This window comes from Streptomyces sp. HM190 (assembly GCF_009857135.1).
Lineage (GTDB): Bacteria > Actinomycetota > Actinomycetes > Streptomycetales > Streptomycetaceae > Streptomyces > Streptomyces heilongjiangensis.
In genome coordinates this window covers 975,533-1,032,721 of sequence record NZ_CP047318.1, presented here as the reverse complement: position 1 = coordinate 1,032,721, position 57,189 = coordinate 975,533, and the positions used below count along the sequence as shown (strand labels likewise).

At 71.7% G+C, this 57,189-nt stretch carries 49 protein-coding genes and 5 pseudogenes (1 of these 54 running past the window's edge); 24 read left to right on the top strand and 30 right to left on the bottom strand.

Features of this window, described 5'->3' with window-relative positions; translation table 11 throughout:
- Positions 1-6 precede the first annotated feature (6 nt).
- The 6 genes from GSY65_RS03890 (at position 7) to GSY65_RS03860 (ending at position 7,157) form a co-directional block, all read left to right on the top strand.
- A complete protein-coding gene (locus tag GSY65_RS03890; RefSeq protein WP_236580180.1) occupies positions 7-2,388 on the top strand; it encodes a SpoIIE family protein phosphatase in 2,382 nt (793 codons plus the stop codon).
- A gap of 417 nt (positions 2,389-2,805) precedes the next feature.
- Positions 2,806-3,150, top strand: coding sequence for an STAS domain-containing protein (locus tag GSY65_RS03885; protein WP_236579695.1), 345 nt, complete (start codon positions 2,806-2,808; stop codon positions 3,148-3,150).
- A gap of 11 nt (positions 3,151-3,161) precedes the next feature.
- On the top strand, positions 3,162-4,091 hold the full coding sequence (locus GSY65_RS03880) for a sensor histidine kinase (RefSeq protein ID WP_159765960.1): 930 nt from the start codon (positions 3,162-3,164) through the stop codon (positions 4,089-4,091).
- A gap of 219 nt (positions 4,092-4,310) precedes the next feature.
- Entirely contained in the window at positions 4,311-5,291 is a 981-nt protein-coding gene (locus GSY65_RS03875; RefSeq protein ID WP_236579694.1) for a LacI family DNA-binding transcriptional regulator, read from the top strand.
- Between the two features lie 163 nt (positions 5,292-5,454).
- Positions 5,455-5,823, top strand: a complete 369-nt coding sequence (locus GSY65_RS03865; RefSeq protein ID WP_443043197.1) for a hypothetical protein — start codon at positions 5,455-5,457, stop codon at positions 5,821-5,823.
- 440 nt (positions 5,824-6,263) lie between these two features.
- The gene (locus tag GSY65_RS03860) at positions 6,264-7,157 is read left to right on the top strand and encodes a Vgb family protein (RefSeq protein ID WP_159765958.1); all 894 of its coding nucleotides are present in this window, start codon (positions 6,264-6,266) and stop codon (positions 7,155-7,157) included.
- Between the two features lie 108 nt (positions 7,158-7,265).
- Here GSY65_RS03860 and GSY65_RS03855 read toward each other — a convergent pair whose 3' ends face one another.
- Positions 7,266-7,628 carry an STAS domain-containing protein gene (locus GSY65_RS03855; protein ID WP_159765957.1) on the bottom strand — a complete coding sequence of 121 codons (363 nt, stop codon included), beginning with the start codon at positions 7,626-7,628 and terminating at the stop codon, positions 7,266-7,268.
- Between the two features lie 212 nt (positions 7,629-7,840).
- On the opposite strand from GSY65_RS03855, the gene GSY65_RS03850 reads away from it, so the two are divergent.
- The 6 genes from GSY65_RS03850 to GSY65_RS03825 all read left to right on the top strand — a co-directional run bounded on the left by GSY65_RS03850 (position 7,841) and on the right by GSY65_RS03825 (position 13,045).
- Positions 7,841-8,287, top strand: coding sequence for an ATP-binding protein (locus GSY65_RS03850; protein ID WP_159765956.1), 447 nt, complete (start codon positions 7,841-7,843; stop codon positions 8,285-8,287).
- Positions 8,288-8,416: 129 nt separating this feature from the next.
- Entirely contained in the window at positions 8,417-9,652 is a 1,236-nt protein-coding gene (locus GSY65_RS03845) for a PP2C family protein-serine/threonine phosphatase (RefSeq protein WP_159765955.1), read from the top strand.
- A 271-nt stretch (positions 9,653-9,923) separates the two neighbouring features.
- Positions 9,924-10,766: an RNA polymerase sigma factor SigF gene (locus tag GSY65_RS03840; protein WP_159765954.1), complete on the top strand. Its 843-nt coding sequence runs from the start codon at positions 9,924-9,926 to the stop codon at positions 10,764-10,766.
- Between the two features lie 505 nt (positions 10,767-11,271).
- Complete coding sequence (locus GSY65_RS03835; protein WP_159765953.1) at positions 11,272-11,646, top strand: hypothetical protein; 375 nt, start codon at positions 11,272-11,274, stop codon at positions 11,644-11,646.
- Between the two features lie 225 nt (positions 11,647-11,871).
- Positions 11,872-12,243 carry an ArsR/SmtB family transcription factor gene (locus GSY65_RS03830; protein WP_159765952.1) on the top strand — a complete coding sequence of 124 codons (372 nt, stop codon included), beginning with the start codon at positions 11,872-11,874 and terminating at the stop codon, positions 12,241-12,243.
- A 79-nt stretch (positions 12,244-12,322) separates the two neighbouring features.
- Positions 12,323-13,045, top strand: coding sequence for a hotdog fold domain-containing protein (locus GSY65_RS03825; RefSeq protein ID WP_159765951.1), 723 nt, complete (start codon positions 12,323-12,325; stop codon positions 13,043-13,045).
- 19 nt (positions 13,046-13,064) lie between these two features.
- Here the strand turns inward: GSY65_RS03825 and GSY65_RS03820 are convergent, their stop codons facing one another.
- Positions 13,065-13,775, bottom strand: a complete 711-nt coding sequence (locus GSY65_RS03820; RefSeq protein ID WP_159765950.1) for a hypothetical protein — start codon at positions 13,773-13,775, stop codon at positions 13,065-13,067.
- 279 nt (positions 13,776-14,054) lie between these two features.
- Here GSY65_RS03820 and GSY65_RS03815 point away from each other — a divergent pair, with 279 nt between their 5' ends.
- Positions 14,055-14,948 carry a hypothetical protein gene (locus GSY65_RS03815; protein ID WP_159765949.1) on the top strand — a complete coding sequence of 298 codons (894 nt, stop codon included), beginning with the start codon at positions 14,055-14,057 and terminating at the stop codon, positions 14,946-14,948.
- Between the two features lie 262 nt (positions 14,949-15,210).
- On the opposite strand, the gene GSY65_RS03810 is transcribed toward GSY65_RS03815, so the two are convergent.
- Positions 15,211-15,687, bottom strand: coding sequence for a hypothetical protein (locus tag GSY65_RS03810; RefSeq protein WP_159765948.1), 477 nt, complete (start codon positions 15,685-15,687; stop codon positions 15,211-15,213).
- Between the two features lie 273 nt (positions 15,688-15,960).
- On the opposite strand from GSY65_RS03810, the gene GSY65_RS03805 reads away from it, so the two are divergent.
- Positions 15,961-17,700: a VanW family protein gene (locus GSY65_RS03805; RefSeq protein ID WP_159765947.1), complete on the top strand. Its 1,740-nt coding sequence runs from the start codon at positions 15,961-15,963 to the stop codon at positions 17,698-17,700.
- 138 nt (positions 17,701-17,838) lie between these two features.
- Here the strand turns inward: GSY65_RS03805 and GSY65_RS03800 are convergent.
- Together GSY65_RS03800 and GSY65_RS03795 are read right to left on the bottom strand one after the other, a co-directional pair.
- A pseudogene (locus GSY65_RS03800) lies at positions 17,839-18,081 on the bottom strand (alpha/beta fold hydrolase); the annotation flags it as partial.
- Positions 18,082-18,144: 63 nt separating this feature from the next.
- A complete protein-coding gene (locus tag GSY65_RS03795; protein WP_159765946.1) occupies positions 18,145-18,846 on the bottom strand; it encodes an SDR family oxidoreductase in 702 nt (233 codons plus the stop codon).
- 168 nt (positions 18,847-19,014) lie between these two features.
- Between GSY65_RS03795 and GSY65_RS03790 the strand changes: the two genes are divergently transcribed.
- Positions 19,015-19,584 carry a TetR/AcrR family transcriptional regulator gene (locus GSY65_RS03790; RefSeq protein ID WP_159765945.1) on the top strand — a complete coding sequence of 190 codons (570 nt, stop codon included), beginning with the start codon at positions 19,015-19,017 and terminating at the stop codon, positions 19,582-19,584.
- A 78-nt stretch (positions 19,585-19,662) separates the two neighbouring features.
- Here GSY65_RS03790 and GSY65_RS03785 read toward each other — a convergent pair whose 3' ends face one another.
- The 10 genes from GSY65_RS03785 to GSY65_RS03740 all read right to left on the bottom strand — a co-directional run bounded on the left by GSY65_RS03785 (position 19,663) and on the right by GSY65_RS03740 (position 29,156).
- A complete protein-coding gene (locus tag GSY65_RS03785; RefSeq protein ID WP_159765944.1) occupies positions 19,663-20,496 on the bottom strand; it encodes a PIG-L family deacetylase in 834 nt (277 codons plus the stop codon).
- A 380-nt stretch (positions 20,497-20,876) separates the two neighbouring features.
- The gene (locus tag GSY65_RS03780) at positions 20,877-21,527 is read right to left on the bottom strand and encodes a CoA transferase subunit B (RefSeq protein WP_159765943.1); all 651 of its coding nucleotides are present in this window, start codon (positions 21,525-21,527) and stop codon (positions 20,877-20,879) included.
- Positions 21,527-22,282, bottom strand: coding sequence for a CoA transferase subunit A (locus GSY65_RS03775; RefSeq protein WP_159765942.1), 756 nt, complete (start codon positions 22,280-22,282; stop codon positions 21,527-21,529). The genes GSY65_RS03780 and GSY65_RS03775 overlap by 1 nt, the downstream gene beginning before the upstream one ends.
- 94 nt (positions 22,283-22,376) lie before the next feature.
- The gene (locus tag GSY65_RS03770) at positions 22,377-23,129 is read right to left on the bottom strand and encodes an SDR family oxidoreductase (protein WP_159765941.1); all 753 of its coding nucleotides are present in this window, start codon (positions 23,127-23,129) and stop codon (positions 22,377-22,379) included.
- The gene (locus GSY65_RS03765; protein WP_159765940.1) at positions 23,126-24,097 is read right to left on the bottom strand and encodes a fumarylacetoacetate hydrolase family protein; all 972 of its coding nucleotides are present in this window, start codon (positions 24,095-24,097) and stop codon (positions 23,126-23,128) included. Before GSY65_RS03765 ends, GSY65_RS03770 begins: the two co-directional genes overlap by 4 nt.
- 17 nt (positions 24,098-24,114) lie before the next feature.
- Complete coding sequence (locus GSY65_RS03760; RefSeq protein WP_159765939.1) at positions 24,115-25,047, bottom strand: VOC family protein; 933 nt, start codon at positions 25,045-25,047, stop codon at positions 24,115-24,117.
- 5 nt (positions 25,048-25,052) lie between these two features.
- Entirely contained in the window at positions 25,053-26,054 is a 1,002-nt protein-coding gene (locus GSY65_RS03755) for an amidohydrolase family protein (RefSeq protein ID WP_159765938.1), read from the bottom strand.
- Positions 26,051-27,181 (bottom strand): FAD-dependent oxidoreductase, encoded by a 1,131-nt coding sequence (locus GSY65_RS03750; protein ID WP_159765937.1) that lies wholly within the window; start codon positions 27,179-27,181, stop codon positions 26,051-26,053. The genes GSY65_RS03755 and GSY65_RS03750 overlap by 4 nt, the downstream gene beginning before the upstream one ends.
- 26 nt (positions 27,182-27,207) lie before the next feature.
- The gene (locus GSY65_RS03745) at positions 27,208-28,164 is read right to left on the bottom strand and encodes a cyclase family protein (protein ID WP_159765936.1); all 957 of its coding nucleotides are present in this window, start codon (positions 28,162-28,164) and stop codon (positions 27,208-27,210) included.
- A complete protein-coding gene (locus tag GSY65_RS03740) occupies positions 28,161-29,156 on the bottom strand; it encodes a fumarylacetoacetate hydrolase family protein (RefSeq protein ID WP_159765935.1) in 996 nt (331 codons plus the stop codon). The genes GSY65_RS03745 and GSY65_RS03740 overlap by 4 nt, the downstream gene beginning before the upstream one ends.
- 144 nt (positions 29,157-29,300) lie before the next feature.
- On the opposite strand from GSY65_RS03740, the gene GSY65_RS03735 reads away from it, so the two are divergent.
- The 3 genes from GSY65_RS03735 to GSY65_RS03725 all read left to right on the top strand — a co-directional run bounded on the left by GSY65_RS03735 (position 29,301) and on the right by GSY65_RS03725 (position 33,127).
- Positions 29,301-30,218, top strand: a complete 918-nt coding sequence (locus tag GSY65_RS03735; protein WP_159765934.1) for a LysR family transcriptional regulator — start codon at positions 29,301-29,303, stop codon at positions 30,216-30,218.
- Positions 30,219-30,305: 87 nt separating this feature from the next.
- Entirely contained in the window at positions 30,306-30,536 is a 231-nt protein-coding gene (locus tag GSY65_RS03730; protein ID WP_236579692.1) for a hypothetical protein, read from the top strand.
- 257 nt (positions 30,537-30,793) lie between these two features.
- Complete coding sequence (locus tag GSY65_RS03725; protein ID WP_159765933.1) at positions 30,794-33,127, top strand: heavy metal translocating P-type ATPase; 2,334 nt, start codon at positions 30,794-30,796, stop codon at positions 33,125-33,127.
- 242 nt (positions 33,128-33,369) lie between these two features.
- On the opposite strand, the gene GSY65_RS34260 is transcribed toward GSY65_RS03725, so the two are convergent.
- From GSY65_RS34260 to ftsH, 6 genes and pseudogenes are all read right to left on the bottom strand, one after another.
- Positions 33,370-38,865, bottom strand: a complete 5,496-nt coding sequence (locus GSY65_RS34260) for an Ig-like domain-containing protein (protein ID WP_159765932.1) — start codon at positions 38,863-38,865, stop codon at positions 33,370-33,372.
- Positions 38,866-39,415: 550 nt separating this feature from the next.
- Positions 39,416-39,574 carry a DUF7196 family protein gene (locus GSY65_RS33200; protein WP_201452448.1) on the bottom strand — a complete coding sequence of 53 codons (159 nt, stop codon included), beginning with the start codon at positions 39,572-39,574 and terminating at the stop codon, positions 39,416-39,418.
- Positions 39,575-39,764: 190 nt separating this feature from the next.
- Positions 39,765-40,052, bottom strand: coding sequence for a hypothetical protein (locus tag GSY65_RS03715; protein ID WP_159765931.1), 288 nt, complete (start codon positions 40,050-40,052; stop codon positions 39,765-39,767).
- A gap of 167 nt (positions 40,053-40,219) precedes the next feature.
- Positions 40,220-41,392: pseudogene (locus tag GSY65_RS03710) on the bottom strand (IS3 family transposase); the annotation flags it as partial.
- A 211-nt stretch (positions 41,393-41,603) separates the two neighbouring features.
- Positions 41,604-42,134, bottom strand: a complete 531-nt coding sequence (locus tag GSY65_RS03705) for a CBS domain-containing protein (protein WP_159765930.1) — start codon at positions 42,132-42,134, stop codon at positions 41,604-41,606.
- A gap of 92 nt (positions 42,135-42,226) precedes the next feature.
- Complete coding sequence (gene ftsH / locus GSY65_RS03700; RefSeq protein ID WP_159765929.1) at positions 42,227-44,128, bottom strand: ATP-dependent zinc metalloprotease FtsH; 1,902 nt, start codon at positions 44,126-44,128, stop codon at positions 42,227-42,229.
- 276 nt (positions 44,129-44,404) lie between these two features.
- Here ftsH and GSY65_RS03695 point away from each other — a divergent pair, with 276 nt between their 5' ends.
- Positions 44,405-45,205 (top strand): sigma 54 modulation/S30EA ribosomal C-terminal domain-containing protein, encoded by an 801-nt coding sequence (locus GSY65_RS03695; protein ID WP_159765928.1) that lies wholly within the window; start codon positions 44,405-44,407, stop codon positions 45,203-45,205.
- A gap of 27 nt (positions 45,206-45,232) precedes the next feature.
- On the opposite strand, the gene GSY65_RS34255 is transcribed toward GSY65_RS03695, so the two are convergent.
- The gene (locus GSY65_RS34255; protein WP_159775593.1) at positions 45,233-45,559 is read right to left on the bottom strand and encodes an MBL fold metallo-hydrolase RNA specificity domain-containing protein; all 327 of its coding nucleotides are present in this window, start codon (positions 45,557-45,559) and stop codon (positions 45,233-45,235) included.
- Positions 45,560-45,856: 297 nt separating this feature from the next.
- On the opposite strand from GSY65_RS34255, the gene GSY65_RS03685 reads away from it, so the two are divergent.
- On the top strand, positions 45,857-46,855 hold the full coding sequence (locus GSY65_RS03685; RefSeq protein WP_159765927.1) for an alpha/beta fold hydrolase: 999 nt from the start codon (positions 45,857-45,859) through the stop codon (positions 46,853-46,855).
- Positions 46,852-47,109, top strand: coding sequence for an ATP-binding protein (locus GSY65_RS03680; protein WP_268978181.1), 258 nt, complete (start codon positions 46,852-46,854; stop codon positions 47,107-47,109). The genes GSY65_RS03685 and GSY65_RS03680 overlap by 4 nt, the downstream gene beginning before the upstream one ends.
- A 261-nt stretch (positions 47,110-47,370) precedes the next feature.
- On the opposite strand, the gene GSY65_RS03675 is transcribed toward GSY65_RS03680, so the two are convergent.
- The 4 genes and pseudogenes from GSY65_RS03675 to GSY65_RS33565 form a co-directional block, all read right to left on the bottom strand.
- Positions 47,371-47,523: a hypothetical protein gene (locus tag GSY65_RS03675; protein WP_159765926.1), complete on the bottom strand. Its 153-nt coding sequence runs from the start codon at positions 47,521-47,523 to the stop codon at positions 47,371-47,373.
- Between the two features lie 32 nt (positions 47,524-47,555).
- Positions 47,556-47,903, bottom strand: coding sequence for a cyclophilin-like fold protein (locus GSY65_RS03670; protein ID WP_328707481.1), 348 nt, complete (start codon positions 47,901-47,903; stop codon positions 47,556-47,558).
- A 199-nt stretch (positions 47,904-48,102) separates the two neighbouring features.
- A pseudogene (locus tag GSY65_RS03665) lies at positions 48,103-48,769 on the bottom strand (SDR family NAD(P)-dependent oxidoreductase).
- A gap of 86 nt (positions 48,770-48,855) precedes the next feature.
- Positions 48,856-48,998: pseudogene (locus tag GSY65_RS33565) on the bottom strand (IMP dehydrogenase); the annotation flags it as partial.
- A 218-nt stretch (positions 48,999-49,216) separates the two neighbouring features.
- Between GSY65_RS33565 and GSY65_RS03660 the strand changes: the two are divergent.
- On the top strand, positions 49,217-50,086 hold the full coding sequence (locus GSY65_RS03660) for a helix-turn-helix domain-containing protein (protein ID WP_201452447.1): 870 nt from the start codon (positions 49,217-49,219) through the stop codon (positions 50,084-50,086).
- A 383-nt stretch (positions 50,087-50,469) separates the two neighbouring features.
- On the opposite strand, the gene GSY65_RS03655 is transcribed toward GSY65_RS03660, so the two are convergent.
- The gene (locus GSY65_RS03655; protein WP_159765924.1) at positions 50,470-51,357 is read right to left on the bottom strand and encodes a helix-turn-helix transcriptional regulator; all 888 of its coding nucleotides are present in this window, start codon (positions 51,355-51,357) and stop codon (positions 50,470-50,472) included.
- Between the two features lie 219 nt (positions 51,358-51,576).
- Between GSY65_RS03655 and GSY65_RS03650 the strand changes: the two genes are divergently transcribed.
- Both GSY65_RS03650 and GSY65_RS03645 read left to right on the top strand, forming a co-directional pair.
- Positions 51,577-52,593, top strand: coding sequence for a zinc-dependent alcohol dehydrogenase family protein (locus tag GSY65_RS03650; RefSeq protein WP_159765923.1), 1,017 nt, complete (start codon positions 51,577-51,579; stop codon positions 52,591-52,593).
- Positions 52,594-52,639: 46 nt separating this feature from the next.
- Positions 52,640-53,050: a (R)-mandelonitrile lyase gene (locus tag GSY65_RS03645; protein WP_159765922.1), complete on the top strand. Its 411-nt coding sequence runs from the start codon at positions 52,640-52,642 to the stop codon at positions 53,048-53,050.
- 190 nt (positions 53,051-53,240) lie between these two features.
- Here the strand turns inward: GSY65_RS03645 and GSY65_RS03640 are convergent.
- From GSY65_RS03640 to GSY65_RS03630, 3 genes and pseudogenes are all read right to left on the bottom strand, one after another.
- Positions 53,241-53,933, bottom strand: a pseudogene (locus GSY65_RS03640) (zinc-binding dehydrogenase); the annotation flags it as partial.
- A gap of 178 nt (positions 53,934-54,111) precedes the next feature.
- Positions 54,112-55,239, bottom strand: coding sequence for an XdhC family protein (locus GSY65_RS03635; protein ID WP_159765921.1), 1,128 nt, complete (start codon positions 55,237-55,239; stop codon positions 54,112-54,114).
- Between the two features lie 170 nt (positions 55,240-55,409).
- Positions 55,410-57,189 carry the 3' portion of a xanthine dehydrogenase family protein molybdopterin-binding subunit gene (locus tag GSY65_RS03630; protein ID WP_159765920.1) on the bottom strand. 449 nt of this gene lie beyond the right edge of the window, so the window shows 1,780 of its 2,229 coding nt (coding positions 450-2,229); the start codon falls outside the window, past its right edge; it ends in the stop codon at positions 55,410-55,412.

The window sequence follows — 57,189 nt, the reverse complement described above, 5'->3', positions numbered from 1 at the left end:
AGCGCGGTGGCCGTCACCGGCCCGGACGAAGACCACGCCGCAGGGGAGTCCTCCCCGGTGGGGCGGCTCGCCGCGACCGTGGAGCGACTGCGCCGCGAGGTGCAGGTCGCCCAGGCGGAGGCCGACGGCCGTGCCCTGGTCGAGCTGGCCAAGGGCATCCTCGTCGAGCGCCTCCGCTGCGGACCCGCGCAGGCGGCACGGCAACTGGCCGAGCTGACCGAACAGGCGGGCGTGACCCCGCTGGAGTTCGCCGTCGAGGTCATCAACCAGGCCTCGCGCGACCGGCTCTCGGAGGTGACGACCGCGTTCCTCGCGACCACGGCGCGCCGCGGCGACACCACCGACCCCGGGGACGACTCCGTCGCGGTACGGCTGCGGACCGCCGAGAGCGGCGCGCTGGCCGCGGACGACGCGCAGGCCGTGGCCGACTCCCTGCTCGAACACGCCCTGACACCGCTCGGCGCGGAGGCCGTCGCCATCTGGGCGCTGGACGCCGACGGTTCCCTCAGCCTGGCGGGCAGCGCCGGGTTCTCCGCGGCGGAGGCCGGCCGCTGGCGGTACGTGCCGCCGGGCGTGGCGACGGTGGCACGCCGCGGACTCGGCGAGCGGACGGGCCAGTGGATCGGCTGTCTGTCGGAGACGGGGCTGCCGTCCATCGGCCGGCACCAGCACCCCGACGGAGGCCGCGTCGCCCTCCCCGCGGGCACCGGGGGCCGTATCCACGGCGTGCTGGAGATCGTCTGGCCGACGCCGCTGGAGCCCCAGCCCCCGCAGATCGTCCGCCAGGTGGAGGCCCTGGCCGAGCTGTGCGCGCACACGCTGGAGACGTACGTCCCGCGCCGGCCCGACGCGGACACCCGCCCCGGTGTCCTGCCGGCCGTCGCCGAACTGATGGATCTGGCCGACGGCCTCCACGACCCCGCGCTGGTGCTCGTCCCGCACCTGGACGCCGACGGGGAACTGGTCGACTTCCGCATCCACCACGTCAACCGGCGCTTCCTCGACCCGGCGGGCCGCCCCCGCAGCGCGGTCAACGGCGCCCTGCTGCTGGAGGCCTACCCGATGGCCGCCGGCGACAGCGAACTCTTCGGCCAGGTCGAACGGGTCTACGCCACGGGCGAGCCGTTCCGCGCCCACCGCATGAGGCTGACCGCCCTCGTGGACGACGTTCCGCTGGCGGCGGTCGCCGACGTCAACATCAGCCGCCACGGGGGCAGCGTCCTGCTCATCTGGCGGATAGAGGACGAGACGGCGCGCCTGGCGAGCCTGCTCCAGCACGCCCAGCGCCTCGGCCGCATCGGCGGCTTCGAGGAGAACCTCCTCACCGGCGAGATCACCTGGAACGGGCAGCTCTACAGCCTCTACGGCAAGCCCGCCGTCGGCGGCCCGGTCCCGCTGGAGCAACTGCCCGCCCACGCCCATCCCGACGACGCCGTCGCCATCGGCAGGTTCCTGCGCACCCTGCTGCACCACCGCCGTCCCGCGTCCACGGCGTTCCGGCTCCAGCGGCCCGACGGCGTCACCCGGCACATCCGCGTGGTGGCCGAACCGGTCCTCGACTCCGACGGGCGGCTGTTCGTCGTCCGGGGCGCCTACCAGGACATCTCCGCCCAGCACTGGACGGAGGTCGCCCTCGCCGCGACCCGTGACCAGCTCGCCCACACCGAGCAGCAGGCGAGCGAACGCGACCGGCTGACCCTCCAGCTCCAGCACGCGATCATGCCGCCCGCGCAGGCCCCCCTGGAGGCCCCCGGACTGCGCGTGGCCGTGCGCTACCGGCCCGCGGAGACGCAGAACCTGGTCGGCGGCGACTGGTACGACGCGGTCGTGCTGCCGTCCCGGCTGGTGCTGCTGTGCGTGGGGGACGTCGCCGGACACGGCATCGAGGCGGCCACCAGCATGGTCGTCCTGCGCAACGCGCTGCGCGGCCTCGCCGTGACGGGCGCCGGACCGGCCCAACTGCTGTCCTGGCTGAACATGGTGGCCCACCACCTGAACGGTGCCGTCACCGCCACGGCGGTCTGCGGCCTGTACGACCCCGAGGTCCGTACCCTGCGCTGGGCGAGGGCCGGCCATCTGCCGCCCGTCCTCGTGCGTGACGGCGAGGCGGCACCGCTGCCCCTGGTCAAGGGCCTGCTGCTCGGCGCCGTGCCCGAGGCGGCGTACGAGGAGCACGAGGTCCAGCTGGCCGTCGACGACACCTTGTTGATGTATACGGACGGTCTGATCGAGCGCCGCGACCGTTCCGTGGAGGAGTCGCTGGCCCAGCTGCTGACGGCCGCGAGCACGGTCCCGCCCACACTGGACCAGCAGCTGGACCGCCTGCTCACCTACAGCAAGTCGGACACGGACGACGACACCTGCATCGTGGGCGTACGGGTGGACTAGTGCCGCGACGGGCAACGTTCGCCCCGTCGCGACGCCCGGCACGCGCTCTTGCCGCACCGGGCACAAGCCCGAGTACGTCCAGTACGAGGACGTGCGCCCGGCACGCCGCGAGCACGTACCGGACGCCGCTCCTCGACGGGCGAACGTTGCCTGCCGCGGCGCTGGACGTCGGGCCCCCGGCCACCCCGGTGGCCCGGTGGCGCGGACCCGGGGGTGCCCGGCGGGTCCGCGCCGTTTCCGTGCCGCGTGGTCAGGCGTAGGAGTGGATCGTCCCGCGCCGTGCGGGCCCGGCTCCCTCGCAGGGCCGCCGGACCGGTGGGTTATACGATGACGTGTCTTTCGGACTGTCGTTTCCGGGGCGCGGTGAGCGGCGCGACGGAGGAGCGTCGTCCCCGGTACGCGACGCAGGGAGGGAACGTGGATGTCGACGACGGCGAGGACGGGACGGCCTTCGCACCGCGGCCCGGGGGCGCCGCGCTGGAGATCCGTTCGTTGTCCGGCCGTCCCGGGATCCGTGCCGCTGGAGAGATCAACGTGATCACCCGTCCGTCCTGGGAACAGGCCCTGAGGAAGGTGGCGAGCAGCCATGGCGACGTCTCCCACGTGGAGCTGTCGGGGCTGATGTCCATCGACGTCGGCGGCGCGGCGGTGCTCGCCGTCACCGCGCAGCGGCTGACCACCGGCCGTATCGTCGTGCACCGTCCGCCGCCGGAGCTGACGCGCATCCTCGACCTGTTCTGGCCCGGCCTCGCGACGATCTAGGTGGCTGAGCGATGACCACCGCCGCCGACCGAGCATCCTTCGCGCACCCGGCGCTGTTCTACCGGGGTGCGGAGCAGTACCTGGCGGGCACCGTGCCGTTCCTCCGCGAGGGCCTGGCCGCCGGGGAGGCCGTCGCCGTCGCCGTGCCGGGTCCCCGCCTCGCCCTCGTCGAGGCCGGGCTGGGTGCCGACGCCGCCGGGGTCGAGTTCCTCGACATGACGCGGGTGGGCCGCAACCCCGGGCGCATCATCCCCGGCGTCCTGCGCGCCTTCGCCGACGCCCACCCGGGCCGCCGGGCGCGCATCGTCGGGGAGCCGATCTGGGCCGGCCGCTCGGCGGCGGAGTACCCGGCGTGCGTCCTGCACGAGGCCCTCATCAACACGGCGTTCCAGGACCGCGAGGTGACGATCCTCTGCCCGTACGACGCGGACGCCCTGGCCCCGGCGGTCCTCGGCGACGCCCGCGCCACGCATCCCGTCGTCATCGACTCCGGCGTCGCACGGCCCAGCACCGCCTACGACCCCGAGGAGGTCGTCGCCCGCTGCAACCAGCCCCTCGGCGGCCCGCCCGGAGCGGCGGCCCTGTCGTTCGACGCGGAGGCGCTGCCGTGGGCCCGCGCGTTCGCGGTGCGGGAGGCCCGGCGGCTCGGTCTGGGGGAGGCGCGGATGCACGACCTGACGCTGGCGGTCGCGGAGCTGACCACCAACTCCGTGGTCCACGGCGGTGGTTCGGGGACGCTGCGGATCTGGTCCGAGGGCGGACAGATCGTCTGCGAGGTACACGACCTCGGGCGGCTGACCGACCCGCTGGCCGGCCGCAGGCCCCCGGCACGCGACCAACCCGGCGGACGCGGACTGCTGCTGGTCCACCACGTCGCCGACCTCGTCCGCCTCCACACCGCGCCCGACGGCACCACCGTCCGCATCCACCTCGACCGCTGACCCGAGACCGCCGCGACCGCTGACCGCTGACCGCGGGCCGCGTCCGGCGGCCGACGGGCCGTCGGCCGCCGCGCGCCGGACGACGACCGGTCCCCGGCGCGAGGTGCCAGAATGGCGGGGCAGCAGGCCAGGGCAGGAGAGAGGGCGACCGTGCCGGACAACCGAGCGGGACAACCTTCGACGGAGGGCCACGGGGAGCGCGGCGAGGGACCCGCATCGGTGACGATCGCGTACATCGCCGAGTCCGCGGGCGTCTCCGTACCCACCGTGTCGAAGGTGCTCAACGGCCGGTCCGGGGTGTCGGACGAGACACGGGCCCGCGTGGAGCAGCTGATCCACCAGCACGGCTACCGCAAGCCGCCCAAGAACCGCAGCAATCTCGTGGAACTGGTGTTCCGCGAACTGGAGAGCATGTGGGCCGTGGAGATCATCCGCGGGGTCGAGCGGGTGGCCCGCAAGAACCGGATCGGCGTGCTGGTGTCGGAGTTCGGCCTGCACGACACCTCCGGCACGACCATCGAGGACACCGTCGGCCGGCGCCCCCGGTGCGTCCTGTCGGTGGCGCAGCTCTCCGAGGCGGAACGCGGGCAACTGAGGGCGCGGGGCATCCCGTTCGTCGTCTTCGACCCGATCGAGGAACTGCCCGACGACGTGCCCTTCGTGGGCGCCACGAACTGGCGGGGCGGCCAGGCGGCGACCCGGCACCTCATCGGCCTCGGGCACCGGCGCATCGCCATGATCAGCGGACCCGACCACGCCTTCTGCCTCGCCCGGCTGTCCGGCTACACCTCCGCCCTCGCGGAGGCCGGCCTGCCCACGGAACCCCGCCTGGTGGTCAGGACCCAGCTCACCCGTGAGCACGGGTACGAGGCCGCACGGGAGTTGCTGTCCCGGCCCGACCGGCCCACCGCCGTGTTCACCGCGAACGACATGCAGGCGGTCGGTGTCTACCAGGCCGCCCGCGAACTCGGGTTGCGTGTCCCGGACGACCTCAGCGTGGTGGGCTTCGACGACGTGCCGGCTGTCGCGTGGATGGATCCGCCCCTGACCACCGTCCACCAGCCCCTCGCCGAGATGGCGAGCGCCGCCACCGAACTGGCGCTCGCCCTCGGCCGCGGTGAGGAGCTGTCGCAGGTCGGACTGGAGATCGCGACCACCCTCACCCTCCGCGAGAGCACGGCCCCGCCCAAGGAGCAGTGAACCCTGCTGCCCCGCCCGGCGTGCGAGAACGCCTTGTTGAACCCCTGGAACGGAGTCCAGCCGGTCTGCCCGGCGTTGCCGCCGTCGCCGTACCGGGCCTCCGTGGTGGCCGACTGGTCACCGTGACCGGCGACCGGGCCCCGACACCCCGTACGGCCGGGTGATGCGGGCGATGTGGAAGGGACTGCGGGCCACCATCGGGACCGACGTCTCCTGGGTGCCGTCGTACCCGCACCTGCTGCGGGCGGCGGGGCTCGGGCACGTGGCCGCCGAGGTCCGCGTGCCGCCCCTGCTTCCGGGCGGCCCCGTCAGCCGCTTCTGGGCGGACACGTGGCAGCGGAGCAGAGCGGCGATGCCCGCCACCGGTCTCGTCGACGATGGGGACCTCGACGAGGCGGTCCGGTACCCGGACTCCGAGGAGTGCGCCGCCCGCTCCGCCGGCCTGCTGACCGCGTGGGGACGGAAACCCCCGAACTGGCCGGGGATGAGGGAAGCTCCGGCGTGGACGCGCCGTCCTCGGCGTCTGGTGTGAGGGCACCATGGCGGAGCCGGTGGAGCGTCCAGCCGTCCAGGTCCTCGATGCCCTGGGGTGAGGCGAGGGGTTGGCCGGAGGAAAGCAGTTGCGCTCGCTGTCTTCCCGCGTACAGGGTGCGGTGGTGACCCGGACAGAGATCGAACTGCCCGTCGTGGAGGGACTCCTGTCCGGCGTGGACCTCGGCGGTCAGGTCGACGCCACCGGTCCCGAGCAGTACCGGCGAGACACCGATGGCGTCGTCGCCGCGCCGGTCCGGGACCGCCCCGCGCCGGCGGGCCGCTCCACCGGCGGGCACGCGGTGACGGCCGCCACCGCCGGTGGACTTGTGGAACGGCCGCTCTCTGCGCCGTGGACGGCGTGGTGCTCGACCATGTGCGCGACCGAGCTGCGGCACTGGTCAGGAACGTTGATCGATCCCACCCCTACAAGGAGTTGTCGTGCGTTATTCCGATGCCCAGGCCATTACGGAGATCCCCGTCGCGGACAAGGGGGCCGGGCCCTACGGCATCGCGGCCGGACCTGACGGGGCCCTGTGGCTCACCCTCGCGCACAGTGGCCGCATCGCGCGTCTCACCCTCGACGGCGAACTCAGCGAATACGTCCTGGACTCGTCCGAGTGCTGCCCTACGGTCATCACCCCTGGGCCCGATGGAGCACTGTGGTTCACACGGTTCCAGGACCACCGGATCGGCCGGGTCACCGCCGACGGTGAAACGGAGTCCTTTCCCGTACCGACACCCGGCAGCGGACCCTTCGGTATCACCGCCGGTCCGGACGGCGCGATGTGGTTCACACAGATGAACACGGACCGTATCGGCCGTATCACCGGCACGGGAGAGATCACCGAGTTCGTGCTTCCCCATGCCGGTGCCCTTCCCTCGGCAATCACCGCAGGCCCTGACGGGGCCCTGTGGTTCACCCTCAACCAGGCGAACGCGGTCGGCCGCATCACCGTGCACGGAGACATCGTGATGCACCCACTCCCCACCGCCGGCGCAGCACCCGTGGGCATCACCAGCGACGGCACCGCCTTGTGGTTCGTCGAGATCGCGGCGGGCCAGATCGGCAGGATCTCGGTGGACGGCGGGATCGAGGAATTTCCGCTTCCCGACCGCACGGCCAAACCCCACGCCATTGTCGCGACCTCCGCCGGGGAATGCTGGTTCACCGAATGGGGAGCCAACCGCGTCGGCCACATCACCGATGGCGGCGAGATAGCCGAGTACAGCCTGCCGTCACCGTCCTCCGAGCCGCACGGGATCACCCTGGGGCCCGACGGCGCACTGTGGGTGGCCCTGGAAACGGGAGGAGTCGCGCGGGTGGAACCGTGAACCCGGGACGGTGAACTGCCCCACACGGGAGTTGCGCGCGCTCGGTGGTCATCTGCCCGCGCGGCCCGGCTCCCGTCCCCGTCCCCGGTCCCGTCGCCGGCCCGCGGCTCAGGCGGCGAGGGCCTCCTCGACGCTGGGGTGGCAGGAGATGACCTGGTCCAGGGCGACCAGACGCAGCAGCCGCCGCACCGGGTCCCGGGCGCCGGCGATGCGCAGCCAGCCCTGTGCGTCCCTCACCTGGTGGTGGGCGGCGACCAGGACGTTGACGCCGCTGGAGTCCATGAAGGTCACCTCGCCGAGATCGACCACGATCCGCGGGCCCGTGTCCTCGCCGGGCAGCAGGGCTGCGCTGAACCGTTCCCTGACCGTGTGGTCGATCTCACCGCGCAGGGTCACCACCCGGACCCCGTCGACGGAGGTGAGACCGATCGACAGCCGCTCCGGGCGGGCTGCTCCCTGGGTGTCTGTCACCGCTCGTGTCCTCGACTGCTCCGGCTGGTGGCCGCTCGGGTTCCGACAGGATGTACTCCGACACCCTGCCACGATGGTACGGCGAACAGGTGCTCAATGCCTGAGTCGATCGCAGGGAGCATGTGAGGCATGGTGCGGGGTACGCGCAGGCAGGTGAACGGGGGATCAAAGTGGACCCGGCGGAATCAGTTCCTTGTGGCGAGGGCGGTGTGATGCCCGAGGCCGCTCCGATCCAGGACACCGTCGCGCTGGACGGCGACGGGTCCTGCATCGCGCAGGCGCGGCACAGCGCCATCGACTTCCTCACCCGTGTCCAGGTCGAGCACGGTGTGCCGGTGTCCGCCCGCGCGATGGAACTGACCCAGCTGGTGGTCAGTGAACTCGTCACCAACGCACGCAAGTACGCCCCCGGCCCGGTGCTGATGGAGCTGCGGGTCACCGGCGCGATGGTCGAGGTCGCCGTGTGGGACAGCGATCCCGTGTTCCCGGTGGCGCGGGCCGCCGACCCGGGCCGGGTGGGACAGCACGGCCTGGAGATCGTCATGGCCGTCGCGCACGGCTTCGAGGCGCGACGCGAACCGGTCGGCAAGCGCATCACCGTCCGCATCGCCCTGCCCGACGATCCCGGCCCGGACGTCGCCGGCCGTCCCGCCCCGTAGACGAGGATCGGCGGAAGGGAACGCGACAACCGGTGACGCGTCGGGTGCGTGGACCGGGTGCCGTCTCCCACATCGGGTGATGTCACGGAAACTCGGGGAAAAAGTTGCGGCAACCGACAGGAGGTTGTCGTGGAGCGTGGAGACCTGGAACTGGGCGAGTTGCTGGCCGCGGCGGAGGCGGCCCCGCCCGGTGAGTCCGTCGACGTGGTGGCACGCGATCTGCAGAAGCGGTTCGGTGCGGAGCGTGTCTCCTTCCTGTTCGCCGACCTCATCGGTCAGCGGCTGGTGCGCCTCGCCGCGCCCGGCGGTGACACCACGGACCGCACCGAGCCGATCGCCCTGCACGGCAGCCTCTACGACGGCGTGCTCCGCGGCCAGCGCCAACACGTGGAGCCCCAGGGGCAGGACGGGCTGCGTGTCGTCACGCCGGTCAGCAACCGCGGCGACTGCATCGGCCTGCTGGAGGTGACCCTCCAGTCCGCCGACGACACCGCGCTGCGGCAGGTCCGCGACGCGGCCCACGCGCTCGCCTACATCATCGTCACGGACCGCCGCTTCACGGACCTGTACCACCTGGGCCGGCGCACCACCGAGACCAGCCTCGCCGCCGAGATCCAGCACCAACTGCTTCCCTCGGCGCCCTGCTGCGAGGCCGACCAGTTCACCCTCGCCGCCGGACTCGTCCCCGCCGACGACATCGGCGGCGACACCTACGACTACACCCTCGACCGCGACACCCTGCACGTCTCCATCACCGACGCCATGGGCCACGACACGGACTCCGCCCTGCTGGCCACCCTGCTGATCGGCGCGCTGAGGCGGGCGCGCCGCGGCGGCTGCGACACCGTCGAACAGGCCGAACAGGCCCACCGGGCACTGGTGCGCCACAACTGCGGCCTCGCCACCGGCCAGTTGCTCGGCGTCGACCTCGACACGGGCGTCTGCGGACTGGTCAACGCGGGCCACCCCTGGCCCCTGCGGCTGCGTGACGGCACCGTCGAGGAGGTCCCCCTCGCCGTCAACCTGCCGTTCGGTGTCGCCGCGCCCATCCCCTACCGCGCCCAGGAGCTGCGCCTGCGCCCGAAGGACCGCCTGATCCTGCTCACCGACGGCATGCAGGACCGCGGCGCCGCGGCCGTCGACCTGGTCGCGCTCCTGCACGAGACCCGCGCCCTGCATCCCAGAGAGGTCGTGCGCCGGCTGACCGGCGCGGTCCTCGACGCCTGCCGGGGCGACCTCGCGGACGACGCCACTGTCCTGGTGCTCGACTGGCACGGCAACCGCCGCCGCCCGCCGGCCGGGTCGACCGCTTCCCGCCCGGCCGCACGCATGGCCGGTGCGGACCGGGCAACGCGGCAGGCGTGACACGTCTCGGAATCGTCGGGCCGTACGAGTGGCTCGCGCCGGGACAGCCGCTCGCCGAGCCGCCCGCCTCGTGGGCGGCCGGGTGGCGGGCCGCGGACCCGGACCGGTTCACCGTCCGACCCGGAGCGCCCGCCGCCCGCGGACGGCCCGGTCCGAACCGCGTCGAAAAAAATCCTGAGGACGGGGGAATGCGGATCGTGGGCCGGGGTAGGCGCGTGCTTGCCGGACCAGAGCACCGGCGAGCACGAGGCGGATCGACTGGGAGGGGCGGATGATGGCGACGGCCGTACAGACCACTGGACGGACGGCGGGCGTTCCGGAGATCGCGGACCCTTCCAAGGTCGCGCCGAAGGACGCACGAGAGCTGTCGAAGCTCTTCTTCGACCAGCTGGAGGTGCTGGAGGAGGGCACCCCCGAGTACCAGTACGCCCGGAACACGCTGATCGAGATGAACATGTCCCTCGTCCGCTACGCGGCCGGACGCTTCCGCAGCCGCGGTCCGGAGGAGATGGAGGACATCGTCCAGGTCGGCATGATCGGACTGATCAAGGCGATCGACCGGTTCGAGCTGTCCCGCGAGGTGGAGTTCACCTCCTTCGCCGTCCCCTACATCGTCGGTGAGATCAAGCGGTTCTTCCGTGACACATCCTGGGCCGTCCACGTGCCCCGCAGGCTCCAGGAGGCCCGTGCGCAGCTCGCCCGCGCCAACGAGGAGCTCCAGAGCCGCCTCGGCCGGACCCCGACGACGAAGGAGCTCTCCGAGCTGATGAGCCTGCCGGAGGACGAGGTCGTGGAGGCCCAGCTGGCCTCCAACGGCTACAAGTCGGCCTCCCTGGACGCGGCGATCACCAACAGCGAGGACGGCGAGTCCGCGCTGGCCGACTTCATCGGGGACGAGGACGCCGCGTTCGGTCTGATCGAGGACTTCCACGCTCTCGCCCCGATGATCGCCGAACTCGACGAGCGCCACCGCAAGATCATTCACTGGCGGTTCGTGGAGGAACTCACCCAGGCCGAGATCGGCGAACGCCTCGGCATCTCCCAGATGCAGGTCTCCCGTCTCATCTCCCGCCTCCTGACCCGCCTGCGCGAGGGCATGCTCACCGGCGCCTGATCCCGTGTGCCTGACGCCTGACGCCTGACGCCTGACGCTGAGCCCGACGCCCGGGGGCGGCCGCACCGACGCGGCCGCCCCCTCGGCGTGTGCCACGGCAGCCCATGTGGCCAGGCGCACCGCGACGCCGTCGCGCGGGGTGCCGGGAACGGGGTGCCGGACTTTCGCGATGCACGACCGGTCAGAAGCGGTACGTCATGCGGCAATTCACGCCTCGCATGGTCAGTATCGAACGACAACCGAACAACAGCGCAGTCCGTCGCGGGCACTTCGTAGGGTCCCTAGTGCCGCGGCAGGCAACGTTTGCCCGTCGAGGAGCGGCGTTTGGTGCGTGCTCTCGACGGGCCGGGCGCACGTCCTCGTACTGGATGTACTCGGGCTTGTGCCCGGTGCGGCGAGAGTGCGTGCCGGGCGTCGCGACGGGGCAGGCGTTGCCCGTCGCGGCACCAGCACCGGCGGAGAGGGCGATGCCCCTCCCGCGCCATGACTTGGAGGAGATGCCGGGATGAGCAATGTCGAGATCTCGCTGAAGGAGATCATGACGTCGATCGAAGGTGCCTTAGGGACGGCGCTTGTCGACTACACGAGCGGGATGGCGCTGGGCACGCTCGGGGGTGGCAAGGACCTCGACCTGACGGTCGCGGCGGCGGGCAACACGGACGTGATCCGCGCCAAGACCCGCACCATGGAGCACCTGGGCCTCACGGGCGAGATCGAGGACATGCTGATCACGCTCGGCAGTCAGTACCACATCATCCAGCCGCTCAAGGGCCGCAGCGGCAACGGCCTGTTCCTCTACCTCGTGCTCGACCGGGGCAAGTCCAACCTCGCCATGGCCCGCCACCAGCTCAAGCGCGTCGGAGCGGACCTCCACGTGTAGCCATGCCGTGATGCGTGCCCTCGCACGCCCATGACTTGAAGACTTCTTCAACTGGGAATATCCAGATGAGGTCAATGCCATGGGGGTGCGGGGCCGGATCAGCGAGGATGGGCGCAGTACGCGGCGTCGGCCCCGGCCGAACCGTCTGCGCCGGCATCTGGGCCGCCGTGCCGAGAGAAAGCCCGGAGAAAGCCCGTCGAACACGGCAGGGAGCGAGCGATTCTCATGCAGGTCCCCCTCTACCAGGCCAAGGCCGAGTTCTTCCGCATGCTCGGGCATCCGGTGCGCATCCGGGTTCTGGAACTGCTGCAGAGCGGTCCCCTCGCCGTGCGCGACCTGCTCAGTGAGATCGAGATCGAACCGTCCAGCCTGTCCCAGCAGCTGGGCGTCCTGCGCCGTTCGGGGATCGTCGTCTCCATCCGGGAGGGCTCCACGGTGAGCTACGCGCTCGCCGGCGGCGACGTGGCCGACCTGCTGCGCGCGGCCCGCCGCATCCTCACCGAATTACTGGCCGGACAGAGCGAGTTGCTCGCGGAGCTCCAGCAGGCGGAGTTTCAGCCGGCCCTCACCCCGGGCGGCGCCGACCGGCGCCCCTGACCCGCCGGGGCCCGACCGTAGGACATCCGGTCCAGCCGCGCTGCCGAGCGCGGCCCCGCGGTGTGGTGAAGTGGGGATCATGACGACGACTGACACGATCGTGGTGCCGGAGCTGTACGTCGGCTACCCCGGAGTGGCCTTCGGCGGCTATGTCGCCGGCACCCTGGCGGAGCGGTCCGCGGCGAAGGCGCTGCGGGTGGACTTCCGCGGGCCGGTACCGGTCGGGGTTCCCGTACCGATCGCCGAAACGCCCGACGGGGGAGCCGAGTTGGGTGAGGCCGCCCGGCCCCTCGCCGCCGCCCGCCCCGCCGACCTGCCGCTCGACGTGCCGGCCCCACCCTCCTGGGACGAGGCGGCCGCCGCGGCGGAGAGGTTCCGCACGGCACCGCCCCCCGGCGTCGTCGACTGCTTCGGCTGCGGCCTGCGCACCGCTGACCGCGGACTGCGCGTGTACTGCGGACCGGTGCCGGGCAAGGACGTCGTGGCCTCCGCCTGGACCCCGTCGCGGGTCTTCGCCGGCCCGGACGGCCTGCTGCCGGCCCGCCTGGTCTGGGGAGCCCTGGACTGCCCCGGACACTGGGCGGGCCGCTTCCTCGGCACCCAGCGCCCCGGCGCGGTCACCGCCTCCCTCACCGGCACGGTCCTGCGGCCGGTCGCCGCGGGCGAGCCCTACCTCCTGTACGCGTGGCTCCTCGCGGAGTCCGGGCGCAAGCACACGATGGGCGTCGCGCTCACCACACCCGAGGGCGAGCTGTGCGCCGCGTCCGAGTCGCTGTGGATCGACCCCCGGCCCGCCCCCTGAACCGTGCACCCGCCTGGCGTCACGGGGTGTACGGGGCGTCGCTGTGGTGCAGTTCCACCATGGAGGCGCCGCTGACCTCGTACACCGCGGTGCGGGTGAGGGTGACGACGGCCGCCGGATCGTCGTCGCCGCGCGTCCGGTAGACCACGGTCACCTGGCGCGGCGGCCCGGCGGACGGGAAGTCGACGGAGACGACGGGTGTGCGGTCGCCGAGTTCGGCGGTGGCCGCGGGGACGGGGGTGCCGCCGTCGTTGCGCCAGGTGACCAGCGTGTAGAACCTGCCCGTCCCCCCGGTCGAGATCTTCAGGGCGCCCACGGCGTCGGCCGCGCCGTCCCCGGTGATGTCACCGACGGCGCACTGCGGTTGCAGCTCGATCACCACACCGTCCGGTCCTTCCCAGCGGCCCCCGCTGAGGGAGGCTCCCGCGATGCCGTACCCCTCCAGCCCTCCGCCGTCCAGGGACGCGTTCTGCAACTGCGCGCAGGTCAGGGCCTTGGCGCCACCGCCGCCCCCACCGCTCGGCTTCGAGGACGGCGTGGCCGAGGGGGCCTTGGTGGGGGTGCCCGGTGTCTTCTTCGGACTGCCGGGCGTCCTCGCCGGCGTGGGAGTCGCGGACTTCGACGCCGTGCCCGTCTTCCCGCTGCCGTCCACCTCACCCGCAGCCTGGTCCTTCGGTCCGCAGGCCACCACCAGCCCCGCGACCAGCCCCGCCGCTGCCACCCGGGACACCCGTCTTCCACAACCCCTGGATCGGTTCATTCGTCACTCCCCGTCGCGCCATGGCCCGGCCCTTCCGCTGGGCACGGTCGGAGACGCGGACGGGTCGTACACGGTTGCGGCGGGTTGTCCCTGTTCCGTAACGCGTGCTGTCCCGCCCGGCCGGTGCGCGTATCGCCGTCCCCGTCACGAATGTCATGACCGTGTACCGGAGCGGTCGCGGACGGTACCGGGTGCCACGGCCGCTCCCTACCCTCTCCCCCCTGACGACGAGTCACGGGGGAGGCACCCATGCGCACTACAGCCAGAGCCAGAGCCCGAGCGACCGCCAGGGTCACAGCCGGACCCGCCGCCGGGGCCGCAGCCCGCATCAGGGCCGAGGCCGCAGCGGTGCCCGCCCGGAGGGCGGCCCTCGCCGGCCTGTGCGGCGCCCTGCTGCTGGTGTGCGCCCCGGTGCCGTCGGCCCGGGCCGACGGCCACGCCCTGACGCCGCCCGAGATCCTCGGTGTCACCGTCAACGGCGGACGCCCTCTCGTGCTGGGACCCGGCCAGTCGCTGACCTTCCACGCCACGGTCACCGCGCGAGCGGACGTCGGCATCCACCGCCGCGGCGTCGAGATCAGCCTGTTCGGTCCGGACGGGCAGCGCCTGGACGGCCTCTCGGAGCCCGCGCCGGGATGCGCGCCCACCAGCGCGACCACCGCGGTGTGCACCGAGTGGTTCCGCGTCGACACCGGCAGCGCGGAGGTGACCAACGACTGGGCGGGCGACTGGCGTGTGTGGGCCCTGGTGGCGAGCAGCACCATCGACGAGGATCCCGACCACAGCATCACCACCCGGTCGTTCCCCGACGCGTTCATGATGCAGCGCAGGGCACGACTGACCTTCGTCGCCTCGCCCAACCCCGGGGCCGCGGGGCGCGATGTCGGGATGCTGGGCCGGCTCACCGTGGCGGACTGGGAGACCGACGCCTATGCCGGCCGCTCCGGTCAGCCCGTCACCCTCGAATCCTGCGCCGTCCCCTGCCGGACGGTGGAGTCCGTACGGTCACTGACCACCGGTGCCTCCGGGATCACCGGCACGTCCCTACCGGTCACGCTCGACGGCTCGTGGTGGCTCAGATACCGGGGCACCGGCCTGTTCTCCGCCACGCTCTCACCGGGCGTTCTCGTCGATGTCCGGTAGATCTCCGGGGCGCACGGCATTCCCTCGGACACCCCGGATCCCCACTGGCATGGCCGCGGCAGTCACCGCCGGGCCCATCGCGCCCCCGGAAGCTCCGCCGATCCCGCGACGCGCAGTGTCCCACCCACCGACACACCACTGGCAAAGGAGTCCGCAGCGACGGCACTTCGGCCCGAGTGCTGTCGACGACTCCTGTGACAGGACATCAAGAATGCTCGCGCGTAACCAAGTTGACTGTGGTCATCGCCTGACGGGTCGTCCGTCAGATGTCGGTGGGGTCGTCGTACACGAGTGCGTCGGCGGTCGCGCGGAACTCCTCCAGGACGCCGAGGAGCCCGCTCCTGCCCCACAGGGCCAGGCCCAGCACGGCGATGCCGATGGCCGTCATGTGGACCGCCCCCTGGACGTCCCGGCCCGAGGACGCCCGCATCATCGACGGGTCCCCGTGCGCCCAGGCCCGCGTCGCCTGGGCCATGGCGAACTCGTAGTGGGGCGGCGCCGCGGCGGACACCTCGTCGGAGAGCCGGACGAGGTCGTCGAGATTCCAGTGCCGGCCGGTCAGCTCCATGATGGTGATGGTCGAGCGCAGCAGCCCGCTCAGGACGGCGTACACCTCCGTCCAGTCCCGCGCGTCCAGACCGGCCAGGGCCTCGCGCACCGCGACGGCGTCGCAGTACGTGTAGCTCCGCACGGCGTCCAGCGCGGCGTCGTAGGAGGTCCTGTGCGATGCGTCACTCATGCGTTCGACCATAGGGGTGCGTCGGGCGACGGGCATCGGTCTCCCGGCGCAACACGTCTCGGGAGAAGGTACTAGGACCAGCGCCCCCGCACAGAGGTCGAGCCCGCTGTCAAGAAACCTGTTCGGGCTTCGAATTGTCCGATGTGATCCATGTCCGGAGTGATCTGCGACATACGGGGCCTTGCTCCGCTATGAGTAGCTTGGGGTGCTCAGCCCTGTCCATGGCGCTGCGTGACCGGACGCATCGCCCACCGATCCCGGTCCGGGAGACCCATGCGCCTTCGAATAGCCTCCATGCCGCCCCTCGCCCTGACCGGCGGTGCGCTGACCGTGGGCCTCGGCGGTCTGTATCTGGCCGGACTGCTCGTCGCGGGCGGTGACATCGAAGCGGGGACGACGGTTCGCGGGGTGGACATCGGGGGCCTCAGCCACGCGGAAGCCGTCCGCAAACTGGACGATCGGCTGGCGGCGGCCGGAGCGAGGAAGCTGACAGTGAAGGTCGGCGACCGCAGTGCGACCGTCGACCCCCGCCGGGCGGGACTCGCCTTCGACACCGAGCGGACCGTCGACCGGGCGGTGCGCACGGCCTCCGATCCGGTCAGTCTGGTCGGCTCGTTCTTCCGCTCGGGGGGCGACATCGAACCGGTCGTTCGCCTCGACGAGCGCAAGGCCCGCACCGCCCTCGGGAAGCTGGCGCGGGACCTCGACCAGAGGGTCCGCGACGGAGCGGTGACCTTCGAGAACGGCCACGTCGAGCAGGTCACCCCGCGCCGGGGCCACGCCCTGGACGTGGACGCCGCGGTCGACACCCTGCGCACCGCCTTCCTGCACGGTCCGGCTGACACGGCCACGGCGCTGCCCACACGCGACACCGAGCCGAAGGTGGCGGCGGCGGAGGTACGGCGCGCGGTGCGCGACTTCGCCCGGCCCGCGATGTCCGCGCCGGTCACCCTCACCGCGGGCGGCCGGCGGTTCACCATCAGCCCCGCCGTCGTGGGCGAGCACCTGACGATGCGGCCGGACGCCTCCGGCAGACTCGTCCCGGAACTGGACGGCAAGGGGCTGCGTACCGCTCCCGCCGTGGCCCGCCCCCTGGCCGGCCTCACCACCACCCCACAGAACGCCCGGCTGCGGCTGGACGGCGACCGGGTCGTGGTGGCCGAGGACGCCCGGCCCGGCACCCGGGTCACCGACCGGGCGCTGACCGACGCCGTGCTGCCGCTGCTCACCAGGACGGGCGCTGCCCGCAGCGGGGACGTGGCCGTGCGGCGGATCGAGCCGGAGGTCACCCGCGAGAACGCGGCGCGGCTCGGGCTGACGGAGAAGATGTCCTCCTTCACCGTCAACTTCGAACCGGCCGCGTACCGCACGAGGAACATCGGGCGGGCCGCGCAACTCATCAACGGTTCCGTCGTGCAGCCGGGCGAGACCTGGAGTTTCAACCGCACCGTCGGGGAGCGCACCCCGGCCAACGGCTTCGTCGACGGCATCATGATCCTCGACGACAAGTTCACCGAGGCGCCCGGGGGCGGTGTCTCGGCCGTGGCCACGACGATGTTCAACGCGATGTTCTTCGCCGGGGTCGAGCCGGTGGAGCACGGCGCCCACTCCTTCTACATCGAGCGGTACCCCGAGGGCCGTGAGGCGACGGTCGCCTGGGGCAGCCTCGACCTCCGTTTCGCCAACGACTCCGGCCACGCCCTGTACATCCAGGCCGAGGCCACGGACACCTCCGTGACGATCACCTTCCTCGGCACGAAGAAGTACGACGAGATCGAGTCGGTGACGGGCCCCCGTACCCATGTGCAGCCGCCGGAGCGGAAGGTGAGCACCGACGAGAAGTGCGTGCCGCAGACCCCGCTCGAAGGCTTCGACGTCACCGTCGAGCGCGTCTTCCACGACGGCGGCCGGGTCGTGCGGCGGGAGCCGTTCCACACGCACTACACCCCCCGTGACGAGATCGTCTGCGAAGCCCTCCAGCCCTCGGACAGCGGCACCCCCGGCATCCGGTAGCGCCCGCCGGCGCCGGGCGACCGGGACGGAGTCGAGCCCGTGGCGCAGCCGAACAGCCTGACCGCAGCGCCCTGTCGGCAGCGCTCCTCAGGGGGTGGCAGGGTGTGCAGTGGCGGTCACGCCACCGGGTCCGCCGGGTCCGCCGGGTGTGCCGGGTCCGAGCGCGGTCCTGGGTTCGACGCCGTAGGTCACCCGGCCCGCTCCGGGCAGGAGGGCGCCGCCGACCACCTCGCGGGCGAGGAGACTGGAGCGGGCGATCCCGCAGCGGAAGTCGTGCGCGGTGACGGCCGCGACGCGCCGGACCCGCTCCGGCAGGTCGGCCGCGGCGGTCAGCGCGAGCACCGCCCCCATGGACTCCCCGATGGCTGGTGGTTCCCGGAGCGCGGATCGTGGGACGTGGCTGTTGGCTGGGCCTCGCGCCGACAGCGGTGTGCGCTGCGGGGCTTACGCGGCCAGCTCGGCGTACAGCCCGGCCAGGTCGCCGGCCAGGCCCGCCTTGACCTGGCGGGTGAGGTCGTCGGCGAGCACCTCGTACGCGCCCGACTCGACGCCGTCGAGGGCGAGCGCGGCGACGTCGCGAGGGTCGGACTTGGGGGCGTCGACGCCCGCCGCCAGATCCGTGTCGACGTATCCGACGTGCAGACCGGTGACGGCGATACCGCGGGGCAGCAGCTCCAGGCGCAGGGAGTTGGTCTGTGACCACAGGGCGGCCTTGGAGGCGCTGTACGAGCCGCCGAGGGCCAGCCACGACAGGACGGAGTGCACGTTGAGGATGTGGCCGCCGCCGTTGCGCCCGATGACCGGCACGAAGGCACGGGAGAGCAGCAGCGGGCCGTAGAAGTTGGTCTCGAACTCCCGGCGCACGTCGTCCACGGGGGAGTCGAGGAAGGACGCCCCGACCACGCCACCGGCGTTGTTGACCAGCACGGTGACGTCGTCCGCCAGCGCGGCGGCCGCCGCCACGGAGGCCGGGTCGGTGACCTCCAGTGCCACAGGGACCGCGTCGGGGTGCGTCACGGTCCGCGCGTCGCGGGCCGTGGCGTAGACCTTGCCGGCGCCGCGCACGTACAACTCCTCCACCAGAGCCTTGCCGATGCCGCGGCTGCCGCCGGTGACGAAGACGGTGGCGCCCTTCAGAGCGGTCATGACTACCTCCACAGAGACTGGAAACCGATCGGTTTCCATGACAGTAAACCGATCGGTTTTCTCGCGCAAGGTCGCCGGAGGGGCGGGGGAGGGGTTTGGGGGGATCTTGGCGAGAGTTGAGGAAACCGATCGGTTTTCGGTTGTGTTCCGCTGAGTTAACCTCGTGCCATGACCACGGAACCGAAGCAGAGCCCCAGGGAGCGGTTGCTGGAGGCGGCGGCCACCCTCGCCTACCGCGACGGTGTCGGCATCGGCGTCGAGGCGCTGTGCAAGGCCGCGGGCGTGTCGAAACGCTCCATGTACCAGCTGTTCGAGAGCAAGGACGAGCTGCTCGCGGCGAGTCTGGAGCGGCGCACGTCCGCCTATGCGGGGGCACTCCTGCCCGCGGCGGACGACGACCGTTCACCGCGGGAGCGGATTCTGCACGTCTTCGAACAGGTGGAAACGCAGTCGGCCGCGCCCGAGTTCTACGGTTGCCCTTTCCTGGCCGCGCAGATCGAACTGAAGGACCAGAGCCACCCCGCGAGCCGGGTCGCCCGTCAGGTCAAGGACAACCTCACCGCCTTCTTCCACGTCGAGGCGGAGCGGGGCGGGGCGAGCGATCCGGGTCTGCTGGCCCGGCAGCTCAGTCTGGTCTTCGACGGCGGCAGCGCCCGCGCCGGTATCGGCGCGGACCAGCTGAGGGGGCTCCTCGCGCCCACGGTGATCACCCTGCTCGACGCGGCGGGCGTGCGCTGACAGAGGGTTCTCCGCAGCGCCGCCGCCCGCCGCCCGCCACCCGGCCGGGGGGGCGGGGTGGCCGGGTGGTCGGGTGGATCAGCGCAGACCGGCGAAGAGATCGTTCTCGGGGAGAGCCGCGCCGGTGGGGTCCTGGACACGTGTGAACGTCTCCATGCCCATCAACTCGCTGAACCTCTCCTTGCCCATGCCGAGGAAGAAGATGTTCTCGCCCTGGCTGGCGTGTGCGGCCAGCGCGTCGAACTTCTGACCACTGAACGCGGTGGTGTCCACCCACGTGGTGATCTCGTCGTCAGGAAGGCCGATCTCGGCCGGTACGGCCGCCTCGGCGGGATCCGGCTCCGGCATGTCCGGCCGGAACTCGCGCATCAGCTCGCCGAACCGCCGTGTCGTCGAGCGGGGCATCGTCGTCCAGTACACCTTGGGTGTCAGCTCGGTCATCTCCAGCGCCGCCATCGTGATCCGGTGGGCCTGGATGTGGTCGGGGTGCCCGTAGAAGCCGTTCTCGTCATAGGTGACGACCACGTCGGGCCGGTAGTGCCGCATGAGTTCCGCGAGTCGGGCCGCGCCCTTCTCCACGGGGGTCTGCCAGAAGGAATCGGGGGCGTCGTTGCTCGGCCAGCCCGCCATCCCGGAGTCGGCGTAGCCCAGCATCTCCAGATCGCTGATCTTCAGGACCTCGCAGCTCGCCTCGAGTTCCCGGCGGCGGATCGCGGCGACCGCCACCGGATCGTGTCCGGGGCCGCCCGGCTTGACGCCTCCCGGTCCGTCACCGCAGCCGCCGTCGGTACAGGTCACGAGGACCGTGCGGATCCCTTCCGCCGCGTACCGTGCGAGGACCCCTCCGGTTCCCGTGGCCTCGTCGTCCGGGTGGGCGTGCACTGCCATGAGCGTCAGGGGCCGTTCAGCCACGAATCAGTCCTCCTACGGACATATGTCCTGGTCCACATGCGGCGGTGTACCGCGATCACGGGGCCCGGATCCCGGTGCGGCGAACGACCTCGCGGTGTCCGTGGCTCCGCCCGCGCGGTGCCGGCCCCTGAGTCGACCAACTGTGGCGACCGGGCCGGATGTTCCCGGCGCGCCCACGTGACCACCGGCGTGCCCAGGGCGCCCTCGGTCGCGGCGATCCTGCGCGACCTGGGCGTCGGCACGGGCGACCGCGACCGCCTGGTGGGCCACCTGCCCGACACCCCGCACGCGATCGTCGCGTTCCTCGCCGCGGCAAGCCCGGGCGCGGTGTGGTCGGTGTGCGGGCCGGGCCACGGCGGTGCGACCCGGCCGGCCGCCGGTCAGCGTGCGGCAAGGACGCTGTCCACCCGCAGGGCGGTGCCGGTGCGGGAGACGACGTCCTCGACGGTGACGCCGGGAGCCGTCTCGACGAGGGCGAGACCGTCCTCGGTGACGTCGAGGACGCCGAGGTCGGTGATGACCCGGTGGACGCACCGCTCGCCGGTGAGGGGGAGAACGCACTCGTCGAGGATCTTGGGGCTGCCGTCCTTGGCGGCGTGTTCCATCAGGACGATGACGCGACGGGCGCCGTGGACGAGGTCCATGGCGCCGCCCATGCCCTTGACCATCTTCCCGGGGATCATCCAGTTGGCGAGGTCACCCCGGGCGGACACCTGCATGGCGCCGAGGACGGCGGTGTCGATGTGGCCGCCGCGGATCATGCCGAAGGACAACGCGGAGTCGAAGAAGGAGGCGCCCGGCAGCACCGTGACCGTCTCCTTCCCGGCGTTGATCAGGTCGGGATCGACCTCGCCCTCCAGCGGATACGGGCCCGTGCCGAGAATGCCGTTCTCGGAGTGCAGGACGACCTGCACGCCGGGCGGGAGGTGACCGGGGATGAGGGTGGGCAGGCCGATGCCGAGGTTGACGTAGGAGCCGTCGGTGAGTTCGGCGGCGGCGCGGGCGGCCATCTGGTCGCGGGTCCAGGCCATCAGGAACGCACCGTCCTCTTCTCTATCCGCTTGTCGGCGGCTTCGTCGGCGCTGAGCGCCACGACCCGCTGGACGTAGATGCCGGGCAGGTGCACGGCGTCGGGGGCGAGTTCGCCCGGCTCGACGAGTTCCTCGACCTCGGCGACCGTCACCCTGCCCGCCATCGCGGCGAGCGGGTTGAAGTTGGCGGCGGCCCTGCGGAAGACGAGGTTGCCGTGCCGGTCACCGCGCCAGGCGCGGACGAGGCCGAAGTCGGTGGTGATGCCGTGTTCCAGGACGTGGGGGCGGCCGTGGAACACACGGGTCTCCTTGGGCGGGGAGGCGAGGGCGACGACGCCGTCCTGGGCGTAGCGCCAGGGCAGGCCGCCCCGCGCCACCTGGGTGCCGACCCCGGCCGGCGTGTAGAAGGCGGGGATGCCGGCGCCGCCCGCCCGCAGCCGTTCGGCGAGGGTGCCCTGCGGGACCAGTTCCACCTCCAGTTCCCCGGCCAGGTACTGGCGGGCGAACTCCTTGTTCTCGCCGACGTAGGAGCCGGTGACGCGGGCGATGCGGCCGGCGGCGAGCAGGACGCCCAGGCCGCGGCCGTCCACGCCGCAGTTGTTGGAGACGACCTTCAGGTCCCGCGCGCCCTGCTCGTACAGGGCGCGGATGAGGACGTCCGGCACGCCGCTCAGGCCGAAGCCGCCGACGGCCAGTGACGCGCCGTCGGGGATGTCGGCGACGGCCTCGGCGGCACTGCCGCGGACCTTGTTCACGTGCGGGGGTTCCTTTCAGTGGATGTGTGCGCAGGGCGTCAGGGGGTGGGGTGCGGCGCGCCGGAGACCGGCGCGGCCTCGCCCTCCGACCGCTTCACGAGGCGCTCTCACGCAGCGCGTCGGAGACCGACTTCACCCCACCGTGCGCGGTGAGTCCCCCGTCGACGGGGATCTCGGCGCCGGTGATGAACGACGACTCCTCCGACAGCAGGAACACCACCAGCGGGGCGACCTCGTCGGGGGTGCCGGTGCGGCCGAGCGGCGTCTCGCGCACGTTTGCCTCGCGGAAGGCGGGCGCGGCGGAGGCGGTCATCCCGGTCTCGATGTAGCCGGGGTGGATCGTGTTGACGCGGATGCCGCGCGGGCCGAGTTCCAGTGCCGCCGTCCTCGACAGGCCGCGCAGCGCCCACTTGCTGGTGGTGTACGCGACCGGGTAGTGCGCGGTGAGGGCGGCCGAGGAGCCGACGTTGACGATCGAGGAGCCGGGCGGCATCAGCGGCGCCAGGTGCTGGATGCCGAGCAGCGGGCCGGTCACGTTGACCGCGTGCACCCGGGCGAAGTCCTCGGGGCGGACCTCGCCGACGCGGGCGCGCCAGGTGATCCCCGCGTTGTTGACCAGGCCGTGCACCTGCCCGTACGACTCCTTCAGCTCGGCGGCCAGGCCGGCCCAGTCCCGCTCGCTGCTCACGTCGAGGCGGCGGCAGCCCTCGGCGGGGGTGACGTCGGTCGCGACGACGCGGGCACCCTCGCGGCCGAGGGCTTCCGCCGCCGCGGCGCCCTGGCCGCGGGCCGCGCCGGTGACGACGACGACCTTGCCGAGCAGCCTGGTGGCGCGCAGATCGGTCACCGCCGCTCCCGGCCGCGGCGCCGCCCGGTGGGCAGCGGCACGGGGTCGGCCCCCGGGACGACGGTGTTGGTGAGCGTGCCGATGCCTTCGACGGTGAGGGAGACGGTGTCGCCGGGCTTCAGCGGCGGCGGGGTCTGCTCGCCGCGCCGGCCCCAGAGTTCGGCGAGGCAGCCGCCGTTTCCGCACGTGCCCGAACCGAGCACGTCCCCCGGGACGACCCGGGTGCCGCGGGAGGCGTAGGCCGCCATCTCCTCGAAGGTCCAGCTCATGTGGGACAGCAGGTCCGTGCCGACCGTCTCGCCGTTGACCTCGGCGGTCAGGGCGAGGCGCAGGAAGCCGTCGGCGTCCCGGTACGGCTCCAGCTCGTCGGCGGTGACCAGGTGCGGGCCGAGGGTCGTCGCGGTGTCCTTGCCCTTGCACGGGCCGAGGCCGACCCGCATCTCCGCGGACTGGAGGTCCCTGGCCGACCAGTCGTTGAAGACCGTGTAGCCGACGATGTGGTCGCGGGCCTGCTCGGGGGTGAGGTCACGGCCCTCGCGGCCGATGACGGCGCCGACCTCCAGCTCGAAGTCCAGGACCTCGGAGCCGGGCGGGACGGGGATGCCGTCGTGCGGGCCGTAGACGGCGTGCGGGTTGGTGAAGTAGAAGGTCGGTGCGGCGTACCACTGCTCCGGCACGCCGACCGCCCCGCTCACCGAGCGTCGCACGCCCTCGACGTGTTCCTCGAAGGTGACGAAGTCACGGATGGAGGCGGGCTGGAGCGGGGGGAGCAGCCGGACCTGCGACACGTGCGGGCCGGGTGGTACGTCGAGCGCTGCCGCGCCCGCCGCGAGGAGGCCGGGCAGCCCGCCGGACTCCCTCAGCAGGTCGGTGAGCGAGGTGACGCCGGGCAGCGGCAGCAGGGTGCCGTCGTCCTCCACGACGGCCACGTGGCGGCGGTGACGGTGCTCGTAGGCGGCGAATCTCATGGTGCGGCTCCCGGGGATCAGACCGGCGGGGCGACGAAGACGCCGCGGTCGGGGTCGTTGAAGGACTCCTTGGCGACGAGTTCGTTCATCGGGTTGGCGGTGCCCCACTGGTCGGTGACCTCGGGCTGCGAGAAGTCGTAGACGTGCGGGTGCCAGGTGTCCTCGTCCAGGCACTCCAGTTCCGTCGTGTACTCGACGGTGTTGCCTTGCGGGTCGAGGAAGTAGGTGAAGGTGTTGTCACCCGCCATGTGCCGGCCGGGACCCCAGATCTTCCGGAACCCGGCGCGCATGACCCGGCCGCTGCCGCGCATGTACTCGTCGAGGCCGCGCATCTCGAAGGACACGTGGTGCAGGGAGGTGTGCGGGCCCCTGGCCAGCGCCATCGAGTGGTGCTGGGTGGAGATCCGCATGAAGTGCATGACCTCGCCCATGTGCGGGGAGCTGAGGGTGTCGGAGAGGCGGAAGCCGAGGTGGCGCTCGTACCACTCCCGGGTGCGGTTCAGGTCGGGGGAGTTGAGGACGACGTGGGACAGCTTGACCGGGATCGCCTCCTTCTCCTCGATCTTGCGGTGCTGCCGTACCTCGACGTCGGCGGAGACCTCGATGGTGCGTCCGTCGACGTCGAAGAAGCGGAAGCCGTAACCGCCGCCGGGCGTGTCGACCTTGCCCGGTTGGGAGATCAACTGCACGCCCCCGGCCAGCAGTCGCTCGGCGAGCGTGTCCACGTCGGCGGCGTGGGCGGCGCCGTAGGAGACCAGGTCGAGACGCTTCTCCTCGGCCTTGCGCAGCCGGACGACGTACTGCTCGGGGGAGCCCTCGGCAGCGAGGAAGGAGATCCCGGAGTCCTCGGCGACCTTCGTCAGGCCCCAGACCCCGGCGTAGAAGTCGAGTTGCTTGTCGTAGTCGGGCACGGCGAGGTCGACGTGCCGCAGATGGGTGAGCAGACGCATGGGAATCACTCCAGAGAGAGCAGGGCGGTGGCGTTCGCGCCGCGTACGGCCTCGAAGGCGGCGTCGGTCAGTCGGGCGGCGCGCAGCGCGCCGACGGGGTCCTCGGTCCCCATGTCGAAGGGGAAGTCGGAGCCGAGCAGCACCCGGTCGGCACCGGCGACGCGGACCAGTTCCCGCAGCACGTGCGGGTCGTGGACGAGGGAGTCGAAGTACAGGCGCCCGAGGTAGCTGCTGGGTGGGTGGGCGCAGCCGGCCGCGGCGTCGGAGCGGGTCGACCAGGCGTGGTCGGAGCGGCCGATGTGGGTGGGCAGATAGCCGCCGCCGTGCGCGGCGATCAGCTTCAGCTCCGGGTGACGGTCGAGGACGCCGGAGAAGATCAGATGGGACAGCGCGACGGCGTTCTCGGTCGGTTGCCCGACGGTGTTGGACAGGTACCACTGGTCCAGCCGCTCGTCGAGCGTGCAGCCGAAGGGGTGCAGGAAGAGAAGGGCGCCGGTTTCCTCCGCCCGGGTCCAGAAGGGTTCGTAGGCAGGGTCGGACAGTTCCCGTCCCGCCGTGTGGCTGGAGATCTCCACGCCCGCCAGGCCGTGTTCCAGCGCGTGGTCGAGCGCTCGCACCGTCTGGGCGGGGTGCTGGAGCGGGACGAGGCCGAGCCCGCGCAACCGGTTGGGCGCGGCCGAACAGTGGGCCGCCGTCGCTTCGTTGGCGAGTCGGTACACCTTCTCGGCCGTCTCCTCGTCCGCCCAGTAGTGGTAGTGCGAGGGCGAGGGGCTGACCAGCTGGAGGTCGACGCCCTGCGCGTCCATCGCCGCCAGGCGGACGCCCACGTCAGTGAGGTACGGGACGCGCTCGCGCACCATCGGCCCGTTCACGGCGAGGGCGGCGGGGCCGTTGCGGCGGGCGTCCAGCGCCCTCGCCTCCGCCAGCCCCGGCAGGCCGGCCACCAGGGCCTCGACCTCGGGCAGCAGCAGATGGGCGTGGACGTCCACCGTGGGGGCGGTGCTCATGGCAGCTCCCGCAGCATCGTCATGGTGCGGACCATCAGACCGGGCACGTCCGCGTCGCGGACGCCGTCGAGCTGCCACTGCCCGATCTGCACGGACGCCTCCACGACCGGCCGGACGCGGGCCATGCGGCGGTCGTGGTACGCCTGGAGGAGGCCGTCGTTCCAGGGCTCCCCGGAGGTCAGCAGCTGGGCGAGCACCCACGCGTCCTCCAACGAGAGCGCCGCGCCCTGCGCGAGCGTGGGCGGGCAGCAGTGCGCGGCGTCACCGATCAGCACCACCCGGCCGCGGTGCCAGGAACCCTCGACCAGCAGCCGGTCGAACCAGGTGTAGTTCACCTTGGCCGGGTCGGTGATGGACGCGGTGATCTCCGGCCAGAAGCCCCCGTAGGCCGAGGCGAGGCGGCGCATCTCCTCCGCGTACGTCTCCGGAGGGATCGAGGCGCGGTCGCGGTTGGCCTCGACGACGTAGGCGTAGATCGTCGTGTCGCTGGTCGGGCAGTACCCGGCGATGTAGGCCGGGCCGCCGTAGGCCAGGTCGGTGCGGGTGACCCCGGCCGGGCGGGGCGCGGCGACCCGCCAGATGGCCATGCCGGTCGGCTCGGGCTTGTCGGTGACACCGATCGCCGCGCGGGTCGACGAGTTGAGGCCGTCGGCGCCGATCACCAGGTCGTAACGGCCCTCGGTGCCGTCGGTGAAGCGCACCGACACACCGTCACCGTCCTGCTCCAGCGACTCCGCTTCCGTTCCCAGCCGCACCCGGGCGCCACAGGCGCGGACGGCGTCGATGAGGGTCCGCTGGAGCTGTGGGCGCTGCATGCCGACGGTGGCGGGCAGGTCGTCCCCGCCGGTGCGCAGGTCCTCGGCGACGTGCAGGACGGTGCCGTCGGGAGCGGTGATGCCGACGGAGCCGAAGGCGAAACCGGACGCCTTCACCTGCTCCCATACGCCCAGTTCGCGCAGGACCCGCAGGGCGTTGCCCTGGAGGGTGATGCCGGATCCCGCGGTGGCGTTCCAGTCGTCCTTGGCCTCGATCAGGTCCACGGTGATTCCGGCCCGTCGCAGGAGGATCGTCACGGCGTTGCCGGCCGCGCCGCCTCCTATGACGAGGACCGAGCGGGGTGTGGTCATGGCGGGGAACTCCTTCGCTCCGCTGGTTACTTGACGGCGATGGGGTTGACCGGAGAGCCGACCGCGCCGGTGATGGGCAGGGGCGCCGCGGTGAGCCAGAACGTGTACTCGCCGTCGGCGGCACAGTCTTCGGCGAGCGCGTCCGGATCCCACATCTCGCCGATGAGCAGGCCGATATGGGGGATGGCGACCTGGTGCAGCGGCTGGAAGGCGTGCTCGAACTCGTTGGGCCGCACTTCGAAGCCCCAGGTGTCGGTGGCGATCGCGGCGATCTCGCTGCCGTGCAGCCAGCCCGCCGTGGTGAACGACAGGCCAGGGGCCGGGCCGCCGGCGTAGTCGCCCCAGCCGTCGCGGCGAACCCGGGTGAGCTGACCGGTGCGGACCACCACGATGTCCCCGCGGCCCGGGGTGACGCCGTGCGCCTGCGCCGTCGCCGTCAGATGCTCCTCGGTGATCGCGAATCCATCGGGCAGCTCGCCGTTCTCGCCGATCACACGGCCGACATCGAGCAGGACGCCCCGGCCGGCGACATACGGTGCCATGTGCTCGATGCCGGTCACCAGGTCGCCGTCGGACGTGACCACCTTCTCGGCGGCACGTCCGTTCCAGGCCAGCCCGTGGTCGAAGATGTGCCCGAGCCCGTCCCACTGGGTCGAGCACTGCAGCGGCATCGCGATGACGTCGTCGGCGCCGCCGATGCCGTGCGGGAATCCCTGGACACCGAGCGCCGCGTCGGTGCCGGTGTCCAGCATGGTGTGCACGGGGTTGGTGCGCCTGCGCCAGCCCTTCTGCGGGCCGTTCATGTCGAAGGACTGGGAGAGGGAGAAACTGACTCCGCGCCGGACGAGTGCGGCGCCCGCGCGGCGCTGGTCCTCGGTGAGGAAGTTCAGGGTCCCGAGCCGGTCGTCCGCACCCCAGCGGCCCCAGTTCGAGAAGGACTTGGCGGCCTCGGCGATGGCGCCCTCGGGGTCGTGCCGGTTCACGGGGCCGCCTCGGCGAGGCACCGGGTGCGCTGCACACCGAGCCCGGTGACGCGGCCCTCCATGACGTCGCCGTCGCGCAGCAGCCGGCCCCAGTGCATGCCGTTGCCGGCCGGCGACCCGGTGAGCACGAGGTCGCCGGGGAGCAGGCGCGCGGTCTGCGAGGCGTAGGACACCAGGCGGGCGACCTTGAAGATCATGTCCTTGGTCGACTCGTCCTGCATGGTCTCGCCGTTGAGCTTCAGCGTGACGTGCAGGTCGTCCGGGTCCGCGATCGACTCGGCCGGGACGATCCACGGGCCGAGCGGGGTGAAGCCGGGCGCGTTCTTGCTGCGCAGCCAGTCGGTGCCGATCTGCGGCATGTCCCGGCGGAAGACGGTGGCCCGGTCGGTGAGGTCGTTGGCGATGGTGTACCCGGCGACGTACCGGGCCGCCTCCTCCACCGGTACCCGGTGGGCGGGCCTGCCGATCACGACCGCCAGCTCCAGCTCCCAGTCGGGCTGCTCGGCCCAGGCGGGCAGCACCACGTCGTCGTACGGGCCGGTGATCGCGCTCGGCAGGCCGACGAAGACGTACGGCAGGTCGTCGGCCGCCCTCCGGTCCATGATCTCCGCGGCCTCCGCGCGGCGTTCGCTCTCCGGCCGGTCGTCGCCGGGCGCGCGGTGGGCGACGTGCAGGTCGATGACGTGCTGCCGGTAGTTGGCGCCTGACTGGAACACCTGGCGGGGGGTCACCGGCGCGTGCACCCGCAGGTCCGCGACGGGCGTGCGGGCCGGGCCGGCGTCGGTCGCGAGCGTGCGCAGCCGCGGCAGGACGGTCTCCCAGCGGTCCAGCACGTCGAGCATGGTCAGCCGGTCGTCCCCGAGGGCGGCACGCAGGTCGACGGCCTGGCCGTCCGGGGTGACGAGGGCGGGGAACTGCGGCCCGTCAGGGGCGGAGAGGGTGGCGAGGGCGAACGGTCCGGCGAAGAGCGCGGACGCAGGTGCGGGTTTCACGGACGTGTCCTCCTGATTGCGGTGCGACTAATCTGTACCCGCCGCCCGTGATCAGGGAAATAGATTCTGTGGATGATCGGCATCCACGCCGTTTATTGCCCCCGTTCGCCGCCCCCATCGTCGCACCCCCTGCGAGGACCGTCCGTGAATCTGGCCCGTCTCGATCTCAATCTCGTCGTCGCCCTGCGCGCCCTGCTGGAAGAGCGGAACGTCACCCGGGCGGGACAGCGCGTCGGCCTGAGCCAGCCCGCGATGAGCGCGGCCCTCGCCCGGCTGCGCCGCCACTTCGACGACGACCTGCTCGCCCGCGTCGGCGGCCACTACGAGCTGACCGCCCTCGGCCAGGTTCTCCTGGACCGCACCTCCACGGCCTACGACGTGCTGGAACGCCTCTTCTCCAGCCAGGCCGACTTCGACCCGGCCAACGAGAGCCGCGAGTTCAGACTGATCGCCACCGACTACGCCGTCTCCGTCTTCGGCACCGAACTCGCCCGCGTCGTCCACGAGGAGGCCCCCGGTATCCGGCTGCGCTTCACCCAGACCCCGCCGACCGTGGTCGACGACACCGCCACCCTGCTCAGCGCCACCGACGGCCTGCTCATGCCGCACGGCGTGATCAGCGACTTCCCCGCCACCGACCTCTACGACGACCGCTGGGTCTTCCTCGTCGCCGCCGACAACCCCGGTGTGGACGAACGGCTCACCCACGCCGACCTGGTCCGGCTGCCGTGGGTCACCTACCAGCGCACCTACGACGCCCCCGCCGTGCGCCAGCTCGGCATGCTCGGCGTCGAACCGCGCGTCGAGGTCTCCGTCGACAGCTTCCAGCTGCTGCCCCTGCTGGTCGCGGGCACCCGCCGGATCGCCCTCGTCCAGGCCCGCCTCGCCCGGCTCATGGCGCCGGTGGCCGACGTACGCGTCGTCGAGCCGCCGTACGAGGTGGTCCCGCTGCGCGAGGCCCTGTGGTGGCATCCCGTGCACACCCACGACGCCGCCCACATCTGGCTGCGGGAGACGGCGGCGCGGGTCGGAGCGCGGCTGTCCCGCGCGGACGAGGGGTGACGCGACGAAGCCACCTCACCAGCAGCCGGTCCGCTCCCACGCCGTTCGCTTCGGTGCGACCCGATCACCGGGGACGCCGCCGTACCCGTGTGGCGCACCGTCACCGTCGCGGCCGCCACCTGCGTGGACGCCGATGCCGTGACCACGGCGGCGATCGTGCTCGGCGAGCGGGCCCTCGGCCGGCTGCGCGCCACCGCGCTGCCCGCCCGGCTGACCGGTCTCGACGGCACGGTCACACGCGTGGGCGGCCGGCCGTCCGACACCCCCGCCCCCGTCCCCGCGAACTCCTGGAGCACGGCCACCGGAGGCCCGCGATGACGACACCGGCCCTGACCGGCAGCCCTCTGGCCTTCCCCGACCACCTGCGCACCCACGCCCGCCGGGCCGTCGCCGCTGCCCCCGCCTCGCCCCCCACGCCGACGACGCACCCGGGTGACTCCCCCCGTGAGGGAACACCTGTCCACTGGCCGCACGGCACCGGAGCAGGGCCGGTCGTCCCCTGGCGCCCGCTCGGCTGCCGCGATGTCATGGAAGCGGCACGACGGGTCGTTGCACCGGACGGACCGAGGTAAGCGATGAACCACACCATCCCCATCCCGGCACGGCTGCGCCGCCTGACCGGCGCCGTCCAGTCCTCCCGGCTCGAGCCCTTCCTCCTGGCCGTCACGGCGGTGGCCCTGATCGCCGGCGGCATCGCCTGGCTCGCGGGTGCCGAAGGTCTCGCGGACCTGTTCTGGGCTCTGGGCACCGTGTCCGCCGTCGTCCCCGCGGTGGGATGGGTGCTGGCCGCCCTGCGGCGCGGACACGCGGGCGTGGACCTCATCGCCGTAGTCGCCCTGGTCGGCACCCTGGCCGTGGGCGAATACCTCGCCGGCGCCCTGATCGCACTCATGCTCGCCACCGGCCGCACCCTGGAAGCCGCCGCACAGCGGCGCGCCTCCCACGACCTGCGCGCCCTGCTCGCACACGCCCCGCGCTCGGCACACCGCCGCACCGACACCGGAGTGGCCACGGTGCCCCTCGGCGACGTCGCCGTCGGCGACCTGCTCGTCGTCCGCCCCGGGGAGGTCGTGCCCGTCGACGGCCGCGTCGAGAGCGCCGCCGCGGTCCTCGACGAGTCGGTGCTCACCGGTGAACCCCTCCAGGTCGAACGGGTCCGCGACGAAGGGGTCCGCAGCGGTGTGGTCAACGCGGGCGGCGCCTTCGAACTACGCGCCACCGCCTCCGAGCGGGACAGCACCTACGCCGGCATCGTGCGGCTGGCCCAGCAGGCCGGGGCCGAGTCCGCGCCGGTCGTGCGGCTGGCCGACAGGTACGCCGCATGGTTCCTCCCGCTGTCCCTCATCGTGGCGGGGCTGGCCTGGCTGATCAGCGGATCCGCGGTCCGCGCGGTCGCGGTCCTGGTCGTCGCCACCCCGTGCCCCCTGCTGCTCGCGGCACCGGTCGCCATCGTCTCCGGCCTGTCGCGCGCCTCGCGCCTCGGCGTGGTCATCCGCGACGGCGGCGCGCTGGAGAACCTCGGCCGGGCCCGCACCCTCCTGCTCGACAAGACCGGCACCCTCACCCGAGGCCGCCCCCGCGTCCTCGACGTCACCGCCGCCCCCGGCCTGAAGCCCGCGGAGGTGCTGCGTCTGGCGGCCTCCGTCGACCAGTACTCGCCGCACGTCCTGGCCCAGGCCATCGTCGACACCGCCCGCGAACGCAAGCTGGAGCTGTCGCTCCCGACGGACGTCACCGAGGAGCCCGGCCGGGGCGCCTCCGGCACCGTGGACGGCCACCGCGTCTCCATCGGCCGCCTCGACCCCGCAGCCGCGCGCCCCACCTGGGCCAAGGCGGTCGACAACCGCGCACTCCTCGACGGCGCGGCCGTCGCCTGGCTCACCCTCGACGGACAGCCGGCCGGGGCCGTCCTGCTGCGCGACCCCCTGCGCCACGACGCCCCACGCACCCTGCGCCACCTGCGGTCGGCCGGCATCGAGCGGCTGCTGATGCTCACCGGCGACCGTGCCGCGCCCGCCCACGAAGTCGCCGCCGTCCTCGGCCTCGACGGCGTGCGCGCCGAACTCACCCCGGCCGACAAGGTCGCCGCCGTACGGACCGAACGCGAACACGCCGTCACCGTGATGGTCGGCGACGGCGTCAACGACGCCCCCGCCCTCGCCGCCGCCGACATCGGCGTCGCCATGGGCGCCCGAGGCTCCACCGCCTCCTCCGAAGCCGCCGACATCGTCCTGACCACCGACCGCGTCGACCGTCTCGCCGACGCCGTCACCATCGCCCAACGCGCCCGCCGTATCGCCGTCCAGAGCGCGCTGGGAGGCATGCTGATGTCCCTGGCCGCCATGGCCGCGGCCGCCGTCGGCCTGCTCCCACCCGCCGTCGGCGCACTGCTCCAGGAGGGCATCGACGTCGCCGTCATCCTCAACGCCCTGCGTGCCCTGCGCGTCGACCAGGCCGCGCGCCCGGCCCTCACTGCCGCCGCAGAAGCCCTCATCCACCGTTTCGCCGCGGAACACGACGACCTCCAGGACGTCCTCGACTCCGTACGCGACGCCGCGGACCGTCTCTCCGACACCCCCGGCCCCAAGGCGCTGGCCGCCGTCGAGGAGACCCACCACCTGCTCACCGAACGGCTCCTGCCCCACGAATACGCCGAGGAACACCAGCTCTACCCCGCTCTCGCCCCCACCCTCGGCGGCCCCGAGGCCACCGCGACCATGAGCCGTGCCCACACCGAGATCGAACGCCTCTCCCGTCGCATCGCCACCCACCTCCAACTCGCCCGCACGGACGGCGGCCTGGCCCCCGAACAACTCGACGACCTGCGCTCCTGCCTGTACGGCCTCAACACCGTCCTGCGCCTGCACTTCACGCAGGAGGAGGAGAACTACTTCTCGCTCGCGCCGTAGAACGCGGAACGGACGGCCGGTCCGGTGTTCGCGCTGCTCGGCCTGAGCGGCGCCCGAAGTCCGGTGCCCCGTAGCTGAGTCGCCGCCTGTGGTCGAGAAGGGTGCAATGCGGACGCCGAACAGGCCCGCACGGCCTGGGGCCCGGACCGTCCGGAAACGAGACCGAACCGGGGCGCGGATACCGCCCCGGTTCGGATGTGGCCCGGCTCCCGCGGTTCCTCCGCGCGGTCACCGGCGCCCGGTCAGGGGAGGACCGGGAAGAGGACGAGCGTCAGCGGTGCGGTCGCGGAGGACGAGGCGTAGCAACTCGTCCCCGCGAAGGACGCGGTGTAGCTCGTCGCCGTGATCACCGTGCTGGAGACCGGCAGTGCCGGCGGGGCCAGTGTCGCCACCCCACTGGCGTTGGTGAGCGCGGTCCCGAGGACCATGGGCCCGAGCGGCGTGTTCGCCCGGAAGGTGACCAGTTGCCCGGCGAGCGGAGCGGCGCTGGAGGTGACCTTCAGCGTGGCGCTCATCGACGGGATGACGAACGTGCCGTTCGCGCGCACGCGGATCTGTGCCGAGGTCGCCGTCAGCGTCGTGGGAGCCGGGTTCACGGTCAGGTTCCCCGTCGCCGCGGAAGGGCTGCTGCAGGTGCTTCCGTTGTAGACGGCGGTCACGGTCCCGCTGCTGCCCGCGGTGGTGGTGACGCAGGCACTGCCGCCGGAGTTGAGCGTGACGGTCTGGGTGAACCCGCCCGGGCCGGTGAAGGTCACCGATCCGGTCGGGGTGCCGCTGCCCGGTGCGACGGCGGTGACCGTGGCGCAGTACGTGACCGGCCGGCCGCAGGTCACGGGGTTGGGGCTGACCGTGAGAACGGTCTTGGTCGGGGCGTGGTTCACGGTCACGCCCGAGGTCCCCGTCGACGTGGTGAAGCAGCTGTCGCCGTTGTAGACGGCCGTGACGGTGCCGGTGGTGAGGGCGGTGGTGGTGGCGCAGGCGGTGCCGTCGGCGTTCAGCGGGACGGTGGTGTCGAGTCCGCCGGGTCCGGTGAAGTGGACGGTTCCGGAAGGGGTGCCGGTGCCGGGTGCGACGGCGGTGACGGTGGCGCAGACGGTGACGGCCTGGCCGCAGACGGAGGGGTTGGGGTTGACGGTGACGGTGGTGGTGCTGGCTGCTTGGTTGACGGTGGCGGGTGCGGTGCCGGTGGATGAGGTGAAGCAGCTGTCGCCGTTGTAGACGGCCGTGACGGTGCCGGTGGTGAGGGTGGTGGTGGTGGCGCAGGCGGTGCCGTCGGCGTTCAGGGGCACTGTCTCGTCGAGTCCGCCGGGTCCGGTGAAGGTCACCGATCCCGAGGGGGTGCCGGTGCCGGGTGGGTCGGCGGTGACGGTGGCGCAGACCGTGACGGCCTGGCCGCAGACGGAGGGGTTGGGGTCGACGGTGACGGTGGTGGTGCTGGCTGCTTGGTTGACGGTGGCGGGTGTGGTGCCGGTGGATGGGGTGAAGCAGTTGTCGCCGTTGTAGACGGCGGTGACGGTGCCGGTTTCCAGTTCGTTGGTGAAGGCGCATGCGGTGCCGTCGGCGTTCAGGGGCACTGTCTCGTTCAGTCCGCCGGGTCCGGTGAAGGTCACCGATCCTGAGGGGGTGCCGGTGCCGGGTGCGACGGCGGTGACCGTCGCGCACACGGTGACCGTTTCGCCGCAGACGGAGGGGTTGGGGTCGACGGTGACGGTGGTGGTGCTGGCCGCTCGGTTGACGGTGGCGGGTGCGGTGCCGGTGGATGGGGTGAAGCAGCTGTCGCCGTTGTAGACGGCCTTGACCGTTCCACTGGCGATGCTGCTGGAGACCAGGCAGACCTTCCCGTCCGGGCCCACCGGCAGCGTCAGGTTGAGTCCGCCGGGTCCGGTGAAGGTCACCGATCCTGAGGGGGTGCCGGTGCCGGGTGCGACGGCGGTGACCGTCGCGCAGACGGTGACGGCCTGGCCGCAGACGGAGGGGTTGGGGTCGACGGTGACGGTGGTGGTGCTGGCCGCCTGGTTGACGGTGACGGGTGCGGTGCCGGTGGATGAGGTGAAGCAGCTGTCACCGTTGTAGACGGCGGTGACGGTGCCGGTTTCCAGTTCGTTGGTGGTGGCGCAGACCTTCCCGTCCGGGCCCACCGGCAGCGTCAGGTTGAGTCCGCCGGGTCCGGTGAAGGTCACCGATCCTGAGGGGGTGCCGGTGCCGGGTGCGACGGCGGTGACCGTCGCGCAGACGGTGACGGCCTGGCCGCAGACGGAGGGGTTGGGGTCGACGGTGACGGTGGTGGTGCTGGCCGCCTGGTTGACGGTGACGGGTGCGGTGCCGGTGGATGAGGTGAAGCAGCTGTCACCGTTGTAGACGGCGGTGACGGTGCCGGTTTCCAGCGTGTTCGTCGTGGCGCAGGCGGTGCCGTCGGCGTCCAGGGGCACTGTCTCGTTCAGTCCGCCGGGTCCGGTGAAGGTCACCGATCCCGAGGGGGTGCCGGTGCCGGGTGCGACGGCGGTGACCGTCGCGCACACGGTGACCGTTTCGCCGCAGACGGAGGGGTGGGGGTCGACGGTCACGGTGGTGGTGCTGCCCGCCTGGTCGACCGTCACGTCGACGCTCTCGGTGGAGCCCAGGAAGCAGGTGTCTCCGCCGTAGGTGACGGTGCCGGTGCCGGTGGCGAGGGCGGTGGTGGTCACGCAGGCGGTGCCGTCGGCGTCCAGGGGCACCGTCTCGTTCAGTCCGCCGGGTCCGGTGAAGGTCACCGATCCCGAGGGGGTGCCGGTGCCGGGTGCGATGGCGGTGACCGTCGCGCACACGGTGACGGTCTCGCCGCACACGGACGGGGCGGGGTTCACCGACACCGAGACACTGCTGACCGCCCGGTCCACCGTCACGTCGAAGACGGTGTCCGAGCCGGCGAAGCACTCGTCGCCGCTGTAGGTGGCCATGTAGGTGCCGCCGGCGAGACTGCTGGTGGTCAGACACGCCGTTCCGTCAGGGGCAACGGGGAGCGTCTCGTTCAGTCCGCCGGGTCCGGTGAAGGTCACCGATCCCGAGGGGGTGCCGGTGCCGGGTGCGACGGCGGTGACCGTCGCGCACACGGTGACCGTCTCGCCGCACACGGACGGGTTCGGGTCGACCACCACCGACACCGCGCTCGTGGCCGGGTCGACCGTCACGTCTGTCGCACCGACCGACGGCAGGAAGCAGCCGTCACCACTGTAGGAGGCGTTGACCGTGCCGCTGACGAGGCTGTCGGTGGTCAGGCACGCCGTGCCCTGGGCGTCCAGTTCCACGACCTGGGTGCTGCCGTCGGAAAGGAGGAAGCCGAGGGTTCCGGTCGGCGTGCCACTGCCCGGGGCGACCGCCGTCACCGTCGCGCACACGGTGACGGTTTCGCCGCACACGGACGGGGCGGGGTTCACCGACACCGTCACCGCGCTCGTGGCCGGGTTGACCGTCACGTCTGTCGCGCCGGCCGACGGCAGGAAGCAGCCGTCACCGGTGTACGAGACGTTGACCGTACCGGTTTCCAGCGTGTTCGTCGTGGCGCAGGCGGTGCCGTCGGCGTCCAGGGGCACCGTCTCGTTCAGTCCGCCGGGTCCGGTGAAGGTCACCGATCCCGAGGGGGTGCCGCTGCCCGGGGCGACCGCCGTCACCGTCGCGCACACGGTGACGGTTTCGCCGCACACGGACGGGTTCGGGTCGACCACCACCGTCACCGCGCTCGTGGCCGGGTTGACCCCCACGAGCGCCGTGCTCGTTGAGGTGGTGAAGCAGCTGTCGCCGTTGTAGACGGCGGTGACGGTGCCGGTTTCCAGTTCGTTGGTGGTGGCGCAGGCGGTGCCGTCGGCGTCCAGGGGCACCGTCTCGTTCAGTCCGCCGGGTCCGGTGAAGTGGACGGTTCCGGAAGGGGTGCCGGTGCCGGGTGCGACGGCGGTGACGGTGGCGCAGACGGTGACGGCCTGGCCGCAGACGGAGGGGTTGGGGTCGACGGTGACGGTGGTGGTGCTGGCCGCCTGGTTGACGGTGGCGGGTGCGGTGCCGGTGGATGGGGTGAAGCAGCTGTCGCCGTTGTAGACGGCGGTGACGGTGCCGGTTTCCAGTTCGTTGGTGGTGGCGCAGGCGGTGCCGTCGGCGTTCAGGGGCACTGTCTCGTCGAGTCCGCCGGGTCCGGTGAAGGTCACCGATCCGGAGGGGGTGCCGGTGCCGGGTGGGTCGGCGGTGACGGTGGCGCAGACGGTGACGGCCTGGCCGCAGACGGAGGGGTTGGGGTCGACGGTGACGGTGGTGGTGCTGGCTGCTTGGTTGACGGTGGCGGGTGCGGTGCCGGTGGATGGGGTGAAGCAGCTGTCGCCGTTGTAGACGGCGGTGACGGTGCCGGTTTCCAGTTCGTTGGTGGTGGCGCAGGCGGTGCCGTCGGCGTTCAGGGGCACTGTCTCGTCGAGTCCGCCGGGGGCGGTGAAGTGGACGGTTCCGGACGGGGTGCCGCTGCCCGGGGCGACCGCTGTCACCGTCGCGCACACGGTGACGGTCTCGCCGCACACGGACGGGTTCGGGTCGACCACCACCGACACCGCGCTCGCGGCCGGGTTGACCGTCACGTCTACGCTTGCGGTCGACCCCAGGAAACACGTGTCACCGTCGTAGACGGCGGTGACGGTGCCGGTTTCCAGTTCGTTGGTGGTGGCGCAGGCGGTGCCGTCGGCGTTCAGGGGCACCGTCTCGTCGAGTCCGCCGGGGGCGGTGAAGTGGACGGTTCCGGACGGGGTGCCGCTGCCCGGGGCGACCGCTGTCACCGTCGCGCACACGGTGACGGTCTCGCCGCACACGGACGGGTTCGGGTCGACCACCACCGACACCGCGCTCGCGGCGGGGCCGACCGTCACGTCAGTTGTGCCGGTCCCGCTCGCATAACACCCGTCGCCACCGTAGGCGGCGGTGACGGTGCCGGTGGCGAGGGTGGTGGTGGTGACGCAGGCGGTGCCGTCGGCGTCCAGGGTCACCGTCTCGTCGAGTCCGCCGGGTCCGGTGAAGGTCACCGAGCCCGACGGGGCGCCGACCCCCGACGAGACCTGCGACACGGCGACGCAGAGCGTCACGGACTGGCCGCACACCGACGGGTCGGGCGCGGCCGAGACGACGACCGAGACGGGCGCGTGCTCCACCACGTGCAGCGTCAGGGGACTGTTCGACGCGTCGAAGTTCGCGTCACCGGTGTAGAAGGCGGCTGCCTGGTGTAAGCCGACGGGCAGGTCGCTGATGGTGAACTGCGCCTGCCCGTTCTCGTCCACCGGGGCGGTCTGCACCGGGCCGTCATCGCTGATGATGAAGGACACCAGACCGGTGGGCGCCCCCGCTGCCGGAGGGACGGGTGTGACCTGCGCGGTGAAGGTCACCGGCTCGCCGCAGTGCGAGGGTTCGGGGTCGAAGGCCAGTGTGGTGGTGGTCCGCGCGAGGAAGACATCCTGGGTGTCCGCGCCCGTGGACGGGTCGTACTCGGTGTCACCCCCGTAGTTGGCTCCCACCGCGTGGAGACCGACGTCGAGGTCGGCGGTCGTGTACTGGGCCTGGCCGCTCGGGTCGAGCGGGACCGTCGCGACGGTCACAGCGTCGACGAGGAAGTCGACGGTGCCGGTCGGGACGGGGCCGCCGGCCGGTTCCGACTGAACGGTGGCGGTGAAGGTGACCGGCTGACCGAAGACGGACGGATCCGGTGCCGATGTCACGGTGGTGGTCGAGGTGGCCATGCTCTGGCTCCTTTCGGATGACGCACGAAAGCAGGTGATCGCCATTTCGCGGTGCGTGGTGTGGGGGCCGAAATGGAGGCACGTACGTACACACACCGGTCCGGAGCTCCGGAAATAGCCCTTCGGCCGGACGGAGTTGGAGGCATCACCCGCCGATAAGAGCAGTAGGCGCTTCGGTGAGAGCATTAGGCTAGAAGGGCGACGGGAATGCCACTCGTTCGGCGCAGCGCACTTCGGGGTACAGGAGGTGTGAAACTCTTGCCGCACGGCGCATTCTCGCGAGCCTCGCGCGACTGGACGGACAAGGGAAGAGATCTCCTCTTCAGTCGCGTGTCCTGGGGGAGTTGCAGACAGGCCCGCAGTTGGCCTGCACATGGATTTCATGCCGGACGAGGCGTGATACTCCCGCGCGATCGCTCGGCATTCCCGGCGCGCCGCACCATGCAGCAGCCCGCCGGCACACCAGACGATCGGTGTACCGGCGGGCTGCCGTGTGGGCCGTCCCGCGCGGTGTGCGGTCCCCGCGCGTTCGCGGCGCCCCGCTTGCGCTCTACCGGCGGATCGCGGTGATGGACCCGCGACCACCTGCCCTGTTGTTGGCCGCGTCGGCCTCTCGCCGGGTGGGATAGTCGCGTGTGACCCCGTTGGGGAGGACCAGTCGGTAGACGATCTCGGAACGGCCGACACGTCCGCAGTTGCATGGTGCCATGGTCATCCTCCTTCCGGCGCCCGTCTGGGCGGCCGATCCAGGGGGCCGGGGTAAATCCCCTGACAGAGGCGGGAGTTCGGCCCGCGATTTCTATTCCCGGGCTCTACCGCAGCGACACTCGTCACCATCTATTCATATGAAATGACCGGCGGCGCTGAAGGTTAGTGCATCCAGTGATTCATCAGCCGGATCAGTCGAGCCAAGTGTTCGCCAGGCCGGCCAGATAGGAAAGGGTCAGTACCGTGGCGCACGCCTGGTACCAGGTCTCGTCGCCCGCCCAGTGGGCGAGTGCGGTGACGGCGCCGGCAACCCATACGCTGACGCACCATCCACAGCTGACCAGGTATGCCGGCTGGGAGTCGTCGCCGAAACGGCCGGCGACCCGGGAGCGGAATCCCGCTGCGAGGGCGTCTTTCGTGATGAATCGTGTGATGCGACATACAGTGCCGAGCGACAGAAGGAAGACCAGCACACTCATGGGGAGCATCGTAGGGTTTCCCCTTTCCGGCCCTCCCGCTTTTCCCGTAATCCGGCTGTCCGGATCTCAGCCACCGCCCGGTAGCCCAGCCGGCCGCCACGGGTCGCGGGTGAACCGCCCCGGGTTCGGTAGAGATCTCGGATCGTGGTGATGACCTGGGGTTTTTTGAGTTCGGTGTAGTAGTTGGCTTCGTATTCGACGGGCGGGATGTGCCCTGTCTCTCCGTGGAGTCGGCGGTGGTGGTACCAGTCAACCCACTCGGTGGTGGCCAACTCGACCTCGGAGAGCGTCTTCCAGGGCCGCTGGGGTTTGATCAGCTCGGTTTCCTACAGGCCGATCGTGGACTCCATCAGCGCGTTGCCGTAGGCGTCGCCGACGGATCCGATGCTCGCCGCGATGCCGGCGGCGTCCAGGTGCTCGGCGAGGCGGAGGCTCGTGTCCTGCGACCCGGCGTCCGAATGGTGTACCAAATCGCCCGGCTGGATGGGATGTTGGTCCCGGTCGCGCTGCCAGATCGCCATCTCCAGGGCGTCCAGCACGAACACCGTCTCCTTTACCGTGGCGGCTGACCAGCCTGCGATCCGGCGCGAGAAGGCGTCCACGACGAACGCGACGTAGACGACGCCTGTGAAGGTCTCCACGTGAGTGAAGTCGGCTACCCAGCAGCGGTTCGGGACGCCGGCGCCGAAGTCGCGGCCGACAAGGCCGGGGGTCCGCTCGGCCCACCCGCCGGGGATCGTGGTGATGACGCGCTTGCCGCGCACCGCGCCCTGGATGCCTAGCTCGCGCATGAGCCGCTCGACGGTGCAGCGGGCCACCTCATGCCCCTGCCGCTTCAGCTCGCGCCAGATCTTCCTCGCTCCGTAGACACGGTGGTTGGACGTGGAGACCTCGTGGATCCTCTCCTTGGGCTCCTCGTCGCGCACGGAGCGTGCAGAGGGAGTTTGGAGGCGTTTCGTGTGGGCGTAGTACGGGGAAGGGGCGATCTGGCAGTCGTGTGCGGTGAGCGTTCTGCAGATCGGCTCGACCCCGCCGAAGCGGTCCCGGCGCTCGTCGATGAACGCTACGAGCGTGTGTGTGGCCGGTCGAGCTCGGCCGCGATGAAACTCGCCGCGGCCTTGAGGATCTCGTTCGCCCGCTTCAGCTCGGCGTTCTCCTTCCTCAACGCCTTGAGCTGGGCGGATTCCTCCGTCGTCGTCCCTGGACGCTGCCCCGCGTCGACCTCGTACTGCTTCACCCAGTTCCGCAGCGTCTCGCGGGAACCGATGTCGGGCTTGTCCGCCACCGCCTGCAGGGCGGCCGTCTCGTTCGGGGTAGTCGTCGCGCACTTCGGCGACCATGCGCACCGCACGACGGCGCAGCTCAAGCGGGTAACGGGAGGGTCATGCCATGACTCGATCCTTTCACGGAATCGAGTCCCCACCTGACACGGGGCGGTTCACCGCCGCAATCACCGCCTTCGAGAGGTGGGTTGACGGGCCGTCACCGTTCGGCGCTGGCGCTGCTCGCCCGCCCCTGGTGCAGCCGCGGTTGCTGCTCGGTGGCGGGCGGTCAGGGGACCGCCGTTCCGCGGTAGCTCCGCCGGGGCGGGAGCCCGGGCAGCACCGTGGACGGGGCCTGCGGCCGTGTGTCGGCGGGTTCCTTCCGCACCGGGCGACCGGCGAGGGCCGCGACGATGTCGGCTGCGGTCAGCACCCCGGCCAGACGCCGGTCTTCCTCCAGCACCGGGAGGGCGTCGGCTTCGGTACAGCTCATGAGGTCGGCTGCGTGGCGTACGGTCTGCTCCGCGTGGACGAGCGCGGGCCTGTGGGCGGGCAGGAGTTCGTCCACGCGCAGGCTGGACAGCGAGGCGGCTGGTGCCGCGCAGGCGACCGCCACGTCGGCCCTGTCCAGCAGGCCGGCACAGCGGCCGTCCTGACGTACGACCGGAAGGTGACGGGAGCCGGATCGCTCCAGCAACTCCCAGGCCACGAGCACGGTTTCGTCGACAGCGATCGTGACCACAGCGGTGCGCATCACGTCGGCGACCGTCCGCGCCAGGACCTCCTGCTCATCGTGGGCCGCCCCCGGCTGCTGTTCCATGGCTGCCACCTTCCTAGTTTGCGGGCGTCGCCGCGGCGTCACGGGGAGGGCTTCGGTTTGCCTGCCGCGGCGGGGTGGTGGTCGTTCTGCCGTTATCGCCGTTGGAGTACGCCGAGCACGACGGACCCGTCGATGGTCTCGCGGGCGGTGAGCAGGTCGGCCAGGGTGTCCAGCGCGGCCCGGTGGTCACGCAGCAGGTCCACCGCACGTTTCTCGGCTTGCCGCACCAGGCGGGATGTCTCCTCGTCGACGATGCGCTGGGTCTGCTCGGAGTAGGGCCGCCGCAGCGTGTCCTCGGTGCTCTCGCCGCCAAGGTGATGGGGGGCGCCGGAACCGTATCCGACGGGGCCGAGGGCCGGGGACAGGCCGAACTCGCGGACCATGCGGGCCGCGATCTGGGTGGCGCCGGCCAGATCGTCGGCCGCGCCGGTCGAGCCCTCGCCGAAGACGACCAGCTCGGCGGCCCGGCCGCCGAGCCGGACAGCGAGCAGGTCGGTCAGGTAGCTCTCGCTGTACAAGTGCCGTTCGGCCTCCGGGAGCTGCTCGGTGGCGCCCAGCGAAGGCCCGGCGGGCAGGATGGTGACCTTGGCGACCGGGTCGGCGTGCTCGCACAGGGCCGCCATCAGCGCGTGTCCGGATTCGTGGACGGCGACCGAGTGCCGCTCCTCGGGGAGCAGGGCGTTGGTGGACTCCCGCCGTCCGAGCAGGAGCCGGTCCCGGGCGGCAGCGAGGTCCTGGGCGTCGATGACGGCACCGCCGCCGCGAACGGCGTTGATGGCGGCCTCGTTGACCAGGTTGGCCAGGTCGGCGCCGGAGAAGCCGGGCGTGGCCCGGGCGACGTTGTCCCAGTCGACGTCCTGTGCCAGGGTCTTGCCACGGCCGTGGACGGCCAGGATCGCCGCCCGCTCGGCCTGGTTGGGCAGCGGCACCGTCACGTGCCGGTCGAAGCGGCCCGGGCGCAGCAGAGCCGGGTCGAGTGTCTCGGGCCGGTTGGTCGCGGCCAGCACCACGATGCCGCTGGCCTGGTCGAAGCCGTCCATCTCGGCCAGGAGCTGGTTGAGGGTCTGCTCGCGTTCGTCGTTGCCGCCCATCCGGGCAGCCCCGCCGCGACGGCTGCCGACGGCGTCGATCTCATCGATGAAGATGATCGAAGGCGCCCGTTTGCGTGCCTCCTCGAAGAGGTCGCGCACCCGTGAGGCCCCGACGCCGACGAACATCTCCACGAACGCCGAGCCGGTCACCGACAGGAACGGCACCTCCGCCTCGCCCGCCACCGCGCGGGCGATGAGAGTCTTCCCGGTGCCCGGCGGCCCCACCATGATCACCCCGCGGGGGCCCTTGGCCCCCGCGATCGCATAGCGCTCGGGGCTGCGCAGGAAATCCACGATCTCGCTGATCTCCTGCTTGACGCCCTCATAGCCGGCGACATCCTCGAAGCGGGTGGTCGGCCGCTCGGTTTCGATGATCTTGGCGCGGGCCCGCCCGATGGCGCTGAGCCCTCCGCCCAGTGTGCGGGCTGCCCGGCGGCCGCTCCACAGGATCAGGGCGACGATGAACAGCAACGGCAGGAACAGCAGGAGCAGCGTCCCCCAGGGACTGCCGTTGCCGCTCTGGGAGGCGGTGATCTCCACGTTCTTGGACTGCAACTGCTGATCGAGGCGGCTGTTGTCCAGGGCGGTTGGGATGCGCGTGGTGAACTTCGTACCGTCCTTGAGGCTGCCCTTGATGGCGCCCTTGTCGTTGATGTCGACCGTCTTGACCTGACCCCCGGTGACCTTGCCGACGAACTCGCTGTACGAGAGCGACGCGCCCTCCTTGGTTGAGGGGACTCGCATCAGCACCACGAGGAGCAGGGCCAACGTGGCGACGGGCAGCAGCCAGCGTGTCCAGGAAGGCGTCGGCGAAGACGCCGGCGGCTTGGGCGGCTCCCGTGAGGGGCCCGGCTTGGCCGAGCGTGACAGATGCCGCCCTGGCAGACGGACTGATGTGATCACCGGACGGCTCCCTTGACGGAAGACTGAAGGACGAACCCCGGGTGAGGCCGTCCCCGGAATGCGAAAGACGCGGACCGTGGGCGGGCGTCCCAGTTCCAGGATCGGCGCTTTTGGCGCCGTTGGCAGGATCGAAAGCACCGAGTGGCACTGTCCCGCCTCCGCTCGCTGTGTGGCCCCGGCCCGGAGGAGGCAGCCGACCGGAAGCAAGCGCCTTCGGCCTTCCGTGCACGGGTAGTGGAGGTTAAGTCTGGAAAGTACTACTTCGAGTAGTTTGTCATGAAACGATCCGCACCCCAGCAGGCCCCCGAGGTTCAGGTGGAGACCGGCGGGCAACTGCCACCGGACGCGGCCGCGTATGCGCGCGACAAGGTACAGGCCGTCCTCGGCCGGACAAGGGAACCGGTTCTGTTCGCCCGGGTGAGGCTGACCCGTGCGGCGAACCCGGCCGTGGAGCGGCCGGTGATCGCCCAGGCCAACCTGGACGTCAACGGCCGGCCCGCCCGTGCGCATGTTGCGGCGGGGTCCGTCACCGAGGCCGTGGACCTGCTCCAGGACCGGCTGACCGAACGGCTGGCCCGGCTGGCCGAGCACTGGGAGGCCCGCCGGGGCCGGATGTCCGTGCCCAGTCCGCACGAGTGGCGGCACGGCAATGAACCCACCGACCGCCCCGATTACTATCCGCGACCGGCCGAGGAGCGGCAGGTCGTCCGCCACAAGTCCTTCTCCCTCGCCCGGGAGACACCGGACGAAGCGGCCTTCGAACTGGAGTCGATGGACTACGGCTTCCATCTGTTCACCGACGCCGACTCCGGCGAGGACAGCGTGCTCTACCGCTCTGAGCCGACCGGCTACCGGCTCGCCCAGCTGCACCCCCACCCGCGCCCGGACGGCAATGTGTCCATACCACTGACCGTCAGCGAACTCCCGGCGCCCCGGATGAACGTGGCCGAAGCGAAACAACGGCTGGACATCACCGGATTCCCGTTCGTGTTCTTCGCCGACGACAGCACCGGCCGCGGCAACGTCCTCTACCACCGCTACGACGGCCACTACGGCCTGGTCACACCCGCCGCGTAGCAGCCCTCGAACACACGCTGGTGGTGGCTACCGGACGAGCACGCGTTCGCCGGAGCGCGGCACGACCGCGTTCCAGCCAAGCTCTCCGTCGATCCGGTCCCGGAGGGTCTGGGCAGCGTCCGGCTCGCCGTGCACGAGGTGGGCGGCAGAGGGCGCAGGGGCGCCGCCGTCGCGCAGCCAGGCGATGACTTCGGTCGCGTCTGCATGTGCGGAGAAGCAGGGGACGTTGACCACCTCGGCCCGCGCCGGGACGTACTCGCCGAGCGGAGCAGCCCCGGCCTCAGGTCCGGTGGGTCCGCGACCGGGCGACCTGTGTCGCTCGTGCCCGTGCGGATCGCCTCCTCCTGCTGTCAGCGCGGCGTGAAACCACCGTCCCGCCGTCTGATGGGCGACGGCATGGCGGCAGGCTCGTGCACAGGCCGACCGGCCCCGGCGGTGCGATGCCGGCCGGCGACCACCGACACCCTATGAGGACCTGACTAAGCGCTTTCCACCCGCCGCCGGGTGTCGATCCGAACAGTGGGCGGCGGCCTCAGCCGCGATTCCGCTGGCGGGGTTCGCCGCTCAGCATGCAATACGGGGTTGGCATATGATTTTTCCTAGCGCTGACTTCTGATGAAGGAGTGCTCGCGGTGAGGTAGGTGTCCGACAATGACCCTGATCTCTGCGTTCGTCGCCGCCACAGATCTGCCGGGCCGCTCTGTGCGGGCGGCGGCCGGTTATCTTTGCGACCGGCTGATCGCCACACAGCCGGAGCCCGACGGCGGCCGTCGGCGCGAGACCGGAGAGGTCGTTGTCCCGGCAAGGACGGCGTCGTTCGTGGAGGCCCGTGCCGCGGGTCTGGAGCCGGTGACAGTGGCGTACGAGCAGCAGGGGACCGGGGAGCCGCTGGTCCTGCTGCATGGCGTGGGGCATCGGCGGCAAGCCTGGGATGCGATCGTGCCGCTGCTGGCCGGGCAGCGGGAGACGATCGCCATGGACCTGCCCGGGTTCGGAGAATCCCCCGACCTGGATCCGGCCGTGCCGCGCGATCTGCAGACAGCTGTGGCCTGGCTGGGTGCCGTGCTCGCCGAGCTGGGCCTGGAGCGGCCGCACGTGGTCGGGCATTCGCTGGGCGGGCTGCTCGCACTGCGTATGGGCCAAGCCGGGCTCGCGCGCAGCGTGACGGCCCTGGCGCCGGCGGGATTCTGGACCGATGCCGAGCGGCGGCACGCCTACGCCATGCTGGCCGCGGCCCGACACAGCGTGCGGCTGCTGCCGGATACGGCCATGGTCCGCCTGGCGCACACCGTGGTCGCACGGACCGCGCTGGCCGGCACACTCTACGGCCGACCGGACAGGTGCCCGGCCGAGACGCTGATTGCCGATCTGCGGGCGCTGCGAGCGGCCACCGCCTTCGGCGCGACCCTGCGGGCGGGGCGGGCACCGGGTCTGTTCACCGGGGACATCCCCGATGTACCGGTCACCATCGCCTGGGGCGCCTGTGACCGCGTCCTGCCGCCCCGGCAGGCCGCTCGTGTCCAGGCCATGATCCCCGCAGCCCGGCTCGTACAGCTGCCCGACTGCGGCCACATACCCATGAACGACGCACCCGACCTCGTCGCTCGCGTGATCCTTGCGGCGACCCCGTCGGCCCCCGAGGAGCAGTGAGCGGCCAAGGCCGCTGGAAGACATGCATGCGGTTCTTCGCCGGACCCAAGCTGTTGATCACCGACGAGCTCGGCTGCCTGCCGCTGCCCGAGGACGGGGCCTCCGCACTGTTCCAGGTGATCCATCAGAGGTATCTGAAGTCCTCCACGATCTTGACGACGAATGTCGGCATCGCCGACTGGGCCGGCGTCTTCGGGGATGCCGCCGTCGCCGCCGCCATGCTCGACCGGCTGCTGCATCGTGCCGCGGCCTGACGGTGGATGTCACTACGAACATGCAGTACCCCCCTGCCCACCACGTCCCGCCCGAGGCGGGCCACATAGGAAAACCGCCGCTGGGGGCTGTCCGACCAGACTTTGACCGCACCTTCCACGAAGTCCCGCGTCTCGTCCTCTGTGTTCGGCCCCCACGTCTGATAGCGACAAGCCTCCGCCAGACACGCCCACGAGTGAATGGCCGGCCAATCCTCCAAAGTGATCTTGTCCAGGGGCGCCGAGCGCTGATTCATGAGGCGATCATGTCCACTTCAGCGTGTCGCCTGCAAGGACAAGCCATATGCGTGCGCCGGCGAGGACGAACTCGGTGGTTCCCGTCAGGAACGTGCCGGCGGTGAGCACCCGGACGACGAAGGGCAGCTTGCCGGTGGCGGATCCGGCTGCTGCGGACATGGAAGATCTTCCTTTTCGTACGAGAGGGCTGGTCAGGAGGTGGCTTCGATGGTGATCCGCTCGGCCCGGGCCAGCTGGTCGGCGTCGGTGTCGATGTGGCCGAGGATCAGCAGGTCGGCGGAGGCGGCGGGGCCGTTCCGGTAGAAGAGGGCGAGGTTGCCCCACGGCGCGTAGTAGGCGATGTCACCGGCCCTGGCCGGGGACGGTGCGGGGGCGCCGTCGGTGGTGAGTCTGCGCGGCGGGTAGCCGATCCGTTCCGTCCCGTGGAAGTCCTTCAGCTCCAGGATGAGCGGGAGAAGGGTGGCCAGGTCGCGGGCGGCGGGGCTGTTGTTCAGGGTCGCCTCGACGGGCCGGCCGTCGAGAGTGACACGGATGTCCATGGGGGTGTTCCTGTCGGAGCTGGGCGGGGTGCTGGACGCCGGTGTCTCCTGTTGCCCGGCAGGCCGGGACTGCCCGGTCGGCGAGGGTGCGTCGGCTGCGTCGTCGGAGCACGCGGCCAGGGCCAACAGCAGAGCGGCGGCCGGGGCGGCACGGAGCAGAGGGTGTCGAGTCGGGGAGGGCATCGCGTCGTCCGTCACATCATTCGGGCATGGGTGCGGCGTAGTGCCGGAACCCGTCGCGGTCGGTGTGCAGGGCAAAAAGGCGATCGGCCAGGACGGCGGGGCTGGAGTACTCGGCGTCCGGGCGGATGGCCCCGGGGATGATCAGCTGGGCGGCGTGGATGTTCTCGTCGGCGAGCGCGTCGCGGAGCATCGCCGCGTACGCGCTCTCGGCGGCGAACGCGACCGGGGTGCCGGCCCGCTCGGGGTGCGGGCGCACCGCGCTGCCGCCGTTGACCGAACAGCAGTGTGCCGCGCCCCAGGGCCCGCATGCCGGGCAGGACCGCGTTCATACAGGTGACCGGGCCCTTGACCGAGAAAGTCGGCGGATCGTCCAGGTCACCGGCGGTCGTGTCGAGGAACGGCTTCATGAAGTCGGCCCGTGGCACGGGGCTGTACTGCAGGACCTCCACGGGCCCCAGTTCGTCGGCGGCCACGGTCAGCGCGGTGGTCAGCCCGGCGGGATCCAGGACGTCGGCGGTGTAACCACGAGCCTGGACACCTTGGCCGGCCAGGGCGGCCACCAGGTCGTCGAGGTGCTCGCCGCTGCGGGACAGCAGGGCGACGCTGTGGCCGGCGGCACCGAAACGGCGGGCGCAGGCCGGCCCCAGACCGGGGCCGGCACCGACGAGGGCGTAGGTGGTCACGGTGAGTGCTCCTTCACTACGGATGGAAGGCCGGGGCTGGTCTGGCGGGCACCCCTGCCAGGCAGGACGGAGAACGGTGCGGGACAGGGCCCCAGGAGGGTCTTGATGGCGCCGCGCTCGTCCATGACCCTGTAGCCCTCGGCGACCTGGTCAGGGGCAGCGTCAGGTCGAAGACCTTGCCCTGGTCCATACCGCCGTCGAAGACCCGCTGAATGAGGTCGGGCACGTGGATGACTGCTCCGCGCATGAGGGTGCTTCCTTCAGTGCGAGGTCGGTTGCGGGCTGCCTCCGGCACGAACACGCGATGTGCTCCGTCCGGGCGGCCCGGCATCGAGCGTCACACGTGTGGGCGGGCGCGAAAAGGCGAGGGATCTATCCGGGGAGAGCCGCATCCTGGGAGGAAACTCTCCCCCCTTCCAGGGCTCGATCGGTGTCATCCTGGGCGCCATGACCAGCAACGTGCCTCTCAACGAGCTGGGCGAATTCCTCAAGAAGCGCCGATCCGAGCTGAGCCCTCGCACGGTCGGGCTGCCCGAGACGGGCGGCCCTCGCCGGGTCGCCGGGCTGCGCCGCGAGGAGGTCGCCCAGCTCGCCTCGATCAGCACCGACTACTACACCCGGCTCGAGCAGGGCCGCATGCAGGCGTCGGCCGCCGTGCTCGACACCATCGCACGGGTGCTGCACCTGGACGACGACGAGCGGGGCTACCTGTTCCGGCTCGCAGGCAAACCCACCACCCGCACCCGGCGCCGCGGACGCCAGACGGTCCAGCCGCAGCTGCAGCGCGTCCTCGACGACCTCACCGCCACGCCGGCCATCGTGCAGGGCAGGCGCGGGGACGTCCTCGCCTGGAACGCCCTGGCCTCCGCGCTCGTCACCGACTTCGCCGCCATCCCGGAGAAGCACCGCAACTACCCGCGGCTCATCTTCACCGCCCCGGCCCTGCGCACCCTGTACGCCGACTGGGAAGGCTCCGCGCGCACCGCCGTGGCGCAACTGCGGATGGAGGCCGCCAACTACCCCGAGGACTCCCGGCTGATCGCGCTGGTCGGCGAACTCTCCACGCGCGACCAGCAGTTCGCCCGGTGGTGGGGAGACCACCGGGTCTCCGCCCGCACCGTCGGCACGAAGACCCTCAACCATCCGGTCGTGGGCGAGCTCGTCCTCGACTGGGACACCTACACCGCCAACACGGACCCCGACCAGCACCTCACCGTCTGGACTGCAGCGCCCGGCTCCGCCACCCACGAACGGCTGCGCATCCTCGCCTCATGGGCTGCCGACCAGAGGCTGTCCCCCTCCTCCGCCCTTGCCTGACCGGGGGCCTGCACCTGCGCGAGCGGCCCACGTGCGGGGAGCCCCGGCCTGCGGGCCGGTCGGCTGCCCACGACGACGTGGTCGTAGCGGAGCGGGAGGAAGGGCTGATCGCCGAGCGGGTGCTGCCGTCCGGCCGAACAGGAGCGGATCGAGTCGGGGACCGCTGCTGTGGCGGATCCGGTGAAAGCGCAGGTGGCCGGGCATCGGTGCCTCTGGTCCCGCAGTCCGGCGATCCCGACGGGACCGTGCGCCCCGGTGACGGCGCCGGATCCCTCTGATCCGGCCTCAGCCGGCGACATCGGCGCTGACGCCGCTGATCTCCAGGCGCTCGCTGCAGGTCCGCGGTCGTCCTGACGCGTGGCCTACGGCCGATGCCGACGACGTCAGCCGGCTCCTTGCTCCCTGGGAGAGCCGGCGTCCTGAGTGGCGGCCCAGGAGGCGAGCAGACGCAGTCCCTCTTCGGAGGGTGAGCCGGGTTCGGCGGTGTAGATGGTGAGGCTGAGGCCGGGTTCGGCGGTCATCTCCAGGCCTTCGTAGGCGAGGGTGAGGTCGCCGACGGCGGGGTGGTGGAAGCGTTTGGTGCCGCTGCCGTGATGGCGGACGTTGTGGGCGCCCCAGCGGGTGCGGAAGTCGTCGCTGCGGGTGGACAGCTCGCCGACGAGGTCGTGGAGGTCCTTGTCGTGGGGGTTGCGGCCGGCTTCGGTGCGCAGGATGGCGACGGCCATGTCGGCGGCCTGGTCCCAGTCGGGGTAGAAGCGGCGGGAGGCGGGATCGAGGAACTGGAAGCGGGCCAGGTTGGCCTGGTTGCCGGGCGTGGCGTAGACGTCGGCGTAGAAGGCCCGAGCGAGCTGGTTGGCGGCGAGGATGTCCATGCGGCCGTTGCGGACGAACGCGGGGCCGGCGGTGACGGCGTCCAGCACCCACTGCAGGCTGCGGTGCGGCGACCAGGCCCGGGGGGTGCGGCGGCGGGGGCGGGTGAGCACGTCGGTGCCGTCGGCGGCCTGGGCCAGGTTCAGCAGGTGGGCACGCTCGGCGTCGTCGAGCTGGAGGGCGCGGGCGACGGCTTCGAGGACGGCCGGGGAGACGCCGGCGAGGTTGCCGCGTTCCAGCTTGGCGTAGTACTCCACGCTCACATCGGCCAGGGCGGCGACCTCGCTGCGGCGCAGGCCGGGAACCCGTCGGCGGGTGCCGGCGGGCAGCCCCGCCTGCTCGGGGGTGATCTTCGCGCGGCGTGAGGTGAGGAACTCGCGGATCTCTGCTTGGTTGTCCACGCTCTCGACGGTACGTCCCGTCCGCGGCCGCAGGGGTGTACTGCCAGTACACCCCTTGATGGTGCCTCGCTGCGCGTGCCGGGAGCGGGTTACCTGGATGGCGTGGTGCTTTCCGCCCGCCCCGTCACGGCGGGGCGGGAAGTGCGCACCTGGCCCTGCACTCGGTGCGGCCCCGGACTCCGGCGGCCGCACACCACGGCACGCAAAGGAATCCCTCTCATGCGCGGCGCAGTGATCCATGCTCCCGGCGACGTCCGTTTCGAGACCCTGGACGACCCGAAGATCCTCCACCCGACCGACGCGATCATCCGTACGGCCGTGACCTGCGTGTGCGGCTCCGACCTGTGGCCCTACCGGGGCGCGGAGCCGATCGGCGACCCGCATCCGATGGGGCACGAGTACGTCGGCTTCGTGGAGGAGGTCGGGTCCGAGGTCACCGCCGTCAAGCCGGGCCAGTTCGTCGTCGGCTCGTTCGCCACCTCGGACAACAACTGCGCGAACTGCCGGAACGGCTTCCCGTCCAACTGCCTGCACCGCGAGTTCATGTCCACCTGCCAGGCCGACTACGTGCGCATCCCCAACGCCCAGGGCACCCTGGTCGCCACCGGCGAGATCCCTGACGAGCGATTCTGGCCGGGTCTGCTGGCCGTCTCCGACGTCATGGGCACCGGCTGGTGGGCCGCCGACGCCGCCGAGGTCAGGCCGGGCTCCACCGCCGTGGTCGTCGGCGACGGCGCGGTCGGGCTGTGCGCGGTGATCGCCGCCAAGGAGATGGGTGCCGAGCGCATCATCGTCATGAGCCGGCACGAGACGCGGCAGAAGCTCGCCGAGGAGTTCGGCGCTACTGACATCGTGACCGAGCGCGGCGACGACGGCGTGGCCCGGATCAAGGACATGACCGGTGGAATCGGCGCCGATGCGGTGCTGGAGTGTGTCGGCACCGCCCAGTCCATGCGGCAGGCCCTGCACTCGGCACGCCCCGGCGGCAACGTCGGCTTCGTCGGCGTCCCCCACGAGGTCGCCGTGGACGGCCAGGAGCTGTTCTTCTCCCACGTCGGCCTGCGCGGCGGCCCGGCCCCCGTCCGCCGCTACCTGCCCGACCTGATCGACCGCGTCCTGACCGGAGCGATCGACCCGGGCAAGGTCTTCGACCTCACGCTGCCTCTGGAACAGGTCGCCGAGGGCTACCGGGCCATGGACGAGCGCCGCGCCATCAAGGCACTCCTCAAGCCCTGACTCTCCCCCTCCGTCCTCCCGAACAGGAAGCAAGGAACAAGCAACCGTGCAGATCACCCGCAGCTCGATCGACACCGTCAAGGGCCCCACCGACTGGTTCACCGGCGACGTCTACGTCGACCCCGTCGCCGCCGCACCCGCGCCCTCCCGGGTCAGCGCCGCCCTGGTCCACTTCATGCCCGGCGCCCGCACCCACTGGCACCGCCACCCGCTCGGCCAGACCGTCTTCGTCACCGAGGGCATCGGCCTGTGCCAGCGCCGCGGCGGACCCATCGAGGTCATCCGGCCCGGCGACCGCGTCCTGTTCGAGGCCGACGAAGAGCACTGGCACGGCGCCGCGCCGAACCGGCTGATGGTCCACCTGGCCATCAACGAGAGCGACGCCGACCACGACGTCGTGCACTGGCTCACCCCCGTCACCGACGAGGAGTACGCCGCCGCACCGGCCACCAGCTGAACCGCCGTACCGGGCCGCCACGCCCATACAGACGGCCGCCCCTGGCGCTGCCGTGTGCGCGGTGCGGCGGCTCATCCGGCCCAGCGGAGTCCAGGCGAGACGGGTTCACGGCCGTGCGGTGGGGTGTGCCCTTGTGGGCGTGGGCGCGGCCGGCGCAGCTCACGCCCACGAGGTGACCTGGTGGACAGGATCAGGGCGTGAGGAGGGTCTTGACGGCGCGGCGTTCGTCCATCGCCTTGTAGCCCTCGGCGACCTGTTCCAGGGGGAGGGTGAGGTCGAAGACCTTGCCCGGGTCGATCGCTCCGGTCAGGACGCGGTCGATCAGGTCGGGCAGGTAGCGGCGGACGGGGGCCGGGCCGCCGCGCAGGCCGACGTGGGAGAAGAACAGCTCCTGGCCGTCCACGGCGACCTCGTGGGGGACGCCGACGAAGCCGACGTTGCCGCCGGGGCGTGCCGAGTGCAGGGCCTGCCGCATGGACTGGGCGGTGCCGACACACTCCAGCACCGCATCGGCGCCGATTCCACCGGTCATGTCCTTGATCCGGGCCACGCCGTCGTCGCCGCGCTCGGTCACGATGTCAGTAGCGCCGAACTCCTCGGCGAGCTTCTGCCGCGTCTCGTGCCGGCTCATGACGATGATGCGCTCGGCACCCATCTCCTTGGCGGCGATCACCGCGCACAGCCCGACCGCGCCGTCGCCGACGACCACGGCGGTGGAGCCCGGCCTGACCTCGGCGGCGTCGGCGGCCCACCAGCCGGTGCCCATGACGTCGGAGACGGCCAGCAGACCCGGCCAGAATCGCTCGTCAGGGATCTCGCCGGTGGCGACCAGGGTGCCCTGGGCGTTGGGGATGCGCACGTAGTCGGCCTGGCAGGCCCCCACCGACGACAGCCTGCGCATGCTGGCCTCCTGGGCGGCCGGCCCAAGCCACTCGACCAGCCACAGCTCCACCTGACCGTCCCCGGTGGTCTCCGTACTGCTGTCCGTTACGGATGGCGGAGGCCGGGCGCTGCCGCTCCCCCCGTCTGTGGGTTGCGCGCCGTCCAGAGGCCGCGTCCTGTCAGACAACGGGTACAAGTGTGCGGTCCCGGTGGATCGGTCCGGTCAGCTGGGACAAGGGTCGGCCGCTGGCATGGTTGCCGGCGGCGACGATCTCCGCGGTGATGGAGACTGCCGTCTCCTCGGGGGTGCGGGCACCGAGGTCCAGGCCGATCGGGGAGTGCAGCCGGGCAAGCTGATCCTCCGGCACACCCGCCTCACTCAGCAGGCGCATCCGTTGCTCGTGGGTGCGTCGGGATCCCATCGCACCTACGTAGCCCACGGGCAGAGTCAGAGCGTGACGCAACAGCGGGATGTCGAACTTGGCGTCGTGGGTGAGGACGCAGACGACCGTCCGGGCGTCCACCTCGGTCCGCTCCAGGTAGCGATGGGGCCAGTCGACGACGACCTCCTCGGCGTACGGGAACCGCGCCGGGGCGGCGAAGACGGGCCGTGCATCGCACACGGTGACCCGGTACCCCAGGAAGGCCCCGCCCCGGCTGAGGGCGGCCGCGAAGTCCACCGCGCCAAAGATCAGCATGCGAGGGCGGGACGTGTGGACGTGGACGAGCGCGGTGAGTGGTTCGGGGCAGCCGTCCCCGTTCCCGCCGATCGTGACCCGGGCGGTGCGTCCCGCCTGCAGCAGGGCCCTGGCTTCTGCCGCCACCAGATCCGCCGTGCCGCCGTCCAGAGTGCCGTGGGCCGTGCCGCCGTCGTCGAGGACGCTCACAGTGGCGCCGACCAGGACGTCGGAACCGTCCACCACCTGCGCCACGGCGGTGGGCCGGCCGTTCACGATGTCGGCGAGGGCCGTGGTGAGGTGCGGCTGAGTGGCGGGATCGACGCGCTGGACGAGGACGTCGAGCTCGCCGCCGCAGGTGAGACCGACGGCGAAGGCGTCGTCGTCGGAGTAGCCGAACCAGGCCCGCTGCGGAGCGCCCCTGTCGCGCAGCGCCTGCCGGCACAGTTCGTAGACGGCGCCTTCGACGCAGCCGCCGGAGATGCTGCCGACCGCGTTGCCGTCCTCGTCGACCGCCACCGATGTACCCACCGGCAGGGGTGCGCTGCCGCGCACGTCGACGACGGTGGCGAGGGCGAAGGGGCGGTCTTCGCGGCACCAGCGGTGCAGTGTGTCCGCGATGTTCAGCATGAACGGGTCCTTCGAGTGGAGGGGGGTGAGCGGGCCGCCACCGCGCCGTGGGGGAGCGCTGTCCCGCGTCGGCGGCCCGGGGTCCGGCAGCCGTACGGGGATCGACTGCCGGACGTGGAAGGAGTGCCTCGGGGACCGGGCCTTTCGTCGCAGCGCCAGGGGCACCCGGCTCAGAGCAGTGCCTCGGCGGTGATGGGCAGTTGGCGGATCCGGCGGCCGGTGGCGTTGAACACGGCGTTGGCGATGGCGGGCGCCACACCCACCTGGACGACCTCGCCGAGTCCCTTGACGCCCAGCAGGTTGCCGGCGTTGTCCTCGCCGTCGAGGAAGACGGCCTTGAGCTCGCGGATGTCGGCGTTCACGGGCACGAGATAGTCGGCGAGGCCGGCGTTCACGATCCGCCCGTCGCGGTGGTCGGTGACCGTGTGCTCCAGCAGCGCCGTGCCGATACCGCCCACGATGCCGCCGAACGCCTGGCTCTCGGCCAGTTTGGGGCTGATGATCCGTCCCGCGTCGTACACGCCGAGCATCCGCCGCACCCGCACCAGGCCAAGGTCGGCGTCCACCGCGACCTCGGCGAAGGTGGCGTTGTAGGCGAAGTAGGCGGACCGGTCGCTGCCGGGCCCGTTGTAGGCGCCGTCCCCTTCCAGGTGGGAGCGGTTGTTGCGGGCCAGCAGGCGCTGGTATGTCTCCCCGCGCGCCGGGTTGCCCTGCACGTGCAGTCTGCCGCCGCGTACGACCACGTCGTTCGCGTCCACGCCGTACAGCGGTGACTCGCGGTCCTCGACGGCCAGCTTGATCGCCTGTTCCCTCACCTTGTTGCAGGCGTCGACGACGGCCGAGCCGACACTGGCCATGGTCGACGAGCCGCCGTGCGGCGACGTCCTCGGATACCGGGAATCACCTAGCCGGAAGGTCACCGTGCGCATGGTCAGCCCCAGCGCGTCCGCGGCCACCTGGGTCTGCGAGGTGTAGGTGCCCGGTCCCATGTCGCTGGTGGCCGCCTCGACCACCGCGGTACCGTCGGCATCCAGACGGGCCCTGGCCTCCCCTGGATACCGCCCCGAGTCGTACACGCCCGCGGCCATGCCCAGGCCGATCAGCCAGTTCCCGTCCCGCATCGAGCGCGGCTTCGGACTGCGGCGGTCCCAGCCGAAGTCGCGGGCACCGACCCTGTAGCACTCGGTCAGCCGGCGCGTGGAGAACGGCTCGTTCGTCGACTCGTCCTCGTTCGGTTCGTTGCGCAGGCGCAGCTCGATCGGATCGACTCCGAGTTCGTGGGCGAGCTCGTCCATCGCGGACTCGATCACGAACGACGCCGACGCGAAGCCGGGCCCCCGCATCCAGATCGGGGTGTTCACGTGCAGCGGCACCTGCCGGTACGCCTGACGGACGTGGGGCATGCTGTAGAGCATCTGCCCGGCGCCCATGACCGCCTCGGTGAACGTCTCGTACGAGGACGTCTCGGCGTCGATGTCGTGGATCGCGGCCTTCAGCCGGCCCCGCCGGTCGCTGCCGAGGCGCAACCGGTACCGGTAGGCAGGCCGGAAGCCCGTGCCGAAGTACATCTGCTTGCGGCTGAGCACCAGCTTGACCGGCCGGCCGGTCACCCGGGCGGCCAGCGCGGCGACGATCGTGTGCGGCCAGCAGCGCAGACCGCTGCCGAAGCCCCCGCCGACGAACGGGTTGACGACCCGCACCGCGTCCGCCGGCAGGTCGAAGACCGCGGCGATCTCGTCGTGGGTGCCCATCACCCACTGGGTCTTGTCCCACACGGTGAGCTGGTTGCCGTCCCAGTGGGCGACGGTGGCGTGCGGCTCCATCGGGTTGTGGTGGTTGCGTGCCAGCTCGTACCTCGCATCCAGCCGTACGGCCGACGAGCGCAGACCGGCTTCCGCGTCCCCGCGTGCGTAACGAGTCGGCTCGCCCGGCTCGGCCTCGGTGAGGTCG

Excerpts from the sequence above, each read along its gene's own strand:
- GSY65_RS03660 (WP_201452447.1), top strand. The coding sequence starts at position 49,217 with ATGACCAGCAACGTGCCTCTCAACGAGCTGGGCGAATTCCTCAAGAAG.
- GSY65_RS03675 (WP_159765926.1), bottom strand. The coding sequence starts at position 47,523 with ATGTCCGCAGCAGCCGGATCCGCCACCGGCAAGCTGCCCTTCGTCGTC.
- GSY65_RS03795 (WP_159765946.1), bottom strand. The coding sequence starts at position 18,846 with ATGACCGCTCTGAAGGGCGCCACCGTCTTCGTCACCGGCGGCAGCCGC.
- GSY65_RS03635 (WP_159765921.1), bottom strand. The coding sequence starts at position 55,239 with ATGCTGAACATCGCGGACACACTGCACCGCTGGTGCCGCGAAGACCGC.
- GSY65_RS03790 (WP_159765945.1), top strand. The coding sequence starts at position 19,015 with ATGACCACGGAACCGAAGCAGAGCCCCAGGGAGCGGTTGCTGGAGGCG.
- GSY65_RS03830 (WP_159765952.1), top strand. The coding sequence starts at position 11,872 with ATGCAGGTCCCCCTCTACCAGGCCAAGGCCGAGTTCTTCCGCATGCTC.
- GSY65_RS03685 (WP_159765927.1), top strand. The coding sequence starts at position 45,857 with ATGACCCTGATCTCTGCGTTCGTCGCCGCCACAGATCTGCCGGGCCGC.
- GSY65_RS03810 (WP_159765948.1), bottom strand. The coding sequence starts at position 15,687 with ATGAGTGACGCATCGCACAGGACCTCCTACGACGCCGCGCTGGACGCC.
- GSY65_RS03765 (WP_159765940.1), bottom strand. The coding sequence starts at position 24,097 with ATGAGATTCGCCGCCTACGAGCACCGTCACCGCCGCCACGTGGCCGTC.
- GSY65_RS03715 (WP_159765931.1), bottom strand. The coding sequence starts at position 40,052 with ATGAGTGTGCTGGTCTTCCTTCTGTCGCTCGGCACTGTATGTCGCATC.
- GSY65_RS03725 (WP_159765933.1), top strand. The coding sequence starts at position 30,794 with ATGAACCACACCATCCCCATCCCGGCACGGCTGCGCCGCCTGACCGGC.
- GSY65_RS03865 (WP_443043197.1), top strand. The coding sequence starts at position 5,455 with ATGCGGGCGATGTGGAAGGGACTGCGGGCCACCATCGGGACCGACGTC.
- GSY65_RS33200 (WP_201452448.1), bottom strand. The coding sequence starts at position 39,574 with ATGGCACCATGCAACTGCGGACGTGTCGGCCGTTCCGAGATCGTCTAC.
- GSY65_RS03755 (WP_159765938.1), bottom strand. The coding sequence starts at position 26,054 with ATGAGCACCGCCCCCACGGTGGACGTCCACGCCCATCTGCTGCTGCCC.
- GSY65_RS03705 (WP_159765930.1), bottom strand. The coding sequence starts at position 42,134 with ATGGAACAGCAGCCGGGGGCGGCCCACGATGAGCAGGAGGTCCTGGCG.
- GSY65_RS03695 (WP_159765928.1), top strand. The coding sequence starts at position 44,405 with ATGAAACGATCCGCACCCCAGCAGGCCCCCGAGGTTCAGGTGGAGACC.
- GSY65_RS03805 (WP_159765947.1), top strand. The coding sequence starts at position 15,961 with ATGCGCCTTCGAATAGCCTCCATGCCGCCCCTCGCCCTGACCGGCGGT.
- GSY65_RS03750 (WP_159765937.1), bottom strand. The coding sequence starts at position 27,181 with ATGACCACACCCCGCTCGGTCCTCGTCATAGGAGGCGGCGCGGCCGGC.
- GSY65_RS03670 (WP_328707481.1), bottom strand. The coding sequence starts at position 47,903 with ATGGACATCCGTGTCACTCTCGACGGCCGGCCCGTCGAGGCGACCCTG.
- GSY65_RS03880 (WP_159765960.1), top strand. The coding sequence starts at position 3,162 with ATGACCACCGCCGCCGACCGAGCATCCTTCGCGCACCCGGCGCTGTTC.
- GSY65_RS03650 (WP_159765923.1), top strand. The coding sequence starts at position 51,577 with ATGCGCGGCGCAGTGATCCATGCTCCCGGCGACGTCCGTTTCGAGACC.
- GSY65_RS03760 (WP_159765939.1), bottom strand. The coding sequence starts at position 25,047 with ATGCGTCTGCTCACCCATCTGCGGCACGTCGACCTCGCCGTGCCCGAC.
- GSY65_RS03835 (WP_159765953.1), top strand. The coding sequence starts at position 11,272 with ATGAGCAATGTCGAGATCTCGCTGAAGGAGATCATGACGTCGATCGAA.
- GSY65_RS03815 (WP_159765949.1), top strand. The coding sequence starts at position 14,055 with ATGCGCACTACAGCCAGAGCCAGAGCCCGAGCGACCGCCAGGGTCACA.
- GSY65_RS03825 (WP_159765951.1), top strand. The coding sequence starts at position 12,323 with ATGACGACGACTGACACGATCGTGGTGCCGGAGCTGTACGTCGGCTAC.
- GSY65_RS34260 (WP_159765932.1), bottom strand. The coding sequence starts at position 38,865 with ATGGCCACCTCGACCACCACCGTGACATCGGCACCGGATCCGTCCGTC.
- GSY65_RS03780 (WP_159765943.1), bottom strand. The coding sequence starts at position 21,527 with ATGGCCTGGACCCGCGACCAGATGGCCGCCCGCGCCGCCGCCGAACTC.
- GSY65_RS03850 (WP_159765956.1), top strand. The coding sequence starts at position 7,841 with ATGCCCGAGGCCGCTCCGATCCAGGACACCGTCGCGCTGGACGGCGAC.
- GSY65_RS03840 (WP_159765954.1), top strand. The coding sequence starts at position 9,924 with ATGATGGCGACGGCCGTACAGACCACTGGACGGACGGCGGGCGTTCCG.